At 43.1% G+C, this 57,671-nt stretch carries 43 protein-coding genes; 19 read left to right on the top strand and 24 right to left on the bottom strand.

The features are described from left to right. Positions 1-794 precede the first annotated feature (794 nt). Entirely contained in the window at positions 795-1,397 is a 603-nt protein-coding gene (locus OQJ75_RS15970; protein ID WP_265974016.1) for a porin family protein, read from the top strand. 345 nt (positions 1,398-1,742) lie between these two features. Next, entirely contained in the window at positions 1,743-2,261 is a 519-nt protein-coding gene (locus tag OQJ75_RS15965) for a DUF2971 domain-containing protein (protein ID WP_265974015.1), read from the top strand. Between the two features lie 99 nt (positions 2,262-2,360). Here OQJ75_RS15965 and OQJ75_RS15960 read toward each other — a convergent pair whose 3' ends face one another. From OQJ75_RS15960 to matP, 4 genes are all read right to left on the bottom strand, one after another. Further along, on the bottom strand, positions 2,361-3,584 hold the full coding sequence (locus tag OQJ75_RS15960; RefSeq protein WP_265974014.1) for a hypothetical protein: 1,224 nt from the start codon (positions 3,582-3,584) through the stop codon (positions 2,361-2,363). A 144-nt stretch (positions 3,585-3,728) separates the two neighbouring features. Further along, a complete protein-coding gene (locus OQJ75_RS15955; protein WP_248371561.1) occupies positions 3,729-4,040 on the bottom strand; it encodes a hypothetical protein in 312 nt (103 codons plus the stop codon). A 105-nt stretch (positions 4,041-4,145) separates the two neighbouring features. Next, entirely contained in the window at positions 4,146-4,454 is a 309-nt protein-coding gene (locus OQJ75_RS15950) for a DUF3634 family protein (RefSeq protein WP_248371563.1), read from the bottom strand. 23 nt (positions 4,455-4,477) lie between these two features. After that, complete coding sequence (gene matP / locus OQJ75_RS15945; RefSeq protein WP_017059673.1) at positions 4,478-4,933, bottom strand: macrodomain Ter protein MatP; 456 nt, start codon at positions 4,931-4,933, stop codon at positions 4,478-4,480. Between the two features lie 189 nt (positions 4,934-5,122). Between matP and OQJ75_RS15940 the strand changes: the two genes are divergently transcribed. Together OQJ75_RS15940 and fabA are read left to right on the top strand one after the other, a co-directional pair. Continuing rightward, positions 5,123-6,775: a Lon protease family protein gene (locus OQJ75_RS15940; protein WP_265974012.1), complete on the top strand. Its 1,653-nt coding sequence runs from the start codon at positions 5,123-5,125 to the stop codon at positions 6,773-6,775. Between the two features lie 70 nt (positions 6,776-6,845). Next, complete coding sequence (fabA, locus tag OQJ75_RS15935) at positions 6,846-7,361, top strand: bifunctional 3-hydroxydecanoyl-ACP dehydratase/trans-2-decenoyl-ACP isomerase (protein ID WP_017059675.1); 516 nt, start codon at positions 6,846-6,848, stop codon at positions 7,359-7,361. Positions 7,362-7,617: 256 nt separating this feature from the next. Here the strand turns inward: fabA and rmf are convergent, their stop codons facing one another. From rmf to OQJ75_RS15865, 14 genes are all read right to left on the bottom strand, one after another. Then, positions 7,618-7,791 carry a ribosome modulation factor gene (gene rmf, locus OQJ75_RS15930; protein ID WP_017059676.1) on the bottom strand — a complete coding sequence of 58 codons (174 nt, stop codon included), beginning with the start codon at positions 7,789-7,791 and terminating at the stop codon, positions 7,618-7,620. Positions 7,792-7,952: 161 nt separating this feature from the next. Continuing rightward, the gene (locus OQJ75_RS15925; RefSeq protein ID WP_265974011.1) at positions 7,953-9,692 is read right to left on the bottom strand and encodes a DUF3466 family protein; all 1,740 of its coding nucleotides are present in this window, start codon (positions 9,690-9,692) and stop codon (positions 7,953-7,955) included. 9 nt (positions 9,693-9,701) lie between these two features. After that, complete coding sequence (locus OQJ75_RS15920) at positions 9,702-11,618, bottom strand: ABC transporter ATP-binding protein (RefSeq protein ID WP_265974010.1); 1,917 nt, start codon at positions 11,616-11,618, stop codon at positions 9,702-9,704. Further along, complete coding sequence (locus OQJ75_RS15915; RefSeq protein WP_265974009.1) at positions 11,596-11,856, bottom strand: glutaredoxin family protein; 261 nt, start codon at positions 11,854-11,856, stop codon at positions 11,596-11,598. Before OQJ75_RS15915 ends, OQJ75_RS15920 begins: the two co-directional genes overlap by 23 nt. 25 nt (positions 11,857-11,881) lie before the next feature. Further along, positions 11,882-14,002, bottom strand: coding sequence for a bifunctional 23S rRNA (guanine(2069)-N(7))-methyltransferase RlmK/23S rRNA (guanine(2445)-N(2))-methyltransferase RlmL (gene rlmKL / locus OQJ75_RS15910; RefSeq protein WP_265974008.1), 2,121 nt, complete (start codon positions 14,000-14,002; stop codon positions 11,882-11,884). Positions 14,003-14,511: 509 nt separating this feature from the next. Beyond that, entirely contained in the window at positions 14,512-15,060 is a 549-nt protein-coding gene (locus tag OQJ75_RS15905) for a cell division protein ZapC (RefSeq protein WP_017059680.1), read from the bottom strand. 205 nt (positions 15,061-15,265) lie between these two features. Then, positions 15,266-16,276 (bottom strand): quinone-dependent dihydroorotate dehydrogenase, encoded by a 1,011-nt coding sequence (pyrD, locus tag OQJ75_RS15900; protein ID WP_265974007.1) that lies wholly within the window; start codon positions 16,274-16,276, stop codon positions 15,266-15,268. Between the two features lie 312 nt (positions 16,277-16,588). Beyond that, positions 16,589-21,430, bottom strand: a complete 4,842-nt coding sequence (locus OQJ75_RS15895) for an NAD-glutamate dehydrogenase (protein WP_265974006.1) — start codon at positions 21,428-21,430, stop codon at positions 16,589-16,591. Between the two features lie 228 nt (positions 21,431-21,658). Next, a complete protein-coding gene (locus OQJ75_RS15890) occupies positions 21,659-21,877 on the bottom strand; it encodes a DUF2835 domain-containing protein (protein WP_004733645.1) in 219 nt (72 codons plus the stop codon). 223 nt (positions 21,878-22,100) lie between these two features. Further along, positions 22,101-24,707, bottom strand: a complete 2,607-nt coding sequence (gene pepN, locus OQJ75_RS15885) for an aminopeptidase N (RefSeq protein WP_265974005.1) — start codon at positions 24,705-24,707, stop codon at positions 22,101-22,103. Positions 24,708-24,925: 218 nt separating this feature from the next. Continuing rightward, positions 24,926-25,609: a hypothetical protein gene (locus tag OQJ75_RS15880; RefSeq protein WP_019823244.1), complete on the bottom strand. Its 684-nt coding sequence runs from the start codon at positions 25,607-25,609 to the stop codon at positions 24,926-24,928. Between the two features lie 275 nt (positions 25,610-25,884). Continuing rightward, on the bottom strand, positions 25,885-27,879 hold the full coding sequence (prc, locus tag OQJ75_RS15875; protein WP_004733642.1) for a carboxy terminal-processing peptidase: 1,995 nt from the start codon (positions 27,877-27,879) through the stop codon (positions 25,885-25,887). Positions 27,880-27,896: 17 nt separating this feature from the next. Continuing rightward, positions 27,897-28,520 carry an RNA chaperone ProQ gene (proQ, locus tag OQJ75_RS15870; RefSeq protein ID WP_017057223.1) on the bottom strand — a complete coding sequence of 208 codons (624 nt, stop codon included), beginning with the start codon at positions 28,518-28,520 and terminating at the stop codon, positions 27,897-27,899. Between the two features lie 97 nt (positions 28,521-28,617). Next, positions 28,618-29,109: a GAF domain-containing protein gene (locus OQJ75_RS15865; RefSeq protein ID WP_265974004.1), complete on the bottom strand. Its 492-nt coding sequence runs from the start codon at positions 29,107-29,109 to the stop codon at positions 28,618-28,620. An 89-nt stretch (positions 29,110-29,198) separates the two neighbouring features. On the opposite strand from OQJ75_RS15865, the gene OQJ75_RS15860 reads away from it, so the two are divergent. The 4 genes from OQJ75_RS15860 (at position 29,199) to rsmF (ending at position 36,547) form a co-directional block, all read left to right on the top strand. Then, positions 29,199-30,995, top strand: a complete 1,797-nt coding sequence (locus OQJ75_RS15860) for an ABC transporter ATP-binding protein (protein ID WP_265974003.1) — start codon at positions 29,199-29,201, stop codon at positions 30,993-30,995. Between the two features lie 54 nt (positions 30,996-31,049). Then, positions 31,050-32,333, top strand: a complete 1,284-nt coding sequence (locus OQJ75_RS15855) for a paraquat-inducible protein A (RefSeq protein ID WP_265974002.1) — start codon at positions 31,050-31,052, stop codon at positions 32,331-32,333. Beyond that, positions 32,320-34,977, top strand: coding sequence for an MlaD family protein (locus OQJ75_RS15850; RefSeq protein ID WP_265974001.1), 2,658 nt, complete (start codon positions 32,320-32,322; stop codon positions 34,975-34,977). The genes OQJ75_RS15855 and OQJ75_RS15850 overlap by 14 nt, the downstream gene beginning before the upstream one ends. A 148-nt stretch (positions 34,978-35,125) precedes the next feature. Then, positions 35,126-36,547 carry a 16S rRNA (cytosine(1407)-C(5))-methyltransferase RsmF gene (rsmF, locus tag OQJ75_RS15845; RefSeq protein ID WP_265974000.1) on the top strand — a complete coding sequence of 474 codons (1,422 nt, stop codon included), beginning with the start codon at positions 35,126-35,128 and terminating at the stop codon, positions 36,545-36,547. A gap of 299 nt (positions 36,548-36,846) precedes the next feature. On the opposite strand, the gene OQJ75_RS15840 is transcribed toward rsmF, so the two are convergent. Further along, a complete protein-coding gene (locus OQJ75_RS15840; protein WP_265973999.1) occupies positions 36,847-37,755 on the bottom strand; it encodes a S1 RNA-binding domain-containing protein in 909 nt (302 codons plus the stop codon). A gap of 28 nt (positions 37,756-37,783) precedes the next feature. Between OQJ75_RS15840 and OQJ75_RS15835 the strand changes: the two genes are divergently transcribed. Continuing rightward, on the top strand, positions 37,784-39,139 hold the full coding sequence (locus OQJ75_RS15835) for a hypothetical protein (protein WP_176681136.1): 1,356 nt from the start codon (positions 37,784-37,786) through the stop codon (positions 39,137-39,139). Positions 39,140-39,232: 93 nt separating this feature from the next. On the opposite strand, the gene OQJ75_RS15830 is transcribed toward OQJ75_RS15835, so the two are convergent. Both OQJ75_RS15830 and OQJ75_RS15825 read right to left on the bottom strand, forming a co-directional pair. After that, entirely contained in the window at positions 39,233-39,718 is a 486-nt protein-coding gene (locus OQJ75_RS15830; RefSeq protein WP_265973998.1) for a PaaI family thioesterase, read from the bottom strand. 164 nt (positions 39,719-39,882) lie between these two features. After that, on the bottom strand, positions 39,883-40,770 hold the full coding sequence (locus OQJ75_RS15825) for a putative PEP-binding protein (RefSeq protein WP_265973997.1): 888 nt from the start codon (positions 40,768-40,770) through the stop codon (positions 39,883-39,885). 207 nt (positions 40,771-40,977) lie between these two features. On the opposite strand from OQJ75_RS15825, the gene OQJ75_RS15820 reads away from it, so the two are divergent. After that, on the top strand, positions 40,978-42,036 hold the full coding sequence (locus OQJ75_RS15820) for a 3-deoxy-7-phosphoheptulonate synthase (protein ID WP_048615990.1): 1,059 nt from the start codon (positions 40,978-40,980) through the stop codon (positions 42,034-42,036). Positions 42,037-42,048: 12 nt separating this feature from the next. After that, positions 42,049-42,531: a YajQ family cyclic di-GMP-binding protein gene (locus tag OQJ75_RS15815; protein WP_004733632.1), complete on the top strand. Its 483-nt coding sequence runs from the start codon at positions 42,049-42,051 to the stop codon at positions 42,529-42,531. Positions 42,532-42,715: 184 nt separating this feature from the next. On the opposite strand, the gene OQJ75_RS15810 is transcribed toward OQJ75_RS15815, so the two are convergent. Then, positions 42,716-43,657, bottom strand: coding sequence for a precorrin-2 dehydrogenase/sirohydrochlorin ferrochelatase family protein (locus OQJ75_RS15810; RefSeq protein ID WP_265973996.1), 942 nt, complete (start codon positions 43,655-43,657; stop codon positions 42,716-42,718). 481 nt (positions 43,658-44,138) lie between these two features. On the opposite strand from OQJ75_RS15810, the gene OQJ75_RS15805 reads away from it, so the two are divergent. From OQJ75_RS15805 to OQJ75_RS15780, 6 genes are all read left to right on the top strand, one after another. Next, positions 44,139-45,167, top strand: a complete 1,029-nt coding sequence (locus OQJ75_RS15805) for an amino acid ABC transporter substrate-binding protein (RefSeq protein WP_265973994.1) — start codon at positions 44,139-44,141, stop codon at positions 45,165-45,167. A 71-nt stretch (positions 45,168-45,238) separates the two neighbouring features. After that, entirely contained in the window at positions 45,239-46,444 is a 1,206-nt protein-coding gene (locus tag OQJ75_RS15800; RefSeq protein ID WP_061038970.1) for an amino acid ABC transporter permease, read from the top strand. 1 nt (position 46,445) lies between these two features. Further along, complete coding sequence (locus tag OQJ75_RS15795; protein ID WP_265973993.1) at positions 46,446-47,543, top strand: amino acid ABC transporter permease; 1,098 nt, start codon at positions 46,446-46,448, stop codon at positions 47,541-47,543. Positions 47,544-47,565: 22 nt separating this feature from the next. Then, positions 47,566-48,330, top strand: a complete 765-nt coding sequence (locus OQJ75_RS15790; RefSeq protein ID WP_017059704.1) for an amino acid ABC transporter ATP-binding protein — start codon at positions 47,566-47,568, stop codon at positions 48,328-48,330. Positions 48,331-48,624: 294 nt separating this feature from the next. Next, positions 48,625-49,290, top strand: coding sequence for a Bax inhibitor-1/YccA family protein (locus OQJ75_RS15785; RefSeq protein ID WP_017057206.1), 666 nt, complete (start codon positions 48,625-48,627; stop codon positions 49,288-49,290). 180 nt (positions 49,291-49,470) lie between these two features. Beyond that, a complete protein-coding gene (locus OQJ75_RS15780) occupies positions 49,471-49,800 on the top strand; it encodes a TusE/DsrC/DsvC family sulfur relay protein (protein ID WP_017057205.1) in 330 nt (109 codons plus the stop codon). Positions 49,801-49,850: 50 nt separating this feature from the next. On the opposite strand, the gene yccX is transcribed toward OQJ75_RS15780, so the two are convergent. Further along, positions 49,851-50,138, bottom strand: coding sequence for an acylphosphatase (gene yccX, locus OQJ75_RS15775; protein WP_265973991.1), 288 nt, complete (start codon positions 50,136-50,138; stop codon positions 49,851-49,853). A gap of 88 nt (positions 50,139-50,226) precedes the next feature. Here yccX and OQJ75_RS15770 point away from each other — a divergent pair, with 88 nt between their 5' ends. Then, entirely contained in the window at positions 50,227-51,630 is a 1,404-nt protein-coding gene (locus tag OQJ75_RS15770) for a methyl-accepting chemotaxis protein (RefSeq protein ID WP_265973990.1), read from the top strand. 109 nt (positions 51,631-51,739) lie between these two features. Further along, positions 51,740-52,933 (top strand): class I SAM-dependent methyltransferase, encoded by a 1,194-nt coding sequence (locus tag OQJ75_RS15765; RefSeq protein WP_265973989.1) that lies wholly within the window; start codon positions 51,740-51,742, stop codon positions 52,931-52,933. 82 nt (positions 52,934-53,015) lie between these two features. Here the strand turns inward: OQJ75_RS15765 and OQJ75_RS15760 are convergent. Then, positions 53,016-57,671, bottom strand: a 4,656-nt coding sequence (locus OQJ75_RS15760) for an Ig-like domain-containing protein (protein ID WP_266067231.1), incomplete at its 5' end; no start/stop codon positions are given.

The raw sequence follows: 57,671 nt of genomic DNA, 5'->3' as shown, positions 1-57,671 counted from the left end.
CTACATTTATAAGATATGCACCATTAAACATAATCATACATAATACGCAGTGATTGTATGTGAGATTTGAGGGTGTTCATAGCCTTATTGCTCGCGGGTTTTACGTACAGCGCCGCATGAATCTATCTATTTAATTACTTTATGGCTTTGACTCCACGTTAATTGAATTAAATCGTGATGGCTTTATCACATGTCAGCTCAAACTTAATTAAGGCTTCTAATTACGAATGCCTCTCCAAAGTTAGTCCAGAATCTCTACTGGTTAAGTGTTAAAGCTATTCGCTGATTTTGCTTACCGAAAGAACTTAGATGATTCATGCTTCTACTAACTCTCATTCTATTGTCCGTACTACCAATAGACTCAAAAGACTTTGTTACTCTTGTTCGCATAGATATAACGCAAGCGTACTCTCTAATCATCGAGTCTAGCTTATCTATGTTGGGTTGTTCTTTACCAAATTGAATCAACTATCAACGCTATCAGTCGATCCGTGCTAGTTTTTCAAACCATTGAGAATTGTCTGATGCCCAACGGTCATTGTTACCAAACTGCGTTGCCATCCAAAACGTACTTCTATAAACAGCGTGGTTGACAATAAGTTACAGTGCAACACAAATGCTATTCGCCAGTGTCTGGACTGTGAGCACTTTGTCTCATAGCTGCGATAATGACACTTCTATTAGCAACAAGTCTTTAAAATCAGATATTTAGACTAGTTCTCAATTAGTTAGAGCATCTTTTGTTTGTTAACATATTCCGGAATTGAATAACTTATTATCTTAGAAGGCTTTAAATGAAAATCAGTACAATCGCCCTATCGCTATTCACCGCTATTTTTGGCATCAACTCGCAGGCACTTGCTAGTGAAAATGAAAACTCACCTAGAGATCATGGTCATTTTTATGCCGGTGTTGATATCGGCTTTTATAATGAAACTGAATTAGAATATAGTGGCAGCGCCATTGAAGATTCATCTGATCTATCAGACTTTAGCTATAACTTGGTTGGAGGCTACGAATTCAATACGCACGATGTCGTCAAACTGGGACTAGAGGCCGAGTACCGAAAAATCGGAAAAGTTAGTTATAATGACTTAATGGATATTGAAGGCCAAGCTTTCTTCGTAAACATTAAACCAAAGTTTATTGTTCAAGGTGACGTATTAGATCTGTATGTATCTCTATTAGCCGGTGTTGGCTCAATGGATATCGAAGCAAAAGCTTTTGGAATATCAGGCTCTAAATCTGAAGCAGCCTACCAAGTTGGTGCTGGGCTTGGTGCGATAGTAACAGACAACATCGACATCCATATTGGTTACCGCTATGCAAACGTTGAAATAGAATCCATCGATGTGTCGCCCCAAACCGCTTACCTAGGTGCAAGGTACCACTTCTAAACTCGATTCACCCTTACGCTCAATACAACTAAAGTCGTGCTTTTAAAGTTCGGCTTTAATTTTGGTCACCTAATTCCCTTTCCCAGCTCAACCTTTACCTTTAACAAGACAATTCAACCATAAATAAAGTTACGTTGTATCTTTCTTTAAAGCTGCAGCCTGAAACATTAACCCTTAGTGAAAAATAAGCCACTTTAACAGGCTACTATTTCGTGTTTGAATTTTGATCTATCAAACAGTTATATGAATAAATTTGGTGATTGAGCAATCAAATGCTATGCATTCAATCTTTAAAATTAAATTAAAGTGTTAACATCAGGCAATTTTGTAAACTAGGTGTTTGATATGTTGCCTAAACTTTATAAGTTCAGATCGCTCCACGTAATCAACAAAGAGCTTCAACAAAACTTTAAGATCATGTGTTTCTCTCAGTCGAGCGACCACCCAATACTATGGTCGCAGTATGGTGACAACTTTAAAGGCATGTGTATCGAGTATGATCTCAACTGCTATAACGGCGAGGCCAATCTCAACTGTTTTGAAGTCCAGTATGAAGATAAACCGAATATGTTCCGCCCGGCATCGCTAAGTGGTTTACAAACATCAAGACTGGGAGCTGAGATATTCAAAATTAAGCATTCTAATTGGCGCTATGAAAAGGAATACCGTTGGGTATTACCTAACGATGAGATGATCGGAAATAAACTCTACCTTAATAGAGAATGCCTAAGCTCGGTTATTCTCTCAGAGCACGCTCCTGCCGATAGGAAGTTAAAAGTCCTGATGACTTGCCAGCGCCTTGGTATCCCTGTTAAACACGCGATAGCAAAGCAAGAGTCGTTTACCTTCGAAGTGGTCAGCTAGGTAGAGTTTAATCCTACTGTTTTAGCGGCAAACCAGATATTCACATAAAGTTACAGCGCAACAAAAAAGAGAGAGCCACATTAATGCGACTCTCTCTTTTTATTGCATGTTCACCGTAAGCTTTCCCAGAACTTTATCTTGCATCTGCTCAATTGTCGCTATAGACATTTGAACAGTTGAAAACCAATAAGGTCGATGTTTAACGTCAAATAGTTCACTATTATCTAACGCCTCGAAAACAGAATATTTTCTACCTTGAGCCAAAGCTGCACCATAAACCGTTCGCTCAAGTACTGGAATGTCATTCACTTCCTCTAGAAGTGCCTTCTTTATGAACTGGTTTCCCGGGCTCCAATCGATAAATTCAACGAGATTTTTTAGTAGCTTAAGCTCTAGCTGCTCGACCATTGCTTCGAGAAACTGTGTGTTTGGCATCACCTCAGTACAAGCATAATATTCGTCATGCTTGTCACTTGCTTCACGATAACCAAGCATCGTTTTTACCAATGCGTCTTCAAACGTTGAAGAAAAGTGGTTACAAATTAAAAACAAAGGTAGGACTCTCAACACGCCAAGTAAAATGCCTACGTTAGGATCTTTAACCGGTGTTTCTTGAAGTCTAATTCGTGTTGCATTGGAAGTCGCAACTAAATGTTGCCAAACTTTAGGTGTAATGTGTTTAATATTTGCATCATTCCACTTAATCAGTTTTTGGCTCATTAGCAATGGAAACAATAAACGGCAGTTTTCGATACCAATCTGTTGTGCTGCAACCTTAGGGTCGAGAGTCACCTTGGACTTTCTACCGTATTTATCGTTGAACTCAGGATTGGAAACAAATTCGAGTAAATTTGAACTCAACAACCGATTCGTTTCTAAAACCTTATGCAACTTAGAAAAATTTAAAGATGGTGAATACGCAACACTAGCGAACTGATTGTAATCGGGCAAGTCTGAAAACAACGAACTTATTAATGTGCCTTGAAGCTTCTCAAGCATTAGAGCCGACGCTGTATTACTAACATCATCGATAACGTAACGTAAGGTTTGTTGCTTCGCGTCGACTTTCTCACGATGAGCATTAACTCTATCTTGTTCACAGCGCAGTAGAATACGTTGGTTGTGAGATATGCGGTCAGATTCATCAAATATGACGCTATCACAATACCTATTTTCCAAACTTAGTAACGTGTCTACTGTAGATTGCGGCAGCTTATATTTCGGTGAGATTAACCATCGATTAAAGCGAGCTTTAACGTTGATTGAGACCTTTCTTGAGATCTCAACTACTTCAGGGGTATAACTTTTATTTGTTAACAACAACCGTGACTTTCCTTTGCCGTAAATGCTCTTGTGTCGATATATCTTGCCTTTATAACAAAACTAATATTAATAGAAATTAGAGATTGGTTCACGAAATTGTTTCAATAAAATTAAGGTTATTTAGTTATAGTGCACTGTAAGCGGCTAATACGTGATATGTAACCGGATATACTTTTCTGGAAAACTGTATTTGAACCTTTTCTTCTTCGGCAAGTACTTTTTGGCCTGCTTGCAAACGTTGCTATCACCAGACGTTCTCACCTTTTTGATTCTTGCGTAACCTTTAGAGTGCTTCATCTCAATCATAAGATCGCAATAACCATCGAAATCAACATTGCTCTTGTTGAGCCCTTTCATGACGGTGACTTTGATTTTTTTAGCTATGGGATTAACCAACGCATCGTCGGCAAAAGCAACTGGGGATAAAAAACACAATAGGAATATTAGATATCTCATACTGCTCTCTCTTTGTTGAAGGTGAGAACAGTATGCGGAAATTCAAGGAAAATGAAGGATTAACTTAGTATGAGGATTGACCAGCTAACGCGTAAATCTCAACGACTACGCTTTCTTTGAGCCTTTAGACTTAAAACCATTATGTGGGAACACGTTACGAATACGTTGCTGTACGTTTTTAGGCACATCTTTAGTAAATTTGAGGTTGTAGCCAGAGCGTTTTGCATACACTTTTAACTCACCTTTAAAGGCGTTGTTGTGGCCAATTTCTTGAAGGTTGTGCTTAAAGCTCGGTGGAAGATGACCTTTAACTTGTTTGATCGCTCCGTCGCTAAATTTGATTTTTAATACCGGTCGATCAACAGCAACTAACCAAAAGACCAACGCCGCACCGATTAAGATTACGTACATCATAATGTCACCACTACTGTTGATGATTATTTATCGTCAGAAAGAAGCTTGCTTAAGTCTTCTTTGAGACTGGTTACTGTTTTGCTCGCCTGTTCACTACGGGACGCTTCGCTAACCAAATACTCGATGGCGTCAGATAGCGTACAGCCTAGCTCATTCGCTCGTTGAGATAGCTTTTCCCATACACGGTAATCAAGGTCTATTGATTTCTTCTTTGTGTGAACTTGTTCAGCATTGAAGTGGCGTTTTCGCTTAGCTCTGATCGCTTGTTTAAGCTTGTTATCGAGCTCAGGAGACATGTTGTTAGATATCCACTCAAGGACACCTGTAGGTTGATGTTCTAGCTTCAATAAGGCTTTAACAGCAACGTCAGCTTCACTTGAATCAATGTGGCAGGTGATCGACTCACCTTCTTTCCATTTTTTAACCAGATAGTTCCATTTCCAACCACATTCCAAGTTTTCAAGTTGCTGATATTTCATGTCTAATCTCGAGAGTTAATCCTAGTGACAGCGTAACCCAGAATGGGCTATTTGACAATTATTGTCTTGGAAGAATAGACCAAGATCATACTTATATTAGCTTAGTGATTAGTAACTACAACATAGAGCTACAAGCGAGATCGGTTTTTCTATATACTCGCTACCTCATTATCATAATCAGAAACTTAAATGACTCAAGTAGATTGGCGACATGTTACGCCTCAGTACGACGAATATAGCGCTCAATTAGAGCAATTCCCTGACATCTCGCCTTTCCCGTTTTCAGATATTCAACATAGATTCAAAGATGCGCTAACCCGCTTTGTCCGTTTGTCTAACCTTTCGCGTGTTTTACTTGTAAACGCTCCGGACAATTCGATCTATCGTCAAATGATTGTTGAATCTCTAGTCACTGCTTTAGATGATCACTCTCTACCGGTTATAAAAACTGAGTCTTTAAATGCTGTCTCTCTGTTTGACCAAGTTCAATCGAAAGACGGTAAGGTTATTGCGACAAAACCCGGCCTACTGGCTAGAGCAAACAACGGCTATTTGATCGTTTCAGCTAACTTGATCTTAGCGAATCCTGGAAGCTGGTTGCTGCTTAAATCAGCACTGCTTGGTGAGGCAGTAGAGCCTATCAGCAGCAATCCTGAGCACTTAAACCAATCCCCAACTTTACCTCTGACTTACAACATTAAGTTGATTGTGGTTGGAGACAGAGCTCAATTAGCTGACCTTGATTATCTAGACAGCGATATTCAAACCGGTTTTTGCCTATTTAGCGAAATTGAACAAGATATCAAGCTCTCTGAAGAGACTTTGACTCAGTATCTTGGTTACCTTAAGTGGCTTCAACAACGCTATGAACTGCCAACCATCACACAACAAGCGTTGACGGGCATTCTTACTGCCGGAGCAAGAGAGACTGAAGATCAGAGCTATATTCCATTATGCCCTATTTGGCACAATGCGTTATTGAACGAAGCTCTTATTGAAGCCGACAATGGTGAGATTGATATTCACCATATCCAACAAGCTCAACAGCACAAATACAACCGTGAATCGTACTTACCAGAACGCGCTCTGGATGATATTCGAGATGGCCAAGTCATTATCGAAACCGAGGGTGAACAAGTTGGCCAAGTTAATGGCCTGACGGTTATCGATGTTCCAGGACACCCGATCTCTTATGGTGAACCTGCACGAATTTCCTGCGTTATTCACTTTGGTGATGGTGACATTGCCGACGTAGAGCGCAAAGCCGAGCTGGGCGGTAATCTTCATGCTAAAGGTATGATGATCATGCAAGCATTTGTGAGCAGCGCACTAAACCTTGAAGATCCGTTGCCATACGCTGCTTCTGTTGTGTTTGAGCAATCGTACTGCGAAGTAGACGGCGATAGTGCTTCTCTTGCTGAACTTTGTTCTCTAGTGAGTGCTTTGTCTGAATACCCTATCAATCAACAAATTGCGGTTACTGGTGCAGTTGACCAATTTGGTCGTGTACAAGCTGTTGGCGGGCTAAACGAGAAAATCGAAGGCTTCTACCATGTGTGTAAGCACAACGGCTTAACTGGTGAACAAGGCGTGATCCTTCCTAGATCGAATCTAAGGCACCTTGCATTGAAGCCTGACCTTATTGAAAGCATTAAGAATGAAGAATTCCATATTTGGTCTGTGTCTAATGTAGACGAAGCAATTCCTCTCATTATGAACAAGCCATTTAGAGACGATGAACAAGAAAGCGTTCTGAGTAAAATCGCGGAACGTATTGAAAACTTTGAAAGACATGAGCACCCTATTGGAATCGTTGGACGCATTAAAAACTGGTTTGTCTAGTACTGATCGGACTTGTTTAGCGTACACCTGTTCACTAATATGCACCTATCAAAAATCGGAGTAATTGATAATGCAAAACAAACGTGATTCTTACACTCGCGAAGAGCTTCTAGCATCAAGCCAAGGCGAACTATGGCCACAAGGCCCTCAACTACCAGCACCGAACATGCTAATGATGGATCGCATCACTAAGATGTCTGAAACTGAAGGTGATTACGGTAAAGGTTTAGTTCTTGCTGAGCTGGATATTACTCCTGACCTATGGTTCTTCGATTGTCACTTCCCGGGTGACCCAGTAATGCCTGGTTGTCTAGGTCTTGACGCAATGTGGCAGCTTGTTGGCTTCTACCTTGGTTGGGTTGGTGGCGAAGGTAAAGGTCGTGCTCTAGGTGTTGGCGAAGTGAAATTCACTGGTCAAATTCTACCTACAGCGAAAAAAGTAACTTACGAGATCCACATGAAGCGTGTTGTTAACCGTCGCCTAGTGATGGGACTTGCGGATGGTCGCGTACTTGTTGATGGTAAAGAGATCTATGTTGCTAAAGATCTGAAAGTTGGCCTTTTCCAAGATACGTCAGCATTTTAATCCGTTAGTTAGATTTTTAATAAAGCAGCCCATGGCTGCTTTATTTTCATTTTAATAAATTTAGTTATAGTGCATTAAGGTATCAAGACTTATGAGTGGAATAGGTTAAATCCACCAGCAATACGCTCTTATAATAACTAAACTATAGTACTTTATAGCTCTCTGGGAATCTTGGTACTCGTATGAAACTAACAAGGCTCCAGCCGTTGTAATCAACAGACAATGGAGCCCTGGCCTTTAATTCTTTTCGCCCTATCTACTTATAGAGACCTGATTGCTTGTCATCTTTGGCATCACGCCATCCACCTAACCAATAAGACCGAGAATCCATTTGGCTATATGGACAAGCTTCTTGCGATCGTCCATTTAAACCAGCCTTGTAGCCTTGAGATTGTGCTCGTTCTAGTCGATCACGCTTTTGTCTCTTCATAGTGCAGTCCTCATACGGGTGTTCCATTTACTAACATACAATGATTACAACTTCGCGGAGTTTTTGTGACTCCAACTTTAACAATCGGTCAAATTTTCATTTTTCTCAAGGCGAAAAAAAGCCCGAGTTCAAAATTGTGAACTCGGGCTCAAGAGATAAAATTATTTAAATTTTCGACGGAACCCTAACAGACCAAGCACAGTCAAAGTTAACAACCCCAGGCCAGCGCCTTGGCGATCAACTTTTTCTGTGTCCGTACTGCGAGTATGTATATCGGTTTCGCCTGCACCTTTAATAGGTATCAATTTAACAGCAACAACCTCTTCAACTGCATTGGAAGCAGCTCCACCACAGTATGAGTTATGTGCAGTTGTGTCATACGATTGCGCAGTACCATTTACAGTACACTTAATAGCGGTTGCTGAAATAACGCCTGCATCGTTAATATCAGAAGCATCGATAATACGGAAGTGGTTGTTAGCATCAGAGTAATCTTGCCCATCTACGTTTGCACCGTTTGTTAGATCATCTATCCACCAAGCCTTACTACGGAACACACCTTCATAGCGCTCTGTCAACGTACCAGCAACATCATCTGATTTGTATGGATAAATAAAACCACGATGGCGACGTTGGCTTCCATCGACCTCACGAATTGTCTCTGCATCAATCTGACCGACAAATTCATTAAAGTTATTGACCGCTTTTGCTTCACCACCAGATCCAGTGAAGAAAATCCCCCCAGACAAGAATGTTGCGCTAGGGTTAGAAGCATCTTTAACAAAGAAAGCTTTGTTAGCTGCACTACCGCTTTCAGGGACATATCCATTTCGCTTCGCGTAGCCAATAGCAAACAAGTTGCTATTGATGTCAGTAACTACAGAATTACTATATCGAGCGTCATCATTTGATGATCCCGAATTAACTCGTACGTTAGAGACCTGTGTAGTAGTCCAAGAAGCTGAAGATAAATCGAGGCTATCACTTTTGAAAATACTAGCATTCATATCTTGTAAATCGCCATTTCCGTCTTCGGTATTATACCCTACACCATAAAAGACTTCTGTAGGAACAGTATCGCTTTCTGGACCTACAGTTAATGAACGCATACTACCTTGTGCTAAATACTCTCCTTGTTGCGCGTTGCCGCCTCTAATCCAGTTGATCTCTTTTGTCGTAACATCATCCCATATAGCCGCTTTAGAACTAAATACAGCACCATCATCATTAGTTTGATTAGTAGAAATACTACCAAAATTATATGTAGTACTCCCTACGATTAAACTGCCCCATGCCCTAGTCTCAGAACCGTTATCTGAAGGAGGAGCTGTCGTTACGATTGCTGTATTACGAAGGTCACTTCCGTTAGATTTGATACCTATAGGGTTAACATTTTCGTCTAACGAGTTTATTACGGTATTAGTAGAATTAAACTCAATTCCGTCTTCAATAAAAGCTTTTGCATTCAGATAACTAAGATCATTTCTCTCCTTGCTCCAGGTAGACCAGCGCTTAGAAGCCCAGCTTTCACAAGTTGAATATCTAAGTTCCCGATAACAATAATTCTCAAAATCGTCATACTCTTGGATGTATCCAAATGATGCATCCATCGCAAATGGTACTTCTTCACGATAACTAACGCCTTCAACAGTGTTGCGAGTTTCACCAGCAAGTTTAAATGTACTATCGGTACAGTTGGTCGCAAGTGAATCGAAGCAACCCAACGGAAGCTCATTCGTTCCGTCTGTCGCAACACCAGGTTGTATCGCCACACCATAGATTTCAGATGCACCGGTAATCGAAGGAGTAACTTCAACTACCTTATAAAGCGCTGCATTGGCATTAGTTGCAGCAAAAACTAATGCTGCAACTGTTGTTAATTTAAATTTAGTACAAGTCATTATTACTTCTTAACTTTCCTGTTGTAGTGCCTCGAGCTCTTCCCAGCGCTCAAAAGCGACTTCAAGCTCCTGCTCTGCTGCAGATAGCTTATCTAATACTGGTTGTGTCTGCTCTACAGGTTTTGAAAAGAAGCTTGGATCGTTGACTTCTTCCTGAAGAGTTTCAATTTGAGTTTCCAATTCTTCCAAGCGCATTGGTAGCGCTTCTAATTCTCGTTGTAGCTTATACGATAACTTCTTAGGTTTAGCCTTCACTGGCGCAGTTTTGGGAGTTTCCTCAACTACTTTCTCAGGCTTTGATGGCTTTTCAACCTGTCGGTAATCTAATGCCTGCTTTCTTTGCTGCTGAGCATCATGGTAACCACCAACAAATTCTTCAATAACGCCATTACCTTCAAAGATCCAACTTGTCATCACCGTATTATCAACAAACTGACGATCGTGGCTCACTAAAAGAAGTGTACCCTGATAGTTGGCAAGCAAATCTTCTAAAAGTTCCAAAGTTTCGATATCTAGATCGTTGGTTGGCTCATCGAGAATCAATAAGTTATTCGACTTAAGGAAGATACGAGCTAATAACAGACGGTTTTTCTCACCACCAGACAGCGCTTTAACAGGAGTGCGAGCACGTTTAGGAGAGAATAAGAAATCTTGTAGATAGCTTAGTGCATGACGCTCACGTCCGCCTACAGTCACCTCTTGCTTACCATCAGCAAGGTTATCGATAACCGACTTCTCAGGGTCTAAGATTTCGCGGTATTGGTCGAAGTAAGCGACTTCAAGCTTAGTACCACAATGTAGACGGCCTGAATCTGGCTTAAGTTGATCGAGAAGCAGTTTAAGTACCGTACTCTTACCACAGCCATTAGGACCGATCAGAGCAATACGATCGCCACGCATGATGTTGAAGCTAAAGTCTTTAACAATCTCTTTGCCTTCAAAACCAAAGTTAAGATTTTCCGCTTCGAATACAATCTTGCCTGAGCGTTGACCATCATCAATCTGGATGACCGCTTTACCCTGCACTTCACGACGATTGATACGTTCTTCACGCAGCTTCTTGAGAGCACGCACACGGCCTTCATTACGAGTTCGACGAGCTTTGATACCCTGACGAATCCAAACTTCTTCTTGAGCAAGCTTTTTATCAAATTCAGCGTTCTGCATTTCCTCAACACGCAACGCTTCTTCTTTCTCTAATAGGTAGTTTTCGTAATCACCCGGGAAAGAGCTCAGTTTGCCGCGATCAAGATCAACGATACGTGTTGCCATCGATTTTATGAAAGCACGGTCATGCGAGATAAAGATGATTGAACCACGGAAGTCTTTCAGGAAGCCTTCTAACCATTCAATAGTCGCAACATCCAGGTGGTTAGTCGGTTCGTCTAGAAGTAGAACGTCTGGATCACACACTAGTGCACGAGCAAGTGCCGCTTTACGTTGCCAACCACCAGACAAATCGGTCAGTTTGGTTTCAGCAGTCAGCTTAAGCGCCGCCATTACGTTACTTACGCGATCTTCGAAACGCCATGCGTTTGCGTGATCTAACTGCTCTTGAACGCGAGTAAGACGATTTAGGTTCTTTTCACTAGGGTCAGTACCAATGAGATCCAAAAGATCATGATAGATCTTCAGTTGCTCGCCAATTTCAGCTAAGCCACCAGCAACGTAGTCATAGACTGTACCTTGCTCATTACGCGGGGGATCTTGCTCAAGGCGAGACACAACCACATCTTGTGTGATTTGCATCTTGCCGTCGTCCATGATGATGTTCCCAGACAGGATCTTCATCAATGTAGACTTACCCGCGCCATTGCGTCCTACTAAACACACACGTTCGTTTTCTTGCAGCGCGAAATCCGCACGATCTAATAATGGGTGATCGCCAAACGCTAATTGCCCATTATGAATTGTAAGTAATGCCATTCTTCTTTAACCAATCATTAAGTTCTAACAAGCCAAATGGCCAGTTAAGCTCTGAGCTTTGAGAAAGGTCAGAGCTTTCAAATTTGAGTACCGGAATAGTGACCCCGTAACGGGAAAAAAGCTCATCATTAAATGCAATGTCAACAACGTTGACGTGATGGCTAATGTTTAACTGTTCCGTGAGTTGGAATGCCATCTCACATAGATGGCACCCTTCTGTACTGTAGAGAGTCAGCACTATATATCCTTATACAATCTCTTAACTACTTATGTGTAATCAACCAGCAGTTATGAATGTGCTTGTTGCGAGAGAAGTCCAAAGGAAGTGTCTTAGCTGAGATGTTCTGAGCCTTAAGACCTAACTCATCGAGAGCTTCCAAGTCCATTTTGAAGTGACGCTTGTTGTTAGAGAACACAATCGTGCCTTCTTCACGAAGAAGACGCTTAAGGTTTTCCATCAACTGAATGTGATCACGTTGAACATCGAAAGATTGATCCATACGCTTAGAGTTTGAGAACGTAGGTGGATCAATAAAGATTAGGTCATAAGAACCCTGCTCTTTAACCAACCACTGTAAGCAGTCAGCTTGAACAAACTGATGTTGACGACCAACACGGCCATTAAGCTCCATGTTCTGTTTTGCCCACTCAAGGTAGGTATTCGACATGTCAACCGTTGTTGTAGAGCGAGCGCCACCCACAGCAGCATGAACAGATGCACTACCAGTGTAAGCAAACAGGTTTAGGAAATCTTTACCTGCAGCCATCTCACCGATACGACGACGAGTGATCTTATGATCTAGGAACAAGCCTGTATCAAGGTAATCATGAAGATTAACAATCAGCTTAACGCCGTACTCGTTCACTTCTAGGTTAGATGAATCTTGAGCCATCTTCTGGTATTGAGAACGACCCTTCTGTTTCTTACGAACCTTAAGCACGACGTTGTTTGCTTCAACGCCAGTTACTTGAATAGAAACACGGATGATATCGGTTAAGCGACGCTTAGCTTTGTCTTCCGGCACATCTTTCGGTGCTGCGTATTCTTGAATTACAAGGTGACCCGGGTATACGTCAATCGCTACATTGTATTCTGGTAAGTCAGCATCGTAGATACGGTAGCAATCTAGTTGCTCTTTCTTAGCCCACTTACCGATCTTGCCGATGTTCTTTTTAAGACGGTTCGCGAAATCAGGTGCAATTAGCTGCTCTTGCTCGCCCGTTGGACGTTCTGACATCGGACGATCTGAAATTGAGTAGTTCTTTTGGTGACACGGTAACGCACCGTTATTCAATTTGAACTGTTTATCTGCACGCATGCGTAAGCAGCTAAGTAGTTCATCTGAACTAGAGAAGATAGACGCGTTACAACCACCAAATTCAGCTTTAAGCTGCGCGCCGAACGCTGTGTAAAGAGCAATAAGACCCGGCTCTGTACCAAGACGCTCACCATAAGGTGGGTTAGAAACAATCACACCATCAGTAAACTCTGTAGGGCGTTTAAGTTTTGCTGCATCACCTACTTCGAATTCAATCAGCTCCTCAACACCAGCACGACGAGCATTGTCACGCGCTGTTTTGATCATGCGTTCGTCATTGTCATAGCCATAGAACTTACATTCTACTTTCTTAACACCACGACGACCTTGAACGTTCGCTTCAGCTTTCACTTCAGCCCATAGCTCTGGTTCGAAGTCTTCTAGTGATTCAAAACACCACTTTAGTCGTTTAACACCTGGAGCCATATTTGCAGCCATCATTGCCGCTTCAATCACTAACGTACCTGAACCACACATAGGGTCTAGGAAAGGCTTAGTCGCATCCCAACCACTACGAAGAAGAATCGCTGCAGCAAGAGTTTCACGCAGAGGTGCGCGACCTGATTCGGGACGGTAACCACGTTGGTGAAGACCGCTGCCCACCATATCAACACCAAGAATCGCTTTATCACGGTGTAGACGAACGTGAATTCGGATGTCTGGGTTCTCTTTGCTGATAGAAGGACGAGGTAGAGACTTCTTCTCGAAGCAATCAACAACGGCATCTTTTACTTTCATTGCACCGTATTGGCTATTACGGATTTCGTTGTTTGTACCATTGAAGTCAACAACAAAACGTTTAGAGCTATGGAATTGATTTACCCAGTTAACCGCAGTGGTTGATAGGTACAAATCCATGTCGTCCATACAAGTGAATTCAGAAAGGACACGTACAAATCGAGAAGCCAAACGGCTCCACAAACAACAACGATAAATTTGCTCATTGGTGGCTTTGAATTTAACACCTGCTTGAACAGGTTTTGCGTTTGTAATCCCTAGTTGGGTTAGTTCTTCAACTAATAAATTCTCAAGGCCATTTGAGGTAACCGCTAGATATTGATTCATAGTGTTCTTTTATTGATAAAAATGAGCTCGATTATACCTGAATTTGTAACTAGAGCATCACACTAAACGCGTCTTTTCATTGAATCTTTCTTCTAACTGGCTAGCAAACGCACAGCCTTGAAGCGATCGCTTACCCACACACCCTTAGAACATAAGACTTATCAATCCAACACGATTCATGACCCAATACTGCTCAAAACGACAATGTGAATTTATATTCACCTTTGAATTGGTATATACCAAGTGAGATTTATAGGTGAAAGTTAGCTACAAATGGGCGAAAACAGGGAATAAAGATAGGTAAATTACACTTCTAGCGATAAAAACAGGCAGAAATTAAGGTGAAAAAATAGTCGTAAGTTCACTATTTAAATGGTTGAGCAGTGATGTATTTATCAGGATGAGGTTTTTTAGGCACAAAAAAATCGGCTATTAAGCCGATTTTGGGGAAGATTTGACAGGTTCACGCGTTGCGATGTGTGTGAGAAATGATGGTTTAGATTGAAAGGCTAACCGACCATCGCAATGTGCGTTTGATGAAGAATAGCGTTCGCGTCTATCATTCTATCGTGCATCACCTTTATTGAGTCTCCAAATCGAAGCCCTTTTGAAGGCGTTAACAGGAACTCTTCTAGGTCGACAAATGCGCATAGACTCGCACACTCTCCCACTTCTAATACAATGAAATAGCCTAAGCTATGCTCGTTATTCATTTGTACAATATCCCCTTCCTGAGGATATTCATGGCCAGCGCCTTGTGAGTCGAAGAACCAACTCTTAGGCTGTACAGGCTTATGGAAGCGCTTTGCTGCCACACAATAGAGTGCTAATTCAGCTTGACGAGGCTCAGACAGTTCTAAGCCAGAAATTTGTTCTTTGAAGGTTTGGTATGAAGATGCGTCATCAACGGTGAATTCATTATCTCTAAACGCGCAGTCCACCAGCTTATTGCGGACCAGATTCGTTTTGAAAATCATATCCTCTCCGAGGTTTAGCATTAATGAACATTGCTGCTCATCATAATACCAACTCCATGTATCGCTAGGTTTAAGCATCATTTCGTCTCACACTGTTGAACCATTCCATTAGGTAAAACGCAAAATTACCTTCAATTACAGTAATTTTACTGAGCAATAGGCAAAAAAAAAGAGGAAATGAATTCCTCTTTCTTATCGCTTTTCTCTACAACTCAGTGAGTTACAGTGTCTCTTTTAGTAAGACGATGCCAGATTGTCGCTTTTCAAAAATAAAAGCAATTACCGCTTATAGATTTTTAACGATGTCGCCAACTAGGCCTGGGCCTTTGTAGATGAAACCAGAGTAAACTTGTACAAGCTTAGCGCCTGCCATCATTTTCTCTTTTGCAGCAACATACGAATCAACACCACCTACCCCGATGATCGGCAGTTGGTCACCAAGCTCTTGATAAAGTTTACGAACAACTTCAGTACTGCGAGATTGAACAGGACGTCCACTTAGGCCACCTGCTTCGTCGCAATGCTTCATGCCTTCAACGATTGAACGATCCAATGTTGTGTTTGTTGCGATCACACCATCGATCTTATTTTTGATCAATGATTCACAAATTTGGCTGATTTCGTCGTCACTTAGATCCGGAGCAATCTTAAGAGCAAGAGGCACATATTTACCATACTTCTCTTCCAGTTCAGATTGTTTCGTTTTAAGTTCAGACAATAGATCGTCTAGAGCTTCGCCGTATTGTAGGGAACGAAGTCCTGGAGTGTTTGGTGAAGAGATATTTACCGCAATGTAACCCGCGTATTGGTAAACCTTCTCCATACAGATAATGTAATCTTCTGCGCCCTTTTCAATTGGCGTGTCTTTGTTCTTACCGATGTTGATGCCTAAGATGCCGTCGTAGTTCGACTTCTTAACATTCTCAACAAGGTTGTCGACGCCTAGGTTGTTAAAGCCCATGCGGTTAATGATACCTTCAGCTTCAACAAGGCGGAATAAACGAGGTTTGTCATTACCTGCTTGTGGACGAGGAGTAACAGTCCCTACTTCTACAAAACCAAAACCCATTGCGCCAAATGCATCAATACATTCGCCGTTTTTGTCTAGGCCGGCAGCAAGGCCAACTGGGTTTTTAAAAGTAAGACCCATGCACTCTACAGGTCGGTGAGGTAATTGTTGGCGATACAAAAGATCAATAGGTGTGCCGGTGAAGCGTTTGAAATTTTGAATTGCAAGATCATGAGCCTTTTCGGCATCAAGTTGGAAAAAGCCAGTTCTGGCTAGACGGTAAAGCATTGTGCCTCCGATAGAAAAAAGCGCCGTGTAAACGGGGCGATATTATTTACTTATTTACCCAACTATTCAATCTATTACTGTCTGTAAGGGTAAGATAATCGAGTTTGCTGACGAATGAGGTTCATTATTAAGCAAACGTTACCGTTTCAAGCTCTGATTATCTATTGGGAATATTCCTTATACCTCTTCTGCCACCAGCTCACTAAATACAGTGAGACTTGTACGAATAGTTAATTTATCGAAAATTGTTTAGCCAAACGAAAAAGGCAGACCTGATGGCCTGCCCTTATACTTTTTCGTCTTATCTAGTAACTAGTCTTTCGACATACAGTTTAGATTCAACAGCATCAATTCACGCAGTGCTACTGAGAATTTAGCAAACTCATGAACAGAACCCACTTTGAATTCGTTTAGGATGCTTTCCCAACGATGTAGAGAAACAGAGTTACTTTCCATCCAGTCATCAAGCGCTTTAATCACATCGATGTCTGAAGCACAACCACAGTTAAGTACTTGGCCGGTTAACTGACGTTGTTGCCAATCCAGATCTTCTCTAAATGCTGCACGCGCCAGTGCTTGCCAGTTGTTGTCTACAGCTTGGCCATTGATTTGCTTCAAGAACCAGTGCAATGACAAACGGTCGCCAAGGTTGAAGTAAAGCTTAGACGCTTGTTGTACTGTTTTACCCGTTTCACGAGCCACTGTAGATATATCCAGTGCTGAGTACAAACTAGACAAACGAGCCACTGAATTCGCCAGTTCTGCTGTTACACCCTGGTCAATCCATACCTGAGCCATTGCTTGGTGCTCTTCTACTTCTGAAGCTACCAGGTTTTCATCCAGTTTCTCAGTAATAGCCACCACATCACCTTGGTACAATTCAATCAATGCATTCACTGACTGTTTACCGGTACGGTTTCTTAGTAACCAACGCGCTAGACGACGCAATGTGCGGCGCACGTGGTAAAGCAACTCGTATTGAGCCTCAGAACTTGAGATATTATCCAGTTCACGAATGCTCTTAAGCACTTTGCCCAAACCGTAGATCTCACGAGATGCCGCGTAAGCATTTGCAATATCAACAATGTTTGCGCCCGTCTCTTCTTGCAAACGAGTCACGAAGTTACAACCCATCTCGTTAACCATTTGATTTGCAAGTGCTGTCGCGATGATTTCAGCACGCAGTGGATGGTTATCCATGTGTTGAGAATAGTTACGTCGTAACTCAGTTGGGAAGTATTGCATTAACTGTTGAGCATGAAACTCATCATTCGCAATATCATCGCTCACAAGATCTTCTTTCAGTACCATTTTGCCGTAAGCAATCAATACTGATAGTTCTGGTCTTGTTAGTGCTTGGCCTTGTTTCTCACGCTCTAGAAGCGTTTCGTCATCTGGAATGTATTCCAAACCGCGGTCCAAGTACCCTGCTTTCTCCATTGTGTGAATGAAGCGGATTTGCTCTTTCACTAAGCCAACACCTTGATGCTCAGTAACAGAGATTGACTCAGCTTGGCAGTACGCATCATCTAGTACGATTTCGCCAACTTCGTCTTCCATCGACTCAAGCACTTGGTTACGTTGCTTGACAGTAAGATCGCCGTTTGACACCAAACCATTCAAGAAGATCTTAATGTTTACTTCGTTATCCGAACAGTCAACACCACCAACGTTATCAACGAAGTCGGTATTAACTCGGCCACCGGTAAGTGCGTATTCGATACGACCCAGTTGAGTCATACCTAAGTTACCGCCTTCACCAACAACCTTAGCTTTCAAGTCACGGCCGTCGATACGTAGCACGTCATTTGCACGGTCACCCACATCAGTATGAGTCTCGCTAGAAGACTTAACGTAAGTACCAATACCGCCGTTCCAAAGTAGATCAACCTGCATAGACAAGATCGCTTTGATCAAGTCATTGGGTGCCATTGATGCTTTCTTGGTGCCCAGCATTTTCTGAATTTCAGGTGTCAAATGGATGGACTTCGCTCGACGAGAGAAGATGCCACCACCTTGAGAAATCAGGTCTTTATTGTAATCTTCCCAGCTTGAGCGAGGCAGATTAAACAGACGATCACGCTCTACCCAGCTTGATGCTGAATCTGGGTTCGGGTCAATGAAGATGTGCATGTGGTTAAACGCCGCTTGCATACGAATGTGCTTAGATAGCAGCATACCGTTACCAAACACGTCACCCGCCATATCACCTACACCGATCGCAGTGAAGTCTGTGCTTTGACAATTGATACCCATTTCACGGAAGTGACGTTTAACGGATTCCCAGCCACCTTTCGCGGTGATACCCATAGCTTTATGGTCATAACCGTTAGAGCCACCCGATGCAAACGCATCACCTAGCCAGAAGTTGTACTCTTCAGCTACTGAGTTCGCTAGATCTGAGAATGTCGCGGTACCTTTATCGGCTGCAACAACCAAGTACGGATCATCTTCATCGTGACGAACAACACTCTTAGGTGGGATAACCTCACCTTCAATGATGTTGTCTGATACATCTAGTAACGCACGGATGAAGCGCTTATAACAGCGTTGACCTTCCGCAAAGATCTCGTCACGGCCCGACATCATGTGCTGACGCTTACACACGAAACCACCTTTAGCACCAACCGGTACGATAACCGTGTTCTTAACTTGTTGCGCTTTAACTAAGCCTAGAATCTCAGTACGGAAATCCTCTTGACGGTCTGACCAACGTAAACCACCACGAGCGACTTTACCGCCACGTAGATGCACACCTTCAATGTCTGGTGCGTAAACGAAGATCTCAAACGCAGGAACCGGCGCTGGGATATCTGGAATCTCGCTTGGTCTCATTTTCAGAGCCAACCAAGGTTTAGACTGTTTGTTGTCGTCTAACTGGTAGTAGTTAGTACGAAGCGTTGCAGTGATCATTTCCATGTAGCGACGAATAATACGATCATCATCCAAGCTTTCTACATGATCCAACTGTTCAGTGATCTTCTTAATAAGATCTTGTTGGCCCTTCGCGCTACCCTTCAGTTTCGGGTCAAAACGCTTACCGAATAAGCTCACTAACCCTTTTGCTAAATCTGGGTAATGAGACAATGTGTCTTCAATGTATTGTTGGCTGAATGGGAAACCCACTTGGCGCATGTAACGAGCATAAGCACGTAAGATAGAGATCTCACGGCCAGAAAGACCTGCACCCAATACCAGACGGTTGAAACCATCGCTGTCTAACTCACCTGCCCAAATTGCAGCAAAGGCTTGTTGGAAAAGATCGCGAGCTTCACGAAGATCAATCGTCTTGTCACTCTTATGCAGCATCGAGAAATCAAGGATCCAATAAGTCACCCCATTAGTCTTGCGCACTTCATAAGGTGATTCACCAATAACGCGCAGGCCAAAGTTTTCAAGCATTGGCATAACATCAGACAAGTGAATTGGCTCATCACTGTGGTAGAACAATTTCAAACGAACGGCTTTAGAGTCTGCCGCTTCTTCTTGAGGACGGTAGAAAAGCATACCCAGTTTGTTGTCTTCGCTTAGTGCTTCTAAACGCTCGATGTCCGCTACCGCAGAACCTGGCATCATGTCTTCTTTGTACGAACGTGGGAATGCACGCATGTACTCTTTCGATAACGGAAGACCTTTGCTCTCACCGAAGTTAGCAACGATTGATTCAGAGAGGCGGTCATCCCACGTAGACGATACTTCCATTAAATTTTGCTCAATTGTTTTCACGTCCACATCCATGTTGTTGTTATCAACACGAACAATATAGTGCGTTCTTGCCAGTGGGCTTTCAGAGAAGTATGTCGTGAATTCGACTTCTTCTTCACAACCGAAGTATTGCTTCAAGATGCGCTGGGTTTGACGACGAAGTTCGGTGTTGTAACGATCTTTTGTTACGTAAACCATACAGCTGAAGAAACGGCCAAACGGGTCTTTACGAACAAACAAACGCAGAAGATCGCGATCTTGCATTTGTACTACGCCGGTACCTACTTCAAGTAGCTCTTCTTCTCGAGCTTGAAGCAGTTCATCACGTGGGTAGTTTTCAAGAATGTTGTGCAGAGCTTTGTAAGAATATGAACCCTTACGGTAACCACTTGCATCTAAGATACGCTCAACTTTCTCACGAACTAAAGGAATGGTTTCAACGGTCTGGTTATAAACGGCAGAAGTGTAAAGACCGGTAAAGCGGTGCTCACCAATGACCTTGCCGTTTTTATCAAACTTCTTGATACCGATGTAATCATTGTAAGCTGGGCGGTGAATGCGTGAAGCCGTGTTGCCCTTAGTTACGATCAATACATATGGTTTTTTCGCTTCTAAGCGTGCCGAGTCAGAAAACTCAGACAGCTTAACGTTACGTACACGATCTGAATTTGCGAACAAACCAAGGCCTTGCTCCTTGGTAGGTTGTAGTTCAGTGTCGCCATTCACAGAAACAAGGTCATATTCCTTGTAGCCCATAAACGTAAAGTTGTGCTCGCCTAACCAACGAAGGAACGCGAGAGTTTCATCAAAGCGCTGACCATCGACTGGTATCGTCTCTTTTTGCTCTTCAACTTGATTGGTGACTTCTTCAAGTCGTTCTACCATTTGTAGCCAGTCATTAACCACAAGACCGGTATCGGTAAAGATATCCAGTAGCTCGGTTTTAAGTGCGGTCATTTCAGCTTTGCTGCTAAGACGGTCAACCTCAATATGGAAAAGCGACTGGAATGCACCTTCGTTATTGCTAACACCGACAACACTGCCCTTATCTGAGCGAGAGATTTGTGTTGGGTTATGAAGCATAAGGTGAGAAGAGAGATCGAGGCGGGTCAATGCCATTTTTACGGAATCAACAAGGAATGGGCTGTCTGGTACGACTATCTCAACGATAGTGTGAGTAGACTGCCAACCTTGACGACTTACCGTCGGGTTGAAAACGCGTACAGAGATTTCGTCGGCTTTCTTTTCATTGATGTGATGCCATAAGCTAACTACAGCACCGTATAAATCGGATTCGTTTCTCTGAGTCAGATCGTCGTGAGAAACGTTACTAAACAAGTGTTGAGCAAGTTGAGTTACGAGAGGTCGATGAGCAAGGTCAAGTTTGTCTTGAATCAGCTTGTAAACTTTTTCAAGTAAAACTGGAACCACAGTTTCACGTGCGGTCATAGTCACACTCCACAATTAGAATTATATTTTATTATTAGGGGGATCACTTAATCTGGTGTTTGAAACGTGCCGTTGAGCGCTTTTCTACTAACAAGTTAAGCAAAGGTAATGCATTCATTTATTGTAAAAGCATTATTGAAAAATAGTTAATTGTTTTGGAGGTGGTAAGAGGTGAAATGTTTGATTATGTGATTAAGATTCCTTTTAACTCACTAGGCACGCCAAGGTTTACAGAGCTTCTAACTTAATAAACTTATTTTTTTGGTCAGTTGTCAGCCTAAACTGCCCTCTAACCCCTATTTGTGTAAGAAATGGTCTGAACCGAGTTGCAGGTAACTGTAAGCGTAAACCTGTTGTTGTTATCACTTGAACTTTACTTGCCGCACCAGAATAGCTGGCCAAAAACTGCTGATATGAGATATTAAGTTGGAAAATATAGCGATTCATACGATACCTGTATAAATATACAGTGCCGGTATTTTTTGGCACTTAACGATGTCTGACGGTGAAACTGAGCTTGAAACTGCTCTAGCTTATCGAAAATTCGATGAACCAGAAACAAAAAATCAGTGGCAGATACTCTCTACCACTGATGACCTTTCGTTTTAGCGAACAGTTTATTAGCAAGCCGCTTATTAGAAAACAGTTACCTGAATGAGCTACTGCTGGCTTAAACCTCTAGTGCTTTCGTCACTTTCTCAAACAAGTCTTTTGCTAGGTTGTCCATGTTCTTTAACGTCTCAAGTTCTTTTCTGATCAGAGCTTGACGAGCATCGTCGTACTTACGGAACTTAAGAAGTGGATCAATCAAACGTGAAGCCACTTGCGGGTTGCTGCTGTTCAGTTCACGTAAGATCTCGCCAGCAAATGCATAACCTTGACCAGACTTGTCGTGGAATTGAACCGGGTTCATGTTTAAGAATGAACCGACCAAGTTACGGGTACGGTTCGGGTTCTTCAAACTGAACGCTTGGTGCGACATCGACGCTTTGATCACTTCAAGTGCGTTTGAACTTGGGTTTGTACCTTGTAATGAAAACCACTTATCCATAACAAGACCATCGTGTTTCCACTTGTCACTGTAATCCGCCATCAAGGTTTCACGACATACGAGTTGTGCACTATTTGCTGCGCCCATTGCTGCCATGGTGTCTGTCATGGTGTTTGCTTGCTGGTACATCGCAACAACCAAGTCATTACCCTGCTCAGTATGAGCTAAGTAACTTAGGCAAACTTTACGTAGAGTACGCTTACCAATTGAATCGTGATCGATCGTGTATTCCGTTAGTGCGTGGCTGTGATAAACCGCCGCTAACTCGTCTTCAAGTTCCGCAGCTAGTGTTACTTTCATTGAGTTAAGAACCGATGCGACCGCATCAATATCAACACGCTCGTACCAACCCGATACTTCATTGTGGCTTGGTAGAGAAAGCATTTCTGCAATAAACGCAGGCTCTAGTGAATCACTCAGCAGTACGCCACGGAATGCATCAACAACAGAATCAGAAAGCTCAAACGCTTGACCCTGTTGAACCTTCTCCACGTTACTGCAGATGTACTTCGCTAATAGCATTTGACCCGCATCCCAACGAGAGAATTCATTGCGAGCATTCACCATCAAGAAGATCAGTTCTTCATCTGAATAGTCGTATTCCAATTTCACTGGCGCAGAGAATTCACGAAGTAATGATGGGATCGGTTGCTCAGAAACGTTTTCAAACACGAACGTTTGCTCTGCTTCTTTCACATCTAATACGTTATGAACTGGCTTACCGTTACATTGTAACTCAACAACTTCACCCGCAGCCGTGTATAACTCGATATCAAGAGGAATATGTAGAGCCTGCTTTTCCGTTTGCTCATGAGTTGGCGCTGTTACTTGGCGAGTTGTTAACGTGTACTGCTTCTTCTCTGCGTCGTACTTACTTTCAACAGACAGCGTCGGCGTACCAGACTGGCTGTACCATAAGCGGAACTGAGATAGGTCGACGCCCGACGCATCTTCCATTGCCGCGACGAAGTCTTCACACGTTGCCGCCGTGCCATCGTAACGTTCAAAGTACAGCTTCATGCCTTTTTGGAAACCTTCCTCACCCAACAATGTGTGGATCATTCGGATCACTTCACTGCCCTTTTCGTACACAGTCAATGTATAGAAGTTATTCATTTCTATCACTTTTTCTGGACGAATTGGGTGAGACATTGGACTTGCGTCTTCAGCGAATTGTGGCCCACGAATAATACGAACATTGTTGATTCGGTTTACTGCGCGAGAGCCAAGATCAGATGAGAACTCTTGGTCACGGAATACGGTTAAGCCTTCTTTCAAGCTAAGCTGGAACCAATCGCGACAAGTCACTCGGTTACCTGTCCAGTTATGGAAATATTCGTGACCGATTACCGCTTCGATACCTAGGTAATCTGTATCCGTAGCAGTTTGGTCGTTCGCGAGAACAAACTTCGAGTTGAATACATTAAGGCCTTTGTTTTCCATCGCACCCATGTTGAAAAAATCAACGGCTACGATCATGTAGATGTCTAAGTCGTACTCCAAGTTGAAACGCTCTTCATCCCACTTCATTGAGTTAATCAAAGAAACCATCGCGTGGTTAGCTCTGTCTAGGTTACCTTTGTCGACAAAGATTTCTAGGTCAACTTTTCGACCCGATTGCGTGGTGTAAGCATCACGAAGTACGTCAAAGTCACCCGCAACTAAAGCAAATAGGTATGCTGGTTTTGGATGTGGGTCTTGCCACTTCACCCAGTGACGACCATTTTCAGCATCACCTTCATCAACACGGTTACCATTGCTTAATAAGAATGGATTTTCTGCTTTGTCCGCAATAACCGTTGTGGTGAATTTTGCCAAGACGTCTGGGCGATCCATGTAGTAAGTGATACGACGGAAACCTTCGGCTTCACACTGAGTACAGAACGCGCCACCCGACTTGTACAAGCCTTCAAGTGCACTGTTCCCTTCAGGGTTAACTTCGGTAACGATGGTTAGAGTAAATTCTTTTGGAAGGTCATTCAGCGTAAGTTGGGTTTCAGACTGCTCGTACTGAGTCCATTCGTTGCCTTTAACCAAAACAGAAACCAACTTCAAGCCTTCACCATCAAGTACTAATGTCGCGCTGTCTTTCTCCTGCTTAACACTAGAAACAGCCGTAACGATGGATGCTGAGTCGTACAAATCGAAAGTAAGATCGATTTCAGAAATCGTGTGAGATGGTGATTGATAATCTTTACGATACTTGGCTTGAGGTATATGTGCCATGACGGGTTCCTTTTGATCGTTATACGTAATTATTTTTTAACTGTATATATCTAAAGGTTGAGCGCCAATAAAACAAGGGGAATATTAAAAAAAGGAGGCATTGTAAGAAAATGCCTCCATGTTTTGCTATTTTATCAATCAAATCAGACAGGAACGCCTAAGAAATGAACTGTGCACAATATTATCAACGAGTACGACTTTACTGCTAAAACTCACGATTATCGGATGCGATTGAGTACCGCAAACATGTCTCCCTCTTCACCTTGCAGCGTTAACACATCGCTGTTCAGTGTATAACGAGTACCGTGTTCACCATTCTCATAAAGTAACACTAACTGGTCGCCTTCAGTGTAATACACACCGCGGCGAATGACTTCTCCCCCTTCTTCATCGGACACTCGGAACATAAAGATAAAGTCAGGCTGAAGCACTAAATCCATTTTTTGAATGTTACTGGCACGCAAATCACTCCCGGAAAGTTCTGCGCTTGACCATATTCCTGCCAGGGCGTTAGGCAAGGCTTTGGTGAACATAACACCGTTAAGATTCAGCATATTGTGATTACTGCTGTACGCGTAAACCTGAGGCTCAGAAGTATTCAAACCCAAAATAATGGTGTCTTCATTGGCGTTATACAAACCTTCCCAATGATCCACACTGTAGTCTTTCTTTTGGATATCGATAGTGAATGAGTAATTTGAATCGAGAGTCAGCTTGATTGCTCTAAAATTTTCAGTGCCTTGTTCAGGATCTGGGTTCATCAAATACCAATCACCAAGCAACAGAGGAAGGTCAAAATGAGATAGATTGCTATCACTTTTTGATTGTTGGCTGCTCGAAGCGACCTCGCTCCCAAAAGCAACAAAACTTAAACAAGATAAAATTAGTAGAATCCATTTCATACGCGCCCCCTCGTTTTCTTTAAGCTTAGGCACGTAATGATTAGAAAGCGAAAAAATATGATCCAAGTCACTAAATTTTAAGTGCAAAGTAACTTAAATGTCATTATTCGACGCAAAATAGAGCTAAATAACCCTAAGTATTGAGTGTTCTTTGCGACAATCTCAACGATTACAATCAGGTATTCCTGTCAAATCATAGACACAAAAAAAGCGAGCCTAGGCTCGCTTTTTAAATTGTGCATCTTTAAACAATCACCTTTTAACAGGTATTTGCTCTATTTTTTGATCATATCCAGCATGATAGCAACAGACTCATCAAGATAAGCATCCGGGGCTTCATAGTCTTTAGGAATATCATCTAACGTTTTAAATGCCTCTAATTTAGCTGCTTTTTGACGTTGGTTGATACGATCTAGACGAAGCGTATCCGCATCATCGCTTTCTTGCTGACGTACCTTTTCATTCAAAGAAAGGTCGTTATCGTCTTTATCCGCCTTATATTTTTCAATATCTTGCGCGATAAAGCCGAATTCCATGTCAGTAGCAATGCGAGCTTGATGTTGGGCAGTCAAAGCAATTATTTCTTCATCGTTACGCTGTAACACTGAATAATTTGCTTTATCAATACTGTCCCAAGGCAGAGCATTATCTTCAACACTTTCACCAGTATCAGCAGGATCAATTGGCGTTGGATAAGCAATATCAGGTACTACACCTTTGTTTTGCGTACTGCCACCATTGATTCGGTAGAACTTCTGGATTGTGTATTGAACGTAGCCCAACTCTTTATCGAACAAATCATAGATATGATTCAAAGAGCGATGTTGTTGCACCGTTCCTTTACCAAAAGAGTTTTCGCCAAGAATGATTGCACGACCGTAATCTTGCATCGCTGCCGCAAAGATCTCAGAGGCTGAAGCACTGTAGCGATTGACCAATACCGTTAGTGGACCTTGGTAACTAATTTCGCCATCAGTATCACTGTTAACTTTGACACGACCGTAGCTATCACGCACCTGAACAACGGGTCCCTCTTTGATAAACAAACCAGAGAGTTCAGTTGCTTCAGTGAGTGCACCACCACCGTTGTTTCTCAGATCAACAATAATGCCTTCAACACCTTGCCCTTTAAGCTCAGTGATCAGTTTGTCTGTATCTTTAGAAAGACCAACATAGAAGCTTGGTACTTCTAGTACACCAATCTTCTTGCCATCTTTCTCGATAACTTCTGACTTAACAGCGCGGTCTTCTAAACGAATCTTATCACGTACAATTGTGACAACGTGACTTTTTGCATCTTTACCATCTGGCAAGATCTGTAGCTTAACTTTGGTCCCTTTCGGTCCTTTAATTAATTGCACTACATCGTCTAAACGCCAGCCGATAACATCAACAATCTCTTCGCCATCTTGACCAACGCCAACAATACGGTCGCCATCGCTCAATTGTTTGCTGTTTGACGCAGGGCCACCAGCAACTAAAGATCGAATAACGGTGTAGTCGTCTGTCATCTGAAGTACAGCACCAATACCTTCTAGAGATAGATTCATCTCTGATTGGAATTGCTCTGCATTTCTTGGAGAAAGGTAACTGGTGTGAGGATCAACTTCACGCGCAAATGCGTTCATGTAGATTTGGAAAGCATCTTCATTATGCGATTGCGTGATACGCTTCATCGCATTGTTGTAACGCTTTTCCAAAACTTCTTGAATCTCTGGCCACTCTTTACCAGTAAGTTTTAGATTCAACGCATCGTATTTAACACGCTTCCTCCAAAGCTCATTCACTTCGGCGATATCTTTCGGCCATTCCGCTTCATTGCGATTGAGCTCAATACTTTCATCGGTATCAAACTTAATCTCAGTGTCTAGCAAAGACAGCGCATACTGAAAACGTTCAAAACGCTTCTGCATAGAAAGATTATAAACATCGAAAGCAATCTGGTTATTACCCGCTTTCAGCTGATCATCAATTTGAACAGATGATGAGGAGAAAGAGTCAATATCAGCTTGAGTGAAGATATTACGATTATAATCCAGCATCTCTAAATAACGATTAAAGATAGCTTGAGAGAAATCATCGTTGAGATTGAAGTGTTTATAGTGAGAACGAGTAAATCGAGAAGTAACACGTTTACTAGCAGTTTCGTGTTGGGCCTCAGGAACGAGTAAAGGTAAATCGTCCTGATCTAATTTGGCTTCAAGAGCCTGAGCTGAAGCTGCTAGACAAAAGCTAGCAGCAATCAGTGTCAATTTTGAACGGCATTTCATGCGTAGGAGTATCTCCTTTAAGCGCGCAAGTGCTCCGCTTTAACAACCATTTGTAGGCCGTTTGCTAACTGAACACGCACATCTTCCTTATTGATTTCAACAATGGTCGCAGCCATGTTTCCTTTACCCATGTTCACATTTACTTCTTTGCCAGCGATGAATTCGTCAGCGTTCAAAGCGCGTGTTTCTACAGGCTTTTCTACTTTTGGTGCTTTAGGCGCTTGACGACGAGGCTGTTGAGCTTTCTTCGCCTTAGGTTTCGCTTTGCCTTCTTCACGAGCTTTTTGTGCTTGTTCTTTACGACGAGCCTGAACTTTCGCTTTGCTTTCTGCAAGTGTAGCTTTAGCGTGTTCAACGTGCTCTTCTTCTAGTGTGCCACACGCGTTGCCGTCTAGGTCAACACGCTCTGCACCAGCTTTTACGCCGTGCAGGTAACGCCATGATGATGTGTACTGTCTTAACGCTGCACGAAGCTGAGTCTTACTTACTTTTTCGTCTTCATTTAGACGTTCAGCAAGATCTTGAAAAATACCAATTTTAAGTGGCTTCGCTTCACCTTCTAGAGTAAAGCATTTAGGGAAACATTCAGCAATATATGCGATAACTTCTTTGCTGTTTTTTAACTTTTCAGTGTTTTCCATGTGGGTTCCTGGTTTTTGCGGTTTTCCGCGAGCATTAAGAAAATATTTTTACGTATTATAGAGAGATGCTTGGGAAAAACCACAGTAAGAGAATAATTTATGCCTTGTTCGCGTGCGAATTAAGCAGCTTTTCCACTTCTGCCATGAAAAATGTTAATCCGTCCTCGTCAATTTGAGAAAAACGACCAACATTTGGGCTATCGATATCAAGAACGCCCGCTATTTTTCCGCCAATCGAGAACGGAATAACGATTTCTGAGTTACTTGCAGCGTCACAAGCGATGTGACCTTCGAACTCATGAACATCATGAATACGCTGAACTGTATTCGTCGCAACCGCAGTTCCACACACACCACGCCCGACCGGAATTCGCACACAAGCAGGTTGACCTTGGAAAGGACCCAGTACAAGTTCATCTTTTTCCTTAGCTAGATCCTGCTTCATTAAATAGAAACCCGCCCAATTCAAGTGATCCAATTCCATGAATAATAATGAACTGATATTAGCAAGATTAGCAGTTAGATCGGTTTCTGATTCAATTAATGCAACGGCTTGTTTGGTTAAGCGTTGGTAATGTTCTATTTTCATATTAACTTCCAATTAAATTGAGACTTCCATTATCAAGAGAACGCAGTAGAATGCGGCCATCAAACTAAATAGGACTTATTCTCATTACAATGAACAATTCAGAAGACACTATTAGCCGTTCTTGGTTAATAACTCAAGTAAAAAAACACAAGTCCAAATTACTGTTTGCTAACATTATTGCCATATTTGCAACTCTCATCAGTGTCCCTATCCCGTTGCTCATGCCATTAATGGTTGATGAAGTATTACTTGATAAGCCGGCTTCTGGCTTAGATATGATGAACCACCTACTTCCATCTTCATTACAAACACCGACTGGCTATATAGCACTAACGTTGTTGTTAGTGATTATCATGCGTACCGTTAGCCAAGCGCTGAACATTCTACAAGGGCGTCAATTTACACTCGTATCCAAAACAATCACCTATCAAATGCGCAGCAAGATGATAGATAAGCTTGGTCGTATTAGTATTAGACAATACGAAACCAAAGGCAGCGGCGGCATTAATGCTCACCTAATAACAGACATAGAGACAATCGATAAGTTCATTGGCTCGACCCTTTCTAAATTTATCATTAGCTTCCTGACCGTGTTCGGTACAGCGATCGTGTTGTTATGGTTAGAGTGGCGTTTAGGATTGTTCATTTTACTGGTCAATCCTGTTGTGATTTATTTCTCCCGTAAACTAGGCAGCAGGGTTAAACACCTTAAGAAGTACGAAAACCAATCTTTCGAGCGCTTTCAAAACCGTTTGGTGGAAACTTTAGATGGCATTTACCAACTACGCGCGGCGAATAAAGAACGCATCTTTCTCGATGAACTTAAGGTTCAAGCAAACCAAGTAAGAATCGATGCAGACAAATACGCTTGGCAATCTGAAGCTGCTGGCCGTGTTTCGTTTCTACTCTTCTTATTAGGTTTCGAACTTTTCCGTGCCGTCGCTATGCTAATGGTGTTATTCAGCGACTTAACCATCGGTCAGATTTTCGCAGTATTTGGCTACTTGTGGTTCATGTTAGGCCCAGTTCAAGAGCTACTAGGGATTCAATTCTCTTGGTATAGCGCGAAAGCGGCACTGCAACGCATCAACGATCTTCTTCAGTTAGAAGAAGAGAAGCGACCTATCAGTAAAGTGAACCCATTTAATGAAGATCAAGAAGTGACAGTTGACATCGAAGACGTTACATTCTCTTACACATTAGAAAACACTGTTTTAAATAGACTATCGCTGCACATCCCTGCAGGTAAGAAAGTCGCTTTGGTGGGCGCGAGTGGCGGTGGTAAATCTACGTTAATCCAGTTGCTGATTGGGGTTTACCAAGCCGACTCGGGGTGCATTCGTTATAACGGTGAAACAACCGATGACATTAGCTTTGATGTAATACGCAATCAAATTGCCGTTGTTTTACAACAACCTATACTCTTTAACGATACATTAAGGCATAATCTAACCCTTGGTGCTGAATACGATGAAATGTCGTTGTGGCGTGCGCTTGAAGTCGCTCAAATGCAAGATGTCATCAAGCAACTGAGTAACGGCTTAGATACACAAATTGGTAGGAATGGCGTTCGACTGTCTGGTGGTCAACGACAGCGCTTAGCAATAGCTCGTATGGTGCTCAGCAATCCTAAGTTTGTTATTCTTGATGAAGCGACATCTGCACTCGATACAGCAACAGAGTCAGCGCTGCATAAAGCGTTGAGCGAATTTTTGAAAGATCGCACAACTTTGATAGTGGCTCATCGATTATCAGCAGTGAAACAAGCTGATCTGATCTATGTTTTAGAAGATGGACAAGTCACACAGACGGGAACACATGGCGAATTGGTTGAACAACAAGGACTTTATCAAACACTCTATGGCAGTGTGCAATCGCACGCCTGATGTTTGTGGTTCTGAGTCTTTAAGTCAGGCATCGAGCCTAACTAACGTTTCAACTTGGGAGGTCGCGTGACCTCCCCATCCGTTACCAACCCTTTATCAACTAAGCATCAATGCGACAGCAGCTCAGTGCGTCTTTGTCAGGGCTGCGAACTCCCCGTAGATAAAATGGACATCCCTTTAGGGAAATCCGCTTATTGCCCAAGATGTGGTACTCAGCTTTATAGAGGCGGCACCCCTAGCCTGTCTGGAAACCTAGCAATCGCTGTCACTTGTTTGTTGCTATTTATCCCATCGCACTTTTTTGAATTCATCAGTATTCGCTTGATTGGTGTCATGATACCCGCAACGCTTCCATCGGGTGTTTTCACCTTGATGGGTGAAGGCTTCCCTCTGCTTGGTTTGCTGATCCTGTTCTGCAGTTCGATCGCTCCGTTGCTCGTGTGCACCTCGGTACTCATCACTCATGCATCACTGCGTTTTAAGATCTTCACACCCTTTCGTTATGCATTAGCCATTATTCAGACTCTCAAACATTGGATGATGTTGGATGTGTTTCTGGTAAGTTTGGCGGTCTCATGTTTCAAACTGCAAGATTACTCAGATATTTTCGTCGGTCCTGGTTTGGTTGGCCTGATTCTTCTACAACTTTTCAGCGTATTATTGGTAAGCCGTATCAGCGTGCGCCGCTACTGGGAAGCTTGGGCAAAAGAATCTGACTACTCTTTTGCTGAAAGTAAGAACGTACACTGTCACAACTGCCACCTGTCTCAGCCTGACAGTCATACTTGTGTGCGTTGTCATCATGACTTATATCACCGCAAGCCCTACTCTATACAGAAGACATGGGCACTGTTGTTTGCCGCATCCGTGGCCATCGTACCAGCCAACGTTATTCCGATTTCTATCCTTATAACAAACGGACAAAGGCTAGAAGACACAATAATTTCTGGTGTCGCGTCGCTGATAAATAGCGATATGTACGGCATTGCAGCGATCATTTTCATTGCCAGTATCGTCGTGCCCGTCGCGAAAATACTCGGCCTCGCGTACATCTTAATCTGTATCAAGATGAAGCGCGCCGTTTACCACAAACAACGCATGACCATCTATTTCATTGTGAAATGGGTGGGGAAATGGTCGGTGATGGACCTGTTCGTTATTTCGATCATGATGACCTTGGTCGACCGTGGACAGATTTTGAACTTTACACCAGGTTATGGTGCAGTCGCTTTTGGCGTCGTAGTTGTTCTCACGATGCTGGCAGCGGAAAGCTTAGATCCTAGGCTAATTTGGGATAACTATACCTCTAAAGATGAGTCAGTGAATGAACAACGATAACCAATCACAAACGTCATATTCACCAGAAGTAAGGAAAAACAAAGGCATCTCACCTTTGTGGATTCTACCGATATTAACCGTTGCATTAGCCGGTTGGTTGGTCATGAAATCGATACACGATGCTGGACAACGTGTGCAGATATACTTCTCAGATGCCGCAGGTTTAGTCGCAGGTCGAACAACGATTCGTTACCAAGGCTTAGAGGTGGGTATGGTGCGTGACATCACTTTATCCAAAGATCTATCGAGCATCTATGTCGATGCTGACATCTATCCAGAAGCGAAGAAGCTACTCTCAAAAGGCACTCGTTTCTGGCTTGTAAAGCCGACAGCAAGTTTGTCGGGCATCTCAGGATTAGACGCTCTGGTTTCAGGTAACTATATTGCTATCCACCCGAGCGAAACCAAACAAGATCCAGAAACGGTTTTCCAAGCGTTAGAATCCTCCCCTTCTGACTTACTGGCTTCTGACGGTTTGAATATTTCACTGACGACCAAAGATCTGGGCGGCGTATCTGTTGGTTCTCAAATCGTTTACCGTAAAATCCCAATTGGTGAGGTTTACAACTACCAGTTAAACGACAACGCTAAATCCGTTACGATTCAAGCCTCAATTAAAGATGAGTACAGCCATATAATCACCGACCAAAGCCGTTTTTGGAATGTCAGTGGTTTAGGTGCCAGTATTGGTTTTTCTGGTGTTGATGTTCGCCTAGAGAGCCTAAGTGCATTACTTGGCGGTTCCATTGCGGTTGACTCTCCGGGAGAAGGCCAACCGGTCGAGATGAACACCAAGTTTAAACTCTACCCAGATTTGAAAACCGCTGGTCGAGGCATCTCTATCAAGATCGCCGTACCAGATGACAACAAGATCAGCGCAACAGGCGCACCGATCATGTATCGCGGCATTGAAATCGGTCAAATCACTGACTTATCGCTAAGTGAAGGGCGTGAAAACGTCGTCGCATCTGCCGCTATTCAACCGGCATTCAGTGACTTTTTAAACAGCGGCAGTAAATTCGTTCTAGAAGAAGCTGAACTGTCGCTTACTGGCATGAAAAACATTGCCAACTTAGTGACAGGTAACTTTTTAACCTTGGTACCGGGCGAAGGTGAAAAAGCACGTCGATTTACTGCGATCCGCAAAAATGAATTCAGCCAGGAACAAGAGAAATCCGTTGCGATTCGCTTAACATCGAACAATTCGTTCGGTTTAGATGTCGGTACACAACTTCTCTACAAAGGCATTGCCGTTGGTTCTATTATCCATGTGGGATTAGTTGATGGTGTTGGTACGGGCTCTGATAAACACGAAGTCTTCATGGATGCACTTATCGATAATGAATACGCGCACCTTATCAAAAGCCACAACCGTTTCTTTGTGACAGGCAGTGCGACTGCAGAGCTTACCGAATCAGGCTTGAGTGTTACGGTCCCACCAGCAAAACAGCTTCTTACAGGCTCGATTAGCTTTGTGAGTGAAGGAAAATCTGAAGCTCGAACGGACTATCAACTTTTCCAAAGTAAGTCGTTAGCAGAAATCGCCAAGTTTAATCAGTCTGGTTCAAAGACGCTTTCGTTGTTTGCGAGTGAACTACCATCAATTTCTAAAGGCAGCCCACTCCTCTACCGCAACCTACAAGTGGGTAGTATTTCTGATTTTCAGCTTGCAGACGGTGGCGTAAGAATTAAGGTCACGATCGAAAATCGTTACACGCACTTACTCAACAAGCACACTGTTTTCTGGAACCGTTCAGGCGTTGAGGTTGATGCATCGCTATCGGGTATCAGCATTAAAGCAGCACCAGTTAAAACCCTTATCCAAGGCGGTATTGCTTTTGACTCTCTGCCGGGAATCGACAACAAACTCGGCGATGTGTGGAAACTTTATAAAGATTCGAAGTCCGCTCGAAAATTTGGCCGCGCGATAACTATTACCTCTGCTGGCGATCAAGAAGTCAGCAAGGGCATGGCGATCAAATATCAAGGTGTCACTGTTGGTGAGGTTACTTTGGTGATTCCGAACTTCAACAAGGGCGGTATTGAAATTACTGCGCGTATTTTACCTGAGTACGTCGACAAGATTGCCGTGGCGAACAGTCACTTCTGGTTGGCAGAGCCTGAGATTGGCCTTAACGGCATCAAAAATGTCTCTGCGCTGCTCTCTAAGCACATCAATGTAGACCCGGGCAAAGGTGAAAGAAACACGAAATTTGAGCTTAGTAAGGGACCCGTGCAGCCTGAAGGCAAGATATTCCAACTGCAAAGCGAAACGCGAGGCTCAGTATCTGAAGGCACGCCTATCCTATTTCGTGAGCTAGAAATTGGCAGTGTTATTGATGTTCAGTTGGGTGAGTTTGCTGACCGCATAATATCTACGATTCAAATCGAACCTGACTACGCGTATCTAATCCGTGCAAACACTGTGTTCTGGAACGTGTCGGGCGTCGATGTCTCTATCGGCCTGTCTGGCGCAAACATCAAAGCTGGAACGGTAGACAGCTTGTTAAGAGGTGGTATTACGTTCTCAACGCCACCGACAAATGAACTTCAGCCAGTCGCAAACGAAGATCAGTCTTTCTATCTCTATCCTAAAGCCGAAGATGAGTGGAAATCATGGAGAACCGCAATTCCTCGCCCATAGAGTGAACCCCTGACGTTTCAAGAAGATTAATTCTTCATCAAAATGCAGCCATTAGGCTGCATTTTTGTCGTTTGCTGTAAATATGGTTTAGGACGGCCTCATTTTGCTTTAAACTCCCCGCATTAATGCAATAAATCGAGATACTCTTTTGCACGCTAACGTATATATTCCTGAAGAATTCCTAACGCACATCGAAGCAATCATGCCTAGTCATCTAGATATGGCTTCTTTTGTTGCGTCATGCCAAAAACCACTTCGTAAAAGTATTCGAGTCAACACATTGAAAATCAGTGTTGAAGACTTCCTAGTACGAGCAAAAGAGAAAGGCTGGAAACTGGAACCTGTACCTTGGTGCGAAACGGGCTTTTGGATTACCGCTGATGAAAGTGAAGCGCCACTAGGTAATACGGCAGAACATATGTCTGGTCTTTTCTACATCCAAGAAGCCAGCTCGATGATGCCACCTTCGGCACTTTTCCAAGGCGAAGCTGATTACCAAGCGGTGCTAGACACTGCGGCTGCACCTGGCTCTAAAACAACGCAAATCGCTGCGCTAATGAATAATCGCGGTGTGTTGGTTGCCAATGAATACGCAGCAAGCCGAGTGAAAGTCCTTCACGCTAACATCGAACGTTGTGGCGTTCGTAATGCCGCTCTAAGTAACTTTGACGGTCGAGTTTTCGGTGGTTGGTTACCAGAACAGTTTGATGCTGTGTTGCTAGACGCACCCTGCTCTGGCGAAGGCACCATTCGTAAAGACGCCGATGCGATGAAGAACTGGACGTATCAATCTGTGGTCGATATTGCCGACACGCAAAAAGATCTGATTGAAAGTGCATTCCATGCTCTCAAACCTAATGGTGTTTTGGTTTACTCAACATGCACACTTAGCACCGAAGAGAACCAACAAGTGTGTCATCACTTAAAAGAAACCTTTGGTGATGCGGTTGAATTTGAATCTCTGGAATCTCTATTCGACAACGCAAAAGCAACCACGACAGAAGAAGGCTTTCTACACATCTTCCCTCAAGTTTATGACTCAGAGGGTTTCTTTGTTGCACGTATCCGTAAACTAGCGTCTGTTACTCCACCAGAAGTTAAAAAACGTATGGGTAAATTCCCATTTGAAAAAGCATCAAAGAAAACTCAGCAAGAAGTCGCTGAGCAACTAATGAATACTCTCGATATCGAATTGCCAAACGATACTCAAGTTTGGATTCGCGACAAAGACGTTTGGCTATTCCCAGAAGCGCTAGAGCCGATGATCGGTGAATTCCGTTTCTCTCGCATGGGAATCAAGATCGCCGAAACCCATAAAAAAGGTTACCGCTGGCAGCACCAAGTGGCCACAACACTTGCAACAGGGAATGAAGCTAATGTTGTCGAGCTAAGCATTGAAGATGCTCGTGAATGGTTCATGGGACGCGATGTTCGCCCTGAAGGCCTGTCTGGCAAAGGTGAAGTACTAGTGAAGTACAATGGTGCAATCATCGGCCTTGGTAAGTGGGTTGGCAACCGAGTGAAGAATGGTTTACCACGCGAGCTAGTACGCGATAAGAACCTTTTCTAAAAGCTTTCTCTCTGTATACAGCTTGATAAACAAAAAGCCCAAACAACGTTAATTGTTTGGGCTTTTTCTATTCTATCGACCATGTAAGTCAGTGTGTGAGCGCTTGTAAATCAACAACTAATTATATAAATATCAATTCAAGTCACTATTTCCAAAAAGAAAAATCGCACTTTAGGGAATCTAAACTAGACTTCAATCTAATAGTCAAAAGATTAAAACGATTAGCGTAGGCTCTTCGGAGCCCTTTCCCCTAAGCCCAAACAGGAAGGTTTGGGCTTTTTTTTGACCGAGAGAACTGCTTATTTCACTAAGCTGATACCTTCTTTATCGATAGTGATCTTGCCAGATTTGTACAAACCACCAATTGTCTTTTTGAACGTACCTTTGCTGGTTCTGAATGCAGAGAAAATAGCTTCAGGAGAAGACTTATCATTCAAAGGCAGGTAACCGCCTTTCTTCTCAAGCAGGTCAAGAACCTTAGTGCTTAGGTCATCCATCTTAGCGACACCAACTTTCTGAAGAGATAAATCAATCTTACCGTCTTCTTCACGAACGTTTTTAATGTAGCCTTTTAGTGTTTTACCAATGAACAGCTTACCGATGATGTCAGATGGGAAAATCATACCCCAGTGTTCACCATTCACGATTGCTTTGTAACCCAATTGGCTACGTTCAGCGATGATAAGATCCACTTGCTCGTTTTGCTTATAAGTCGCAGGTGTGTTGTCTAACCACTTGTTGAACTTTGTTGTACCTACAATGCGGCTAGATGCTTTATCAATATATACATATACTAAGATTGATTGACCTTCGTTTAAACGGCCACGTTGCTCGCTGAAAGGAACCAGTAGGTCTTTACCTTTCACGCCCCAACTCATGAATGCACCAGTGCTGTTAACACCTTCAACCGTCATCAAACCAAACTGGCCTACTTGAGCAATTGGTTTTTCAGTCGTTGCGGCGATCTGGTTGTCAGAATCAATGTATAAGAAAACATCTAACTTTTGACCAATTTCAACACCTTCAGGAGTAAATCGTTTCGGCAGCAACACGGTTCCATAGTCGCTAGCGTCAAGGAATACACCGAAGTCTGCTTGTTTTACTACTTCTAAGTTGTTTATTTGACCAATATTAATCATCAAGATTGTCTCTACTTTAAATTTGGCGGAGATTATACGTGATCTCTGATATGCTTTCGCTAGTTTCATTCATATTTTTACATTCTAGGAGCCATCGTTGATCACCGTTGATAAACAAGATGCGATAACACTTAAAATTAACCATGCCATGGCTAAGACAAAAAAGCTCGACATGGACGTTTATCTATTCATTCCCGGTGAACTTGGACTGACTCCTGAAGTGCTTTCTGAAAGCGCATTTTTCTACAGCTCAATCACGCAAAAACGTGCTTATTACAGTGATAAAACACTGTTGCCTTTGGTACACAGCCGTTTAGCAAAACGCGGTCGACTGTCCATTACACAGTACCGTGTAAGTTTGAGTTTGTTCGCTTATCAATATGTTATCGCATTGGACAAAGCTGTCAGCAGCTTGAATAAGAATGATAGTGACGACGTAACGGCTGATGAAGTAGATGAAGTCATTGAATTGGCTTTAGATATCTTGAAGAAGCTACGCCGAAGCATCCCCTACGAAGAAAACCTCAAGCGATACTATGCTAATATCGATAACTACCTATCTTGGTACACCGAGCAAAAGTTCTTATCTCTGGTTTCGCATATGCCACGTGGCAGTGAGTATTCAACGATTAAAGAACGACTCTTAACACTTTGTGATAAAGAGACTGCGCACCGTAAACTGAACCGCTATAACTCAGCAAGAGTTCGAGAAGACGTTACCCGCTTAAGTAACAAGATGCGTTTGCTGCGTCGTTTAATTGAACACCCTATCGTGCTTAAAGAAAAGACCACATCGATGGGTAAGAACGTTAAGCGTGCCGTGAAAGGCATTGCGACTGGTTTGGTAATGGTCGTCGTGACCACTACTGTGATCTTGGCTCGTGACTTTCTTGGTGAGATTACCGCTTCTTTCATCGTGGCGATGTCTTTCATCTACGCGTTGCGTGAGATCTTCAAAGATGACTTGAGAGACATCCTTTGGCGCTGGCTGCGTAAAGGCAAGCCGAAATGGAAGCGTCGTTACTATGACCCAACGACCAATAAATCTGTTGGCCATAAACTGGAATGGTTGGACTACGCAAACTTTTCGAAGCTTGCAGATCGCATTCAATCAATTCGTAAGAAGCGTGTGGTACAACGTGAAGAGCAAATCTTGCATTACCGCTCTCATACTGAAATGTCGACATCGACCTTTATGAGTGGTTATGAAGAGACTCGTGAAACATTATCGATCAGCTTGAGAGCGCTGACACGATTGATGGATAAGGGTTCGAACAAGATCTACCGCTTGAATGAAGGGCAAGTTAGCCGCGAATCAGTAGAAAAACGTCATCTTCTCAACCTGATCATTAAAGAGAACAACCATGATAACGAACCAACCTACTACCGTTGGAAGATCGTTATGAACCGTTCAAAGATCGTCGACATCGAACAAATCACTCAAGAATCTTAACTTTTCTACGGTGTGCAGCACGGTATGTGGATATTCAATTCACATACCGTTCTTCCACTTATTCACTTATTCAAGCTTCCATCTACTTCCGAGCTATTTCCTAGACGGGACTTTCTTAATCGAAAGCGTTAGCGTGAACTCGGCCATTGGCTCATCGCCATGCAAAGATGGGCAAGTCGCGATAATGGTCACAGGTTGGTTTACACGATCCCCAGTAGACATAGTTTCTTCTAGCATGGTGTTGATCAACTCACCATCGTTACAAGTGAAGTGTACATCGCCTTCTGGACGCTTTAAGAAGTTGCCCGTCACCTCTTTAAATGCCAACGAAATCTTTTCACCTTGTTGCTGAGATTTGCTCATCGCAAGAAAGCCACCCGCCACATCCGCACCGACAGCCAAAACGCCAAAATACATACTATTAAGGTGGTTCTTCGTTCGTCTTTTAAGAGGGATTTTGACCTCAACATGTTGGTTATCCAGTGCGAGCAATTTTGGTCTGCATAACCAGATCAGAGGCACTTTGAAAAAACCAAACATGCTCAAGTAGAAATTTGCTTTTTGTAGAGGGGTCAACATTCGGATTACCTAGTCAAATCAGTCATCAGACCAGTTAATCGATTAGTGATGGGGATGTCAAAAAAATGTTACAAAAAAGAGATATCATCGCATAATGATATCTCTTTCATTCTCAAAGCTTTAGCGCTTCAAACAAGTTGATTTAACTTAAACAGCAAGCCGATTTATGCAGTCACGACCGTTTCTACGCCTTCAAGATCGGCAATGTAACCTTGTAGACGCGGGTAATCCACCAAGCCTTGAGTCACCAGCAGTACAGGCTTCTTCGCATGCAGCGTCGCTTTAACAATCATATCCAACAAGGTAATAACCGCCTCATTTTGTGGATCAAAAGCGTGTTGCTGAGCTTCATTGTGTTTGTCTACGCCTAAAGTGAAAGACGCTAAGCTATCAACGTTTACCACTACACCATCGAAGTAATGAAGCAATCTTTCGCTCAGTAGCACTGCAGACGGCACATCGCATGAGAACAGTACTTTCAAACCGTTAAGGCCACGTGGTAACCCTTGCTCGGCAAGCAGGTCAATAATCTTAGCGGCATCGCTTAATGCTCGTACATACGGCACAACCACTTCGACGTTAATACCCTGCTCTCGCAACGTTTTAATAACCTGACACTCTAAAGCGAAAGCCTTGCTGTATTCTGGTGTCGCGTAACGAGCAACGCCACGAACGCCTAGTGCTGGGTTAATCTCTTCAGCTTCACAGTTCCCGCCAAGCAGCGAACGGAAGCCATAGCTGTCTGCACTACTTAATGCGATACGAACAGAAGTGTGATTTGGCTGAACGGCAGCTTGAATGGCAATCACTAACGTCGAAACAAAATGCTCATCGACGGTTTTATCGCCAAGGATCGCATCTAAAGACGTTTTTTCAATATCAGTCAGTGTATCTAAGTGACTTTCGATACTTGGGTGGTAGAAGACACGATCCATCACTAATTCTGATAACGAAACGTATAAGTGGTTGGAATTATTATTATCGTTGTAAGAAGGCAGCACATCACCTAAGACAAGTTCTGGGTGCAAAGTGCTTTGATTTTCTTGAGTCATTGCTGCTCCAGCATTTTTATGTTGTGTTCAAACGAAAATACCGATAGCTGCCTGTTAATACAAGTGAAAATCCCTTATTTGACGCTGGCCTGCTGATAAAAATAAGAATATTAGTAATAACTGAGATAACTTTGACTCAATAGAGTTTATTCCTCTGTTCAATTCCGTTATCTTAACCACTTCGCAATAGAATAAAAAAGCTATCACATGCCATTAAAAACTGATGAGTTGAGAACCCAAGCTCTGGGTCCTATGCCAACTCCTGCCGAACTAGGCAATGCACACCCTATTACTGACGACGTTGCTGAGCGCATTAAAAATTCTCGCCGCCAAATCGAAGATATCCTAACGGGTCGTGATAACCGCCTATTAGTTATCGTAGGCCCTTGCTCTGTTCACGATACAGACGCGGCACTTGATTACGCTGAGCGCCTAAGCAAAATTCAAGACCAGTACAAAGATGAGCTGTTCGTTGTAATGAGAACCTACTTCGAGAAGCCTCGTACTGTTGTAGGTTGGAAGGGTTTGATTACCGATCCTAACCTTGATGGTTCATACGCACTTGAAACAGGCTTGAACAAAGCTCGTAAGCTTCTGCTAGATATCAACAAGCTTGGCCTAGCTACCGCGACTGAATTCCTTGATATGATCACAGGTCAGTACATTGCGGACCTTATCACTTGGGGTGCGATTGGCGCTCGTACGACAGAATCTCAGATTCACCGTGAAATGGCCTCTGCACTGTCTTGCCCAGTTGGCTTCAAAAACGCGACCAACGGCAACATCAAGATTGCTATCGATGCAATTCGTGCAGCACATGCTTCACACTACTTCTACTCTCCAGATAAGAACGGCCGCATGACGGTTTACCGTACTTCTGGCAACCCATACGGTCACGTTATTCTACGTGGTGGTGATAAAGGCCCTAACTTCGACGCTGAATCTGTAGATGCTGCGTGTAAGCAACTGGCTGAATTCGACCTACCTCAACGTTTGGTTGTAGACTTTAGCCATGCTAACTGTCAGAAACAGCACCGTAAGCAGTTAGAAGTTGCGCAAGACATTTGTGAGCAAATTAAATCTAACAAGAACCAAATTGCAGGCATTATGGCAGAGAGCTTCATTATTGAAGGCAACCAGCCAATGACAGACATCAACAACCTAGAATATGGTAAGTCGATTACTGACCCATGCCTAAGCTGGGAAGATACAGCAACAATGCTAGACATGCTTGCAACAGCAATTAAAGATAGAAACTTAGCTTAAGGAAACAACACAATGCCATCATTTGACATTATCTCTGAAGTAGAAGCAGTAGAACTGCGTAACGCAGTAGACAACGCAAACCGTGAACTATCGACTCGTTTCGATTTCCGCGGCGTTGAAGCAAGCTTTGATTACAAAGATGAATCAGTAAAATTGACTGCTCAAGACGATTTTCAACTGAAGCAAATGCGCGATATCCTTCGCAGCAACCTAACGAAGCGTAATGTTGATCCTAACGCGATGGAAGCGAAAGCGGCAGACCAAACAGGTCGCACTTGGCACCAAACGGTTATCTTTAAGCAAGGCATTGAAACTGATGTCGCTAAGAAGATCGTTAAGCTAATCAAAGACAACAAAGTTAAAGTTCAAGCTTCTATCCAAGGCGACAAAGTTCGTGTAACAGGTAAGAAGCGTGATGACCTACAAGCTGTTATGGCTCTAGTTCGCAGCGGTGAACTTGGTCAACCTTTCCAGTTTGACAACTTCCGCGACTAATTATTGATTTTGAGCGACCGCCTATTTGGGTTGCTCATTCATCACAATGTCGTGTTTGAAATAGCAAAAAGCCACTTCTTTTGAAGTGGCTTTTTATTTATCTGGTCCAGCTTTAGTTTTATTCCGAGCCTCTAGCCGATTTCAAACAACCAGAAAGCTCTCATTTCAACTAGAAGCAACTACCTCAACTGAGTACTTGGGCTGCTGACAATTTTAGATCTTTGCCGACCAACAGATTAAACTCTACACTTGCTGGTGGAATAAACACACACACTCGTAATTTCTCTGCTCTTGCTTGCTCAAGCTTTGTTGATAGCTCTCCGCTGTTGGCGTAGCTCTCTCTTTCTGCATCTCGGCGGCACAGGTCGATAAATTCAAATGGACAATCGCTCGGTGAAAGTACGAGCTCTGCCTCCTGCATCAAACGTAAAGCTTTCATAGACAGCAGCTCGACATCTTGCTCGAATTCAATCCAAGTGACCTGCCCTTCGCTATCAATGCCTTCGCTTAGTGCTTGCTGATAGTAAGACTCTAACTGCTCTCTGTCATTCACCTGCTCGATAAAGCTGGATGACAAGAAATGCTCCCAAAATTTACGACGCTCATCGACGGTTGGGAATGACTCTTTGATTGAATTGCGTTTTGATGCACCGAAGTCTGCGATCAAGCCTATATTTTGTGGCAGTACTGTTTCGAGTTTTTCTCTAATATTTCTCACTAAAACAGGTGAAGCACCGCCGCTAGAGATTGCAATTTGAATTCTTCCGCGATTTATCATCGAAGGCGTGATGAAATCGCAGTAAGGTAAATCATCAACCACATTGACTAAAATACCCAGTTTTTTCGCATCATTATACACTTGATGATTCAGGCTTGGGTTGTCTGTTGTGGCCCAAACCTGCAAGTAATTTTTCGATATGATCTGTGACGAATAAAAGTTTTGAACCCAGTGAAGTTTGTTCTCGTCGACAAGCTGTTTTAAGTAAGGCGCTACCTTGGGAGACACCAAAGTCACATCCGCTCCAGCTCGTAGCAAGCTATCGACTTTACGGCAAGCAACCTCACCCCCACCAACCACCAGAATTGGCTTATTCTCTACATCCAAAAACATTGGGAAATAACGCATGTTCTTCCTTGAGACGACTTCAATAACTATTCAACCATGCTACCAAATTTGGAGCACATTAATAACTATCCAAGTGTAATAAAAATATTTATTCACCAAATTTCAATACTTCTTGAGTTTAATGTTTCATCATTGTGATGTTCATTCAGAATATTTATCTAGTCGATTATCAATATAAAAATCTAAATCTTGTTGCACCAACAGTGTGAGCCGTTGCACTATTTACATTCACATAACATTTGGTCATTCTAATTGTGTTCGGATTTGTGATTTCATTCAAAATTCTTTTTAAATTATACATTTGTGAAAGTACGGATCCTTTCCTAACCTTATAAACAGTTGCTTAAATCGCACACAGTTTCATTTGCAAAATGCAACTAGTGTGAATTGAGTAACAAGGTCATAGAAAACGCAACACATATAGAAAAACTCAAACGAGCACGAGTATCAGGTGTCACCTGGTTAACAAGGAAGGATACAAATGACAAATAAACTAACACTTCTTGCTTCAGTAGTAGCTGCATCAACTTCGATGATGGCAACATCAGCATCAGCGGCAGAAAGCACTCTGGACAAAGTCACATCTCAAGGTTTTCTAACTTGTGGTGTAAGTACCGGTCTTCCAGGGTTCTCTAACCCTAACTCAAAAGGTGAATGGGAAGGAATTGATGTTGAGTATTGTCAAGCTCTTGCAGCGGCTGTACTCGGTGACAAGACTAAAGTTAAGTATGTACCTCTAACAGCGAAGGAGCGTTTTACTGCGCTTCAATCTGGCGAAATCGACGTACTATCTCGTAACACAACATGGACATTACATCGTGACAGTGCTCTAGGTCTGAACTTTGTAGGCGTTAACTACTACGATGGTCAAGGCTTCATGGTTAAGAAAGAACTTGGCCTGACAAGTGCTCAAGAACTTGATGGCGCTTCTGTATGTGTTCAATCAGGTACAACAACTGAGCTTAACCTAGCCGATTACTTCCGTAACAGTGGCATGTCTTACAAGCCAGTGGTATTCGATACGGCAGCACAAACATCTAAAGGTTTCGACGCGGGTCGTTGTGACGTGCTAACTACTGACCAATCTGGTCTATATGCACTTCGCCTAAACCTAGCTGATCCTAAATCTGCAGAAGTACTTCCTGAAATTATCTCTAAAGAGCCTCTTGGCCCTGTAGTTCGTCAAGATGATGATCAATGGTTTAACGTTGCTAAGTGGACACTTTCAGCAATGGTTAACGCGGAAGAATACGGCATCTCTTCTAAAAATGCAGACGAAATGCTTAAGTCAAAAGATCCAAACATCAAACGTATTCTTGGTGTAGACGGTCCTAAAGGTAAAGGCCTTGGCATTCGTGACGACTGGGGTTACCAAGTAATTAAGCAAGTTGGTAACTACGGCGAGAGTTTTGAGCGTACTGTTGGTACAGGTTCTCCACTTCAGATCTCTCGTGGTGTAAATGCATTATGGAATGCGGGCGGCTTTATGTACGCTCCACCAATCCGTTAATAAATTTTCAAGCATCAATTAGGGCGGAGTTTTCCGCCCTATTTATTAAATGGATTTGAGGTTATAGTAGTATGAAACCTAATGAAACTATTTCTCCAGCTCAGGCAAAGCCACAGCCCAAAAGTGCCAACTTATTTTACAACCCCACTTTTCGCTCCATCATTTTCCAAATTATCGCCGTCGGGGCGCTTTGTGCTTTCTTTTACACGATTGTAAATAATGCACTCACAAACTTAGATTCCCGTGGTATCACCACTGGTTTTGATTTTCTCTCCCAAGAAGCTGGTTTTGGTATCGGCTTAACACTGATTGAATACGACGAGACCTTCTCATACGGTCGTACATTCTTTATCGGTCTTCTCAATACCGCTTTGGTTTCAGTACTCGGCATCATGCTAGCTACAGTACTGGGCTTTAGTATGGGTATCGCTAGACTCTCTTCAAACTGGCTAGTTAGCCGATTTGCAGCTGTCTACATTGAGATATTCCGAAATATCCCTCTTCTTTTACAAATCTTTTTCTGGTACTTCGCCGTTCTACAAGCCTTGCCTTCTGCTCGTCAAAGTATGAGTCTAGGTGAAGCAATTTTCTTGAACGTACGTGGATTGTACTTCCCTGCTCCAGTCTTTGAGCAAGGCAGTAGCATTGTCATCGCATCATTGATTGTCGGAATTATCGCGACGTTTATTATCAACATCTGGGCTAAGAACAGACAGAAACTGACCGGCCAACAAACACCGATGTTGCGAATTGCCGCTGCGTTGATTTTAGGCTTACCGTTGGTAACTTACTTTGTTATGGGCATGCCTATCTCTGCAGATTATCCTGTGTTGAAAGGGTTTAACTTCAAGGGTGGTGTTACCATAATCCCTGAGCTTGCTGCATTGATGCTCGCTTTAAGTATCTACACAGCAGCGTTCATTGCTGAGATTGTTCGTTCAGGTATTAACGCGGTAAACCATGGGCAAACTGAGGCTGCGATGTCTCTAGGCATCCCACGATCTAGAACTCTAAAGCTTGTCATTATTCCACAAGCATTAAGAATCATTATCCCACCACTAACCAGTCAGTATCTAAACCTGACCAAAAACTCATCACTTGCGATGGCCATTGGTTATCCTGATCTTGTCTCTGTATTTGCAGGAACAACACTTAACCAAACTGGACAAGCTATCGAAGTAATCGCGATGACAATGGGCGTATACCTAACCTTGAGCCTATTAACGTCCGCTCTAATGAACATATACAACCGCAAAGTAGCGTTGGTGGAGAGATAAGATGAGTACACATCAATTTCAACCTGATCTTCCGCCTCCAGCGAATACCGTTGGGCCAGTCGGTTGGTTAAGAAAAAATCTATTTAATGGACCTGTTAACAGCGTCGTCACTGTGGTCCTTGGTTATTTTGCTTTCACTTTATTGTGGGCAATAGCAGATTGGGCATTCATTAATGCTGATTGGATAGGAACAACTCGCGATGCCTGCACTAGCGAAGGCGCTTGTTGGGTTTTTATCAGCGTTCGTTGGGACCAATTCATGTATGGCTTCTACCCAGAAGCTGAACTGTGGCGACCTCGCCTCTTCTACGCAACGTTGGCCATTTTTGTAGCCTTACTGGCTTATGAAAAAACACCTAAACGCACGTGGATTTGGTTGTTCTTCGTCAACATCTACCCATTTATCATTGCCGGCTTGCTATACGGTGGCGTCTTTGGGTTAGAAGTTGTTGATACCCATAAATGGGGCGGCCTATTGGTTACACTGGTCATCGCACTTGTTGGTATTGTAGTGTCACTCCCTATTGGTGTTGCACTAGCTCTTGGGCGTCGCTCAGAGATGCCGATCATTCGCAGTATGTGTACGGTATACATCGAAATCTGGCGTGGCGTACCGCTCATTACAGTTCTATTCATGGCTTCAGTAATGCTGCCACTCTTTTTATCAGAAGGGACAGAAACCGATAAGCTGATTCGAGCACTTGTTGGGGTAGTACTATTCAGTGCAGCCTACATGGCCGAAGTAATTCGTGGTGGTTTACAAGCAATACCAAAAGGCCAATACGAAGCGGCTGATGCTCTGGGACTAAGCTACTGGAAAAAGACTGGGCTTATCATTCTACCTCAAGCTCTTAAAATCACGATCCCTTCAATTGTGAACACCTTCATTGGTTTGTTTAAAGATACCAGTCTTGTTTTGATTATTGGTATGTTTGATGTACTAGGGATTGGCCAAGCCGCGAATACCGACCCTGAATGGCTTGGGTATTCAACAGAAAGTTATGTATTTGTCGCGTTAGTGTTCTGGGTGTTTTGTTTTGGCATGTCGAGATATTCGATATGGCTAGAAAACAGACTTCACACCGGTCACAAACGATAATTAACAAGATCAAGGACGTATTATGACGCAGCAGACAGAAAACAACTCTCAAGGTCTTATGATCGAGTTGAAAGACATGAACAAATGGTACGGTGAGTTCCACGTGCTTAAGAACATCAACCTAGAAGTTAAAAAAGGCGAGAAAATCGTTATCTGTGGCCCTTCTGGCTCAGGAAAATCTACGATGATCCGTTGTATCAACCGATTGGAAGAGCATCAAAAAGGTCATATCTTCGTTTCAGGTAATGAACTGACAGAAGACCTAAAGAACATCGAAGCCGTACGCAGAGATGTAGGTATGTGTTTCCAGCACTTCAACCTGTTCCCACATCTTACGGTATTAGAAAACTGTACTCTGGCCCCTATTTGGGTCAAAAAGATGCCGAAGGAAGAAGCTGAAGCGATTGCGATGAAATACCTAGAGCGTGTAAAAATCCCGGAGCAAGCGGATAAGTTTCCAGGTCAGCTTTCAGGTGGTCAACAACAGCGTGTAGCTATCGCACGTTCTTTGTGTATGAATCCTCAAGTAATGCTATTTGATGAGCCAACATCGGCACTCGATCCAGAAATGGTTCGCGAAGTGTTAGACGTAATGGTAGAGCTTGCAGAAGAAGGCATGACCATGTTGTGTGTAACGCACGAAATGGGCTTTGCTAAAGAGGTCGCGGATCGCGTGATCTTCATGGACGCTGGCGAAATCATCGAAGAAAACAACCCTGTCGACTTCTTTGAAAATCCACAGTCGGACAGAACGCAGAACTTCTTAAGTCAAATCTTACACCATTAATGTGTTATGATGCATAAACTAAAGAGGCGGCTTAAGTCGCCTCTTTATTTTTCAAAGTTATAGATAGCTTTTAAAGTTTTAAGTAACGGAATAGATCGACCAAAGGTTGGACATCGTATCTTAGCTATACTTAATTACAGCCTAAAGAAATACTTTGTTACACCTTCAGAAACACTTAACCGACTATTTTGATTATTATTTTACGTATACAAGAGGAATGAAAGACTTGATTTTTCGAACTTTCACCCCCATAAATGTACTAATAACTATTGAAGTCACCTTACGAGGAAGATTATGAACAGCCCTATGTTTTCACGCACAGCATCTCAAGAAAGTGCTCTGCAAACCAATAAAGTGTTGCGTAACACCTACGCTCTACTGTCTATGACACTACTTTGGTCTGCTGTTGTAGCAGGCGTATCTATGGCGATGAACCTTCCTCGCCCTGGTCTTATCATCATGCTAGTTGGCTTCTACGGCTTACTTTTCTTGACTGAGAAGAACCGTGACAACAGCATGGGTCTAGTCTTCACATTCCTATTTACAGGTTTCTTAGGCTACACCATTGGTCCAATCCTAAATATGTACGTTGGCGCAGGCATGGGTGATGTCATCCTAACTGCACTTGGCGGTACCGCATTAGCGTTTATGGGCGCTTCAGCTTACGCTCTTACTACAAAGCGTGACCTGTCATTCCTGAACGGCATGCTACTAGCTGGTTTTGTTGTACTGCTTGTAGGTATGGTTGCGAATATCTTCCTACAAATGCCTCTACTATCATTGGCAATGAGCGGTATGTTCATCCTATTCTCGACTGGTGTGATCTTGCTTACAACGCAAAACATCATTCGTGGTGGTGAAACTAACTACATCTCAGCAACGATCAGCTTGTACGTATCAATCTACAACATCTTCATCAGCCTACTAAGCATTCTAGGCATCATGGGTAGCGACGACTAATCACTCCCATAACTGAAGAATATCTAGCCCAAGAGCCTAGCTCTTGGGCTTTTTTATATCTATCAGCACCAGAATTCTTTTGATAGCTGCAATATTTCTTGAGATCGCTATAAATCTATTGAGAAAAGTAAACTTGGTCATGTACCCTATCTGGATAGTTAACTGGATTCTGGATTAAACATGTTTGAATATAACGGCAAGCAAATCGAAACCGATGCTCAAGGCTACCTATTGGACTACACACAATGGGAAGAGGGTATGATTGAAATTCTTGCTCAAGATGAAGCTATTGAACTTACGGATGCGCACTTAGAAGTCGTACATTTTGTAAGGAGCTTTTACGAAGAGTTCAACACCTCTCCAGCAGTTCGCATGCTAGTTAAAGCGATGGAAAAGGCTCACGGCCCAGAAAAAGGCAACAGCAAGTACCTATTCAAGCTATTCAAGAAAGGCCCTGCAAAACAAGCGACTAAGCTCGCAGGTCTACCTAAACCAGCAAAGTGCTTGTAAAGACTAACCTGCTTTAGAACATTTCCGAATAAAAATACTGTAGTGACGAGCTACAGTATTTGAAATTCCCCGACACGCACCTTTTGTCGCTCTTCCTCTCCGACTTGACGTTTTGCTACACCATCAACTACTGCACTCTTAGGGCCGATTTTTAGCCATTGGTATAGCTTCTCGATTTGCCCAACCTCTCCGACCGCTAATACTTCTACTCGGCCATCATTTAGGTTCTTAGCGTAACCTGAGATACTCAAAGCTTGCGCTTGTCTGCTGGTGTGATAACGAAAACCAACACACTGGACTACGCCTGACACGACAAAAATAAATTGGGAACTTTCCATAACGTTGCCTCATAAATTATATGAATGATATAGTTAAGCTTCTATTCATTCACCGCTTATTGGTGGACTTACTTCGAGTATAACGATTATGAAAGAAATCCCATTTCGTTGGATTGATAAATATCTCATTCACCTAAAAATCCAAGAAAAGTTCTATCTACTCTTCTTATTACCTCTTCTCGCTCTTGTTATATTAACGCTCGTTTTAGATAGTGCAGCGGATTCATTACTGGCTCACCTTTATCAAGAAGAAATGCTCTTGATGAAAGGGCTTATTGAAGCGGGCCAACTCACGAAAGAGCAAGTTGCTCAACTCGTTAGTAGTTCTGATAGCATCTCTTTAGGCTATGGCGCGGGCTCTGTTTCAGTCATGAATGGCGCATTTAGTTTAGTGGCAAATCACGATCAAAACCTTTGGTCTGCACTCTCTACAACTCAAGTATCTATCATCGCGGTAACACTAACGCTGATCGCATTGGGTGTTTACTACATCATGACCTTTATTGGCGGTGCCATGTTCTCAATGAACAAAGCACTAAACACGCTTGCGAACGGTGACTTAACTTGTCGTATGAACTACTTCTTAGTTCGTGATGAATTCAGTGAAATTGCCATCACTATCGATAAGGTAGCAGAACGCGAACAAAACATGGTTCTTTCTATACAAGAATCTGTGGCACTTATGCAGCAAATCAGTTCGGATTTGAACCAATCAACACAACAAAGCTCAGACATTTCAGGTAATCAACAAGAACACCTGAATAGCCTAGCAAGTGCTACCGAACAAATGGCAGCAACGATTCGTGAAGTGGCAACCCTTGCACACGATTCTAGCTCTCAAACAATGGATGCTCGCGGTGTTGCTCAAAGTGGCCAAGTGAAGGTTTCGAATACTCTGCAGTCTATCTCTAGCCTATCTCAGGAGATCCAATCAGCCTCACAGGCGGTAGAAGAGCTTGACGCGAACGCTGCACAGATCGATGAAGTAGTCACAACCATCAATGGTATTTCAGAACAGACTAACCTGCTTGCTCTCAACGCCGCTATTGAAGCAGCTCGTGCAGGTGAACAAGGACGTGGTTTTGCTGTGGTTGCAGATGAGGTTCGTGCTCTTGCAGGAAGAACACAGCAAGCAACGGTTGAAATCCAAAGCATGATTGAATCATTACAGCGTAACAGTCAATCGCTAACCAAACTGATGGAAGTGACGGTTAACAACGCAAACGAAGGACAAACATTAATGTCTGAAGTTAACGTTGAAATCGGCTCTCTGGCTGAAAAGAATCAATCGATTTCAGACAGTAGTACTCAGATAGCAACCGCAGCTGAAGAACAAGGTGTTGTTGCTGACAACATCGCACAGAGTGTCGAAGAGATTCGTCATCAATCAGACAGCATCTGTGAAATGATCACTAAGAGTAATGCCAACGTTGATCAGCTTCGTAAGCAAAGCGACACAATGGAAGGCTTATTAACAGGACTTAAGGCTTAATCATTGAAATATCGTTACTAGGGCTGCTTCTGCAGCCCTTTCTTATTTGCTTTTCACCTGTACTTCCCCGACAATACCCCTCCTTCAAATTCAACAAACAGAGTAAATTATGACTCCTTCAATTCATCTAGCTAAAGGCCGAGATAAATCACTACGCCGCAAACACCCTTGGGTATTTTCACGCGGTATCGATAAGGTCGAAGGCGAGCCACAACAAGGTGAAACTGTAGACGTATATGCTCAAAATGGTCAGTGGCTTGCAAAAGCAGCTTACTCTCCAGCTTCTCAAATTCGAGCTCGTGTTTGGACATTTGAAAAAGAAGAAATCAACAAGGCGTTCTTCGTAAAACGAATTCAAGATGCGCAGTCTTTACGTGAAGACATCATCGAACGTGACGGCCTAACGGGTTACCGTTTAACAGCCGCAGAGTCTGATGGCTTACCTGGCATCACTATCGATAAATATCAAGACTTTCTAGTTTGCCAACTGCTAAGTGCAGGCGCTGAGTTTAACAAAAGCGTATTGGTTGAAGCGCTAATCGAGTGCTTCCCCGACTGCAACATTTACGAGCGCTCAGACGTAGCGGTTCGTAAAAAAGAAGGCCTAGAACAAGTTGTCGGTGTACTTCATGGTGAAGAGCCACCTAAGTCAATTGTGATTGAAGAGAATGGCGTAAAAATCAGCGTGAACATTATGGAAGGCCACAAAACGGGCTTCTACATGGACCAACGTGATAGCCGCAAAGAGTCGATGAAATACGTTAAAAACAAAGATGTTCTTAACTGTTTCTCATACACAGGTGGTTTTGGCCTTTACGCCCTGAAAGGCGAAGCTAAGCGTGTGATTAACGCTGATGTATCTCAACTTGCTCTTGATACAGCGAAGTTGAACGCTGAACTGAATGAGTTTGATATCTCTAAAAAGCGCGCTGTTTTCTTAAATGCCGACGTGTTCAAGCTGCTTCGTGAATACCGCGACCAAGGCACTAAGTTTGACGTAGTGATCATGGATCCACCGAAGTTTGTTTCAAGCAAGAACAACCTAACTTCAGGCGCTAACGGCTACAAAGACGTTAACATGCTTGCAATGCAAATCCTGAAACCAGGCGGCACCCTACTCACGTACTCTTGCTCTGGCTTAATGGGAACAGATTTATTCCAAAAGATCATCGCCGACGCGGCACTAGACGCAGGCCGAACGGTTAAGTTCGTTGAGCGCTTCGAGCAAGCAGCCGATCACCTAACAGATACAGCCTACCCAGAAGGTTTCTACCTGAAAGGTTTTGCTTGTAAGGTTCTTTAATTTTAGAGCTTTAGAATCTAGCTTTTCTAGAAAACAAGATGTATTAAAAAAGGGCCTTTCGGCCCTTTTTGTTATTCATGAATTAAGAGTTTGGTAGGTTAGTCATTAGTGAATTAACTAAATTCGTCAATTCATCACCGGAATAAACACCAGAAGAATCGACGTCAAAGCCATTAAGATTACTTGCTTGGCCCTGCAATACTATAGTTTGAGAACCTTGATCATTAGTAATGGTTAACTCTAGGTCTTGGTTGTTATCGCTAATCTTAGCTGACAAATGTTCAAGAACATCATCCATTGTATTTTCATCGTGAAGGAGTTCAGATAAATCAATACGGTCACTGCCCACTTCAAAGTCAGTAATAACGTCTCGATAGTCGTCAAGCGGTTCATCTACCCACTTGAATATATCATCACCTTCTCCCCCGACTAAGATATCATTTCCTAAGCCACCAATTAAGGTGTCATCACCACCTTGACCGTAGAGAATATCTCTACCTTCACCGCCTTCAATCGTATCGTCACCACCACGCGTGTCTCCGTCAACATTAAAAATCTCGTGATTATCACGGATATATTCATATACTTCTAATTCAGAAGGCTCGATACCATTTGACATTTCTGTCAAAAATGAAGTTAACGCGTCTATACCAGAACCATCAGGTAACGAATCAGGGCGTATCAAACCGTTCTCTGCCCAAGGTAGATTATCAGTATTAATCGCATCGCCAAATAGAATATCATTACCTTCATTACCAATAACTTCATCATTACCCATATTCGCAATATCGTATATGATAGAGCCACCTTGCAATGCTGCTTCCAGTTGCTCTGCACTTGTCACGTTTTGCACAACTCCAGCAACCGCTAAAGTAGGTGTAAGTAAATTGATCTGATCAATTTTGACTCTGCCTATAGAATTTATATTTGCATCGAATCCAATTTTTATAGTATAAGTTCCCGCATCTAATACTTCGCTTGTTATACTTCTTTGCGCCGCATTGTTTTGATCATCATAACCATTGTTAGACGCATCGTATTCACTGCCAAAATCGACCCGCTGACCATTTTGATCGTATATTCCCCAACTAATCTCACCATCATCAAATGCTAAATCAAAATCGACCTGTGCACTGTTTTCGACCGTGAAACTATTACTCGTCCACTCAGCTTCTACAGTATCCGAGCCATAGTCTTGGTCTTTAACCTGCAATTGATTACTTTCAATAGATACACCAAAGCGGTGACTGTTATCGCTGCCTGAATTGGTACCACTTAAGCTACCATTAAAGTCAAACAACACTTCCTTGTCATACAATCCAGGAACAGGTGTCAACTCGCCTGCGGTAGTATTGTCAAAGAACTGAAGTATATCAGCACTGATATCATCACCTATACCAATAGCTTGTACTTGAGCCTTCTCCGATAAAGATGCAAATGCCTCTAGAGCACTTTTTAATGCATCGTCATTCATCTCACTATTGCTACTGACATAAGGTTCACCATCCGTTAAGAAAAATGCCAAATTCTCGCTATCGTCACTAGTCATGCTAGCAAACCAAGAATCTGCTAACGATAGTCCTTTCTCATAATCAGTAACACCGCCAGCTACTAACTGTGTATCAATACTATCTAACAAAGCTTCATATTGTGGGGTGTTAACCGTAATATTTTGCGCTTCAAAATTAAATTCGATATTGGTATCGAAAGCAATAAGTTTGACGTTTACAGTCCCATCATGACTGGCAAGTGACTCAACCAAGTTTTTCAGTGCCGCTTCAACCATTTCAATTCGCGTAGTACCATCAGTTAGCGCGGCCATACTGCCCGAAGTATCCACAATTAGTGCTATGTTGTAATCCAACCCTGGTACTACAGTTTTAATAGTGCCTCCGCTATCACCTAACACTACATCGTCACCTGAACCACCGCTAACAATATTATCGCCGTTAGGATCAATTTCGGATATCGCGATAGAACCTGTTTCATCTTGAGCGTACTTAGGTAGGTCAACGGGTTCACCTTGCGCGTCAACTTCTTGAGCACCAGCTGTGACGGTTAACACTGGATTCGATCCTACGGGCGCTTCGACCATAACAGAAACTTTACCGTCACTATCTAATGCATCTACAGGAATTGTCCATGTACCGTTGCCGTTATCTGTACCGATGCTCAACATTGTACCAGTTGGAACACCACTCACAGTAACCTCGGTGATCACTTCACTACCGTCAGAATCGTTTAGCCCAACACTCAAATTAAGCTCAAAAAACTCTGATATCTTGACTAATGTACCATTTTCAAATTGATATTTTCCATCTTCAAAAAATATCGTCTCAATACTATAAAAGTCATGTCTAGCTGGAGCTTGGCCCACGGGAGTATTCTTTGGTATAAGAATCATTTGACTACCAATTGGCAAATTCTCATATACAACAGTAAAATCAGATAAAGAGCCTGGTACATAGGCACTATCAATGCCCGTACCTCCATCATAGTTGGTAGAAGCATTAATATTTTGACCAACTAAAATATCGTCGCCGGCTTCTCCCTGTAAATTACTTGAAGCACTTGTTGTACCGCCCAACAAAATATCATTATCATCACCACCAAGAAGGTAATCAGCAACTGATGCCCCCCCTAACAATATGTCTTCACCACTTCCACCTTGAGCTTGAAGGTATAAACTACTGCCATATTCGACAAAATCATCCCCACCTAAAGCTTCAATCCAGTTCCCACTATTAGAAACTAAATAGTCGTCAGATTCTGTCGCAATATCTGTAGATTGTAATCCTTCTTTAGTATTAGCTACTAATTCCAAAATACTATCTAGGGGTGTTTGTGTACTTATTAAAAGTTCAGCATCTACAACCAAGCCACTAGATTTTGGTTCTACATGAACAGTTACAGTCGCACTATCAGTCAACCCGTCTGCGTCTGTCACTACATAAGTGAAAGTCGCGTCACCAGTAAACCCATCATCGGGCGTGAATTGAATATCACCACTCTCACTAAGGCTCACTGTACCGCCGCTAACAGAAGTTACTGACTGAATTGTAAGACTATCACCATCAGGGTCACTGTCATTCGCTAACAAGCTAGCCGCACTAATTGTGGTTAATAGCCCTTCAACAGTGCAAAGTTCATCGTTTAATGTAGGGGCATCTAACAAAGGAGAGAAGTCACCAATTAGATCTCCATCGCTATCATACTGACCGATATCAACATCAAGAACAGCGTCTCCACCTTGATCCCAGTAAACAATTTCAATTGTATGGTAACCGGCATCAGTGATTTCAAAGACATTATGAATTCGCTCTGTTGGTGATTGGTTACTGTCTACTTCAGCAACGACAACGCCATCAATTTTGATTGAATAACCGTCGTCAGCATTCACCTTAAGCGCAAATTCCCCTTCATCTAAATAAATGGCCCCAGTTAAATTGAACACTCCATCGGTCGTACCGTTAGGAACATTACCAGAAATACTATCCGCGTCGTCACCTAAGAAGTCACTCAATTGAGCGTCATCATCAACTCCACTCTTCACGCTCAGAGAGTAATCGAGATCAGTTGCAGAAAAGGTTACATCCGGGTCACTCGCGTTAATCACTGAGAGGGCCGTCGCTACACTGCTCACTTGACTATTGTGTCCGTAATAAGCACCTGATAAACCGTGAGTATGAGTGTATGTATCGTCGTTGGCGATAGGAGAAACATCGTAGTCGCCGTCGGTCGCGTCCGCCGTCGCCGTCGCTTCGTTACCCGCGTCGTCTGAGGTCGTCACGCTCGCTTCTACGCGCGTATCTTCATCATCAACCAGGTCGCTGCCGTCAACTTCGATGCTGTACACCAAGTCGCCTTCGTCGTTTGCGAACACATCGCCTGTGTAGGTTTCGCCACTCACCGTTAAGGTCACGGTGTCGCCCGCTTTCACGTCGCCGCCAACGGTACCCGTAATGACCACTTTGCCATCCGCTTCGTCCGCGTTCACGGTGTTGTCCGCTGTGATTGGGTCGATCGTAATGCTCGCCGCCGCTTCGGTATCGATGATGACTTCAAGCTCGGCCGACGTCGCGCTATTGCCCGCATCGTCCGTCACTTTTACGCTCAAGTCGTAAGTGCCATCCGCCAGGTCGGCGCTCGGCGTGAAGCTCCAAGTGCCGTCTTGCTCTTCGGCCAGCGTGCCTTCTAGGGCAACGCCGTCTTTGAGCACCACGATACCCGCGGCCACCACATCGTCATCGATGTTGCCCAGCGAGAACGTCGGCGTCTTGTCATTGGTTAGGTTGTCTGTGTCGCTGTCGCCGCTGTCGCTCGACGCAAGTAAATCGATGGTAGGGGTACCCAGATCGATATCTAGGATTGTCTCGTCGGTGACATCGCCTGTGTTGCCCGCTTCATCGGTCACGTTCATGGTCACCGTCAAGGTGCCATCCGCTAACCCTGACAAGTCTTGACCTGTCACTGTCACGGCGCCTGTCTCTGCGTCCACCGTGATCGCTGCCGCTGGTACCGTTACGTCGTTCGCTGGGTTTCCATCGCTGATCACGATGCTGTTGACCGTGCTGCCCACTTCGACCTGACCACTTAAGGTCACGCTGTCCGCTTCGTCTTCGTTCACCAAGTCATCGTCGAACACGATGCTGTTCAAGCCATCATCTTGGCTTGCCGCCGTCGTATCTAGGATTGTCTCGTCGGTGACATCGCCTGTGTTGCCCGCTTCATCGGTCAC

Source organism: Vibrio sp. 14G-20 (assembly GCF_026241515.1).
Classification (GTDB): domain Bacteria; phylum Pseudomonadota; class Gammaproteobacteria; order Enterobacterales; family Vibrionaceae; genus Vibrio.
This window is presented reverse-complemented; position numbering and strand designations above follow the sequence as displayed.

Excerpts from the sequence above, each read along its gene's own strand:
- OQJ75_RS15970 (WP_265974016.1), top strand. The coding sequence starts at position 795 with ATGAAAATCAGTACAATCGCCCTATCGCTATTCACCGCTATTTTTGGC.
- OQJ75_RS15965 (WP_265974015.1), top strand. The coding sequence starts at position 1,743 with ATGTTGCCTAAACTTTATAAGTTCAGATCGCTCCACGTAATCAACAAA.
- OQJ75_RS15955 (WP_248371561.1), bottom strand. The coding sequence starts at position 4,040 with ATGAGATATCTAATATTCCTATTGTGTTTTTTATCCCCAGTTGCTTTT.
- OQJ75_RS15950 (WP_248371563.1), bottom strand. The coding sequence starts at position 4,454 with ATGATGTACGTAATCTTAATCGGTGCGGCGTTGGTCTTTTGGTTAGTT.
- matP (WP_017059673.1), bottom strand. The coding sequence starts at position 4,933 with ATGAAATATCAGCAACTTGAAAACTTGGAATGTGGTTGGAAATGGAAC.
- OQJ75_RS15940 (WP_265974012.1), top strand. The coding sequence starts at position 5,123 with ATGACTCAAGTAGATTGGCGACATGTTACGCCTCAGTACGACGAATAT.
- fabA (WP_017059675.1), top strand. The coding sequence starts at position 6,846 with ATGCAAAACAAACGTGATTCTTACACTCGCGAAGAGCTTCTAGCATCA.
- rmf (WP_017059676.1), bottom strand. The coding sequence starts at position 7,791 with ATGAAGAGACAAAAGCGTGATCGACTAGAACGAGCACAATCTCAAGGC.
- OQJ75_RS15925 (WP_265974011.1), bottom strand. The coding sequence starts at position 9,692 with ATGACTTGTACTAAATTTAAATTAACAACAGTTGCAGCATTAGTTTTT.
- OQJ75_RS15920 (WP_265974010.1), bottom strand. The coding sequence starts at position 11,618 with ATGGCATTACTTACAATTCATAATGGGCAATTAGCGTTTGGCGATCAC.
- rlmKL (WP_265974008.1), bottom strand. The coding sequence starts at position 14,002 with ATGAATCAATATCTAGCGGTTACCTCAAATGGCCTTGAGAATTTATTA.
- OQJ75_RS15905 (WP_017059680.1), bottom strand. The coding sequence starts at position 15,060 with ATGATGCTTAAACCTAGCGATACATGGAGTTGGTATTATGATGAGCAG.
- pyrD (WP_265974007.1), bottom strand. The coding sequence starts at position 16,276 with ATGCTTTACCGTCTAGCCAGAACTGGCTTTTTCCAACTTGATGCCGAA.
- OQJ75_RS15895 (WP_265974006.1), bottom strand. The coding sequence starts at position 21,430 with ATGACCGCACGTGAAACTGTGGTTCCAGTTTTACTTGAAAAAGTTTAC.
- OQJ75_RS15890 (WP_004733645.1), bottom strand. The coding sequence starts at position 21,877 with ATGAATCGCTATATTTTCCAACTTAATATCTCATATCAGCAGTTTTTG.
- pepN (WP_265974005.1), bottom strand. The coding sequence starts at position 24,707 with ATGGCACATATACCTCAAGCCAAGTATCGTAAAGATTATCAATCACCA.
- OQJ75_RS15880 (WP_019823244.1), bottom strand. The coding sequence starts at position 25,609 with ATGAAATGGATTCTACTAATTTTATCTTGTTTAAGTTTTGTTGCTTTT.
- prc (WP_004733642.1), bottom strand. The coding sequence starts at position 27,879 with ATGAAATGCCGTTCAAAATTGACACTGATTGCTGCTAGCTTTTGTCTA.
- proQ (WP_017057223.1), bottom strand. The coding sequence starts at position 28,520 with ATGGAAAACACTGAAAAGTTAAAAAACAGCAAAGAAGTTATCGCATAT.
- OQJ75_RS15865 (WP_265974004.1), bottom strand. The coding sequence starts at position 29,109 with ATGAAAATAGAACATTACCAACGCTTAACCAAACAAGCCGTTGCATTA.
- OQJ75_RS15860 (WP_265974003.1), top strand. The coding sequence starts at position 29,199 with ATGAACAATTCAGAAGACACTATTAGCCGTTCTTGGTTAATAACTCAA.
- OQJ75_RS15850 (WP_265974001.1), top strand. The coding sequence starts at position 32,320 with ATGAACAACGATAACCAATCACAAACGTCATATTCACCAGAAGTAAGG.
- OQJ75_RS15840 (WP_265973999.1), bottom strand. The coding sequence starts at position 37,755 with ATGAAACTAGCGAAAGCATATCAGAGATCACGTATAATCTCCGCCAAA.
- OQJ75_RS15830 (WP_265973998.1), bottom strand. The coding sequence starts at position 39,718 with ATGTTGACCCCTCTACAAAAAGCAAATTTCTACTTGAGCATGTTTGGT.
- OQJ75_RS15825 (WP_265973997.1), bottom strand. The coding sequence starts at position 40,770 with ATGACTCAAGAAAATCAAAGCACTTTGCACCCAGAACTTGTCTTAGGT.
- OQJ75_RS15820 (WP_048615990.1), top strand. The coding sequence starts at position 40,978 with ATGCCATTAAAAACTGATGAGTTGAGAACCCAAGCTCTGGGTCCTATG.
- OQJ75_RS15815 (WP_004733632.1), top strand. The coding sequence starts at position 42,049 with ATGCCATCATTTGACATTATCTCTGAAGTAGAAGCAGTAGAACTGCGT.
- OQJ75_RS15810 (WP_265973996.1), bottom strand. The coding sequence starts at position 43,657 with ATGCGTTATTTCCCAATGTTTTTGGATGTAGAGAATAAGCCAATTCTG.
- OQJ75_RS15805 (WP_265973994.1), top strand. The coding sequence starts at position 44,139 with ATGACAAATAAACTAACACTTCTTGCTTCAGTAGTAGCTGCATCAACT.
- OQJ75_RS15800 (WP_061038970.1), top strand. The coding sequence starts at position 45,239 with ATGAAACCTAATGAAACTATTTCTCCAGCTCAGGCAAAGCCACAGCCC.
- OQJ75_RS15795 (WP_265973993.1), top strand. The coding sequence starts at position 46,446 with ATGAGTACACATCAATTTCAACCTGATCTTCCGCCTCCAGCGAATACC.
- OQJ75_RS15790 (WP_017059704.1), top strand. The coding sequence starts at position 47,566 with ATGACGCAGCAGACAGAAAACAACTCTCAAGGTCTTATGATCGAGTTG.
- OQJ75_RS15785 (WP_017057206.1), top strand. The coding sequence starts at position 48,625 with ATGAACAGCCCTATGTTTTCACGCACAGCATCTCAAGAAAGTGCTCTG.
- OQJ75_RS15780 (WP_017057205.1), top strand. The coding sequence starts at position 49,471 with ATGTTTGAATATAACGGCAAGCAAATCGAAACCGATGCTCAAGGCTAC.
- yccX (WP_265973991.1), bottom strand. The coding sequence starts at position 50,138 with ATGGAAAGTTCCCAATTTATTTTTGTCGTGTCAGGCGTAGTCCAGTGT.
- OQJ75_RS15770 (WP_265973990.1), top strand. The coding sequence starts at position 50,227 with ATGAAAGAAATCCCATTTCGTTGGATTGATAAATATCTCATTCACCTA.
- OQJ75_RS15765 (WP_265973989.1), top strand. The coding sequence starts at position 51,740 with ATGACTCCTTCAATTCATCTAGCTAAAGGCCGAGATAAATCACTACGC.